Raw genomic sequence first — 57671 nt, forward strand, 5'->3', positions numbered from 1 at the left:
AACATTGTCATTTAATGCTAATTTCATTTCGTCAATAATCTCTGTATAATACTCTATGCGTTTTTCTTCATCTTCATTTTTAGCTAATGCCATACCACACTCTGTCAGCCATAATGATTTATTATGATCATAGTTAGCAAATCGTTTTAAAAAATAAGATATTCCTTTTGTATACGTCTCCCACCCCATAATAGAGGTTGCTACATTTCTATTTTTCGGTTTTACCTGCATAGCTCCTAAATAGGGAATATACCAAGCTGCTCTAATCACTTCTCTTGTATATGTCTGAATACCCCAAAAGTCAAAATCAGTTTTCATCTGATCCATATCACCATCTTTCACATACTTTTGAATTCGTTTTACTAGAGGAAGATCTGATTCTGGATATCCCATTCCTAAATGCGGTTCTATAAATAATCGATTCATTAGTGCATCTATTCTTTTTGCTGCCTTAACATCTTTTTTGGATTTACTAAAGGGTTCAATTTTTGTACAACTTACCGCTGTACCTACACATAAATTATCCACCTGTTTTAAAACTTTAAATCCTGTAGCCTGAGCCAATAAAAGATGATGAGTTGCTGCGCTAAAGTTTCGAATTCCTCTTTTACCAGGTGCATGAACTCCAAGAAAATATCCTCCACCTATGCACACAATACCTTCATTAATTATGATCCAATTTTTAACACGGTCAGAAAAATGATCTCTTAAAATGGTTACATATTTTTTGTACGCTTCGACTATATCTCTATTAACCCAGCCCCCTTTATCTTGTAGTTTTTGAGGTAAATCCCAATGGTACGTTGTTATCCAAGGTTCGATATCTTTTTCTAGACAATAATCGATTACTTTATTATAAAAATCGACTCCTTTTGCATTAATTTCACCTACCCCATCAGGCAGAATCCTTGACCACGCAATCGAAAATCGAAATATTTTTAATCCAATTGCTACGGCAATATCAATATCTTCCTTATATCTATGATAAAAATCTGTAGCAATTTTAGCATTAGAACCGTCTTTAATTTTATATTTTTTTTCGGTAAAAGTATCCCAAATTGACAGTCCTTTTCCGTCCTTATTGTAAGCGCCTTCGGTCTGGGCGGCAGCAAGAGTAACACCCCAGGTAAGTTCTTCAATTTTACGCATCAATCAAATTAACGTTCTAAACTCCAAAACACAAGAACATTTAGTGTTTAAACAGTCCTTTTTTTAAAAAAGGAAACAAAATAAGAAAAATGAGTTGTTGTACAAAGCAAACAAGCTTATGTAACATTTGACCAAGTAGTTTTTTTAAATCAGAAAATAACATATTGATTATCTTATATTTATAAAGATAATTTATATTCCATCAGACAGTTTTATCTCAATATTATTTTATTGTTAAGAGGTTTCATATTTTTTTATTCTTATACAATACAATATTTTTTGAATTATGTACTTTTGAATGTAATCAGATATTCTATTATTTATGTCAATTTCAGTATCTAATATTTCTAAATCCTATAAAGATCAAAATGCATTACTTGATATTTCTTTTGAAATAAAGCAAGGAGAAATAGTTGGTTTTTTAGGCCCTAATGGTGCCGGAAAATCAACGATGATGAAAATTCTCACGACCTATCTTAAACCGTCGGAAGGATCAGCATCGGTAAGTGGGTTTGATATCGATACTCAAGCTACTGCAGTGCAAAAAAGTGTTGGATATCTTCCTGAACATAATCCTTTGTATGTTGAAATGTATGTTAGAGAATATTTAACTTTTAATGCACAGGTATACAAAATACCAAAGACAAGAATTGAAGATGTGATCAAACTTACAGGATTATCATCTGAAGCACATAAAAAGATTAATCAACTCTCAAAAGGATATCAACAACGTGTTGGTTTAGCTTGTGCCCTACTGCATGATCCTGAGGTATTAATTCTAGATGAACCCACTACAGGACTAGATCCTAACCAATTAGTAGAAATAAGAGAGCTTATTAAGACTATTGGAAAACAAAAAACGGTATTTCTGTCTACACATATTATGCAAGAGGTAGAGGCTATGTGCGATAGGGTTATCATTATTAATAAAGGTACTATTGTTGCCGATAAAAATCTAAATTCGTTAATTGAAGAAAACGATCAGATTGTTGAAGTAGAATTTGATTACCGTATTGAGGAGGCTTTTTTATTAAAACTACCAAATACGGTAAATGTAAAAAACATTCACGGATTTGTGTATCAAATCACTTTTAACACTGCTACTGATATGCGACCAAAAGTTTTTGATTTCGCCCATGATCACGAACTTAAAATTTTACAATTATCCCGAAAGAACAAAGACTTAGAAAGTTTATTTAGAGAATTAACTAACCCTTCTAAGCCGTAAGATTGTTCTAAAAAGTTGATTAGCCTGCTTTTTGGATATCATTTAAAATTTCTTTGAGTTTTTGAACAGAAACAGGCTTTACTATATAATCACTAACCTCTTGATAAGACTCTGCTCTTAACACATCTTCTGGGTCAACCGATGAAGAGACGATATAAATTATTATTTTCTTTTTACAAGGAACTTTAATAAACTCTTCTAAAAACTGCCAACCATCAAGTATAGGCATATTTAAGTCTAATAAAATAACATCTGGTAATTTTTCCTCTTGCGAAACAATTGCTTTCAAATTATTTAATGCTTCTTTTCCATTATGAAAGATCATAAAGCTCTTTGAAAAACCGATAAGTTCCATTATTTTTTTTATTCCAAAAATGAAGATAGGGTCATCATCAATAATACAAGCAATATCAATTTTTTTCATATTTCAGATAAATTTTAAATGTGGTTCCTTGATCAACTGTACTATACACTTCTATTTTTCCGCCTATGGCTTCAACCTGATTTTTCGTAATAAACAACCCTATACCTCTAGCATCTTTATTATTATGAAAAGTTTTATACATTCCGAATAACTTAGATCTGTGTCGTTTTAAATCAATCCCCAGGCCATTGTCTTCTATATTTACAACTACATAATCATCCTGTAAATCAGCACTCAAAGTAACGTAGCTATTCCTTTTCGTGGTACTATATTTAATGCCATTGGTAATAAAATTAAGCAAGATACTATCAAGGTACGCAGACACTCCTAAAACATTCAACTTAGGGTCAATATTATTATTTATGATTACTTCATTTTCAATAGCAATCGCCAAAACACTCTCTATTGCTTTGTTAGCTGCTTGCCTTAAGTTTAGCTCTGTTAAATTATCTTTAACTGAGGTATTCATTAAAACCACTTCGTTTAGATGTACTATTGTTTTACTAAGATGGTCTGAAGCCGTTTTGAATAGCTGTATAATCTCGTTATCCTGCATTTCAGGGTTTTCTTGAGCAAATAAATCCAAAAGCATTTCGAAATTACCTGAATGTGATTTTAGGTTATGAGAAACTATATGCGCAAAATTCTTTAGCCTTTTGTTTTGCTTTTCTGCTACTTCTAAGAGAGATTTCAATTCTTGTTCTCTCTTAATTTTGGTGATATCTGAAGTATGAATAATTATTCCTCCAACCTTATTCTCATTTGTATACCAGGGTCGAAATTCCCAAGACAACCATTGCACCGATCCATTATCATTCTGTATACGCTCAGCATTATTTTTTATGATCTTACCTGACAAACATTTTTTATGATTGATCTCCCATTTTGTTGCTATTTTAGGAGATATCTCATAGTACGATTTTCCAACTATTTCTTGTTTGTCAATCTTAAAAACATTGAACCATTCTTGAGAAGCCGCAAGATAACACATGCTATTATCAAACATTGCTATTGCACTAGGGGCTTGTTCTATAAAAAGTCGGTTACGTTCATAATCCTTTTTCTTTTTTGTTATTTCTTGATGAGAACCTATCATCCATTCTGGGTCCCCATTAGAATCCCAACTCACTACTTTGCCTTTATTAAAAATCCACACCCATTCACCATTTTTATGCTTCATTCTAAATTCACACTCATAAAAAGGTATTTTTCCTTTAAGGTGTTCTTGCAAAATTTCATTTGATTTTTTAAGATCATCAGGGTTTGAATTTTCTACCCAAGTATTTATTGAGATCGGTTCTAATTCTGATAATTTATATCCAATAATTTCTGCCCATCTTTCGTTAAAAATAGTTTCTCCAGTTTGCACGTTCCATTCCCACGTACCAAGATTAGTTCCTTCGATAACGTGGTGGTACCGATTTACCTGTCTTTGCAGCTGTAGTTCTACTTCTTTAAGTTTTGTAATATCAGTATGAGCACCAATCATACGTCTTGGTTTTCCTTTATCATCTCGCAATACTAAGCCTCTACATTGAATCCAAATTGTATGCCCATGTTTATGAGTATATCGTACAACTTGATCATATGGATGTGAAGGGTCTTTACAATGCTTTGCAAAGTTTTGATAAACTAACTTTAAATCATCTTTATTGATAATATCTTGCCAAGCAGATGAAGTATGAGGCATTTCGTTTGGATTATATCCTAAAGTTGTCCAGAATTTAGCATTCATCCATTCATTTTCAGGATTATTTAAATCCCAAAACCAAAGCCCATCGAGTCCTGCTTCTTGAACAAAATCAAAAATCAAATCATCTTTTTTTATAAGCGTATATAACTCTTTTTTTAGATAATTTTGCTTTAAACTCTCTGTACCTTGATCCATATGTGACTTATCCTGAATCATTTTAGAAGTAAAATTTTAAGTGAAACTTTGGGGCCACATAAAGTTATATATTAATTTCAACAAGAAAGATCAAATAGCCTCAATCTTTTTACGGAAATCACCTCCTGTATTTAAGGATTTGAGTATCTAATTAAGTTCTAAAAATACTCTTATAGAAATGTATTTTTATTGAAATAGTAATTTCCCAGTAAAAAACTCAGTAACTTCTACAATTGGCGGTCTATTTACTGAAATTACATCTCCTGTACTGCGAAGTTCGCCTCTTATAGCCTCTATAGGGTTTACAATAATTTTATTTGTACCCCTATGAAAAACATTAACATTTTGAGCCTCTAGATTCATCCCTTCAAATCTTCCTGTTCCAGATGCAAAATTTACACTAAGAAATTCGGTTTCACCTTCAATAAAAAAAGATGCGATATTATTCCCTACAACATTAATATTTTCACTATTCATTTCTAATTTAAAAGTACCTGTTGTAGTTCCTGTACTTTCATTAAAGTCTTCGGATAATAAACTCAAACTTGGATAACTTAAAACTCCGTTTGAAGATATGTTAAACTGAGTAGCACTTCTTATTTCTGTGATGTTTGGCGCGGTAACAAAAACTTTGGTTTGATTAAAGCCTCTAAAAAAAGCACAATCATTAGTATCGCTAAGTACCAATCGATCTCCCTGTACAATTGCAGATACTTCATTTATCAAATTATCACCCGTTTCAATAACCACCGAAGTATCTAATCCTTCTTGGATTATCAGTTCTACATTGGGGTTTACTAGAATTCTTGTAAAATTTGATACTGCAACTTCTTCTCTAATAATATCGCCAGTTCTTTGAAAACAATCTGAAGCATCTTCAGAGTTACACCCAAAAACCAAAATAACGCTTAATATGTATCCTATTTTTTTCATAATCTATATCCTACCGAAAACTCCATCGCCTCGGCTTTTGCTGCATGAGATCTAACTGTAAAGGCTCCAAAAATGTTTTTTGTAAAATAATATTGAAGACCAGCTCTAAGATATGTTTGACCCTCAAAATCATATGGATAATATGCATAATAGCCTACTTGGGTCAAAACAGAAGTTCTATGTATTCGCAACTCGTGTCCTAAAAAAACTCCTAGTCTTTTAGAATCCTCGTCTCCTGTAGTACCATCATTAAAAGCGCCTACTGCCCTAAAATCGATAAATCTTTCTAATGCTTTAGAAAAAAACAATTCTGTTCCTAACTGAATAGCACTCTTTTTATTTAGTCTTTTATCCAAAAAAGCACCGAATGTATAAAAAGGCAATCTACCTGATCCCACCACATCACTTTCATTAATACCACCTCTAAAGATAAAACCATAGCTCAACGGTTCTCCTCCTTTATATAGTTCTTTTTCTTTTTTTACGTATTCTGGTTCATCTTGATCCAAATAGTATGTTAATCCAGCATTTAATAATAATGTATTTGTACTTTTATTTGGAGCTTTTATATTTCCGTTTGAGTAATGAATAATACCCAAACCTGCTTGCAATCCTAAGCCACTAATAAGATTTTTCTTTTTAAAATTCAACAATGCATATGTTGCACTTACTAAATGACTTCCGTAAGCTATATTTCTGAAGTTGTTATCTTCATCATAGGGTTTAGTTGCGTATGAACCACCTTGCCCAACTCTTAACATTAAAAGCCTATTAAAAAAATAAAAGTTATAATGTATAAATACGCCAAATTGCTCCCCTAAAAATTCATTGTCTAAATCTTGATAGATAAAAGAAAAACCATAATCAGGATGGTTATACAATCTCTGCCACTCTTTTTCTCCATATGTTTTTCGTTGAAAAGAAAAAATCACTCCACTTGGATGTCCTGTGATAAGATGAGAAATATCGGGATTATGTTTTAGAACCGTGCCATAAAAATTATTGACGTCTAAACTATAATTTGCCTTAGTTTCTATTTGGGTATAACCGGTAAAACAAAACAACAATAAGATTACACAAATAGATTTACTCATTTGGCAAATGTAATAATACCTTTTTAAATAATGACATAACTATTTTAACCTATATTAACTTTTTAAGTCATTAACATATTCTACCTTTCAAACGGTATATTGTTTTTGATATTTTATAGAATTATGACTTCTTTTACTTTGGCTTTTGATATTTATGGAACCTTAATCGATACGACATCAATAGAACATTCTGTAAACAAAATTATTGGAGACTCTTCTAAATTGTTTACGCAAACTTGGCGTAATACTCAATTAGAATATTCATTTAGACGGGGTTTAATGAATTCTTATGTCGATTTTTCAATTTGCACAGAGCAAGCTCTTGACTATACATGCAAGAAACTAAACGAACCTCTTACCAGCCAACAAAAAAAAAATTTATTAAATGAATATAAGACACTACCTATTTATCCTGATGTAATACAAGGTTTAAAACTACTTCAAAATACAAATCATAAAATATATGCATTTTCAAATGGTAGTAATCAAGCTATCCAAAATCTAATTAAAACTGCCCAAATTGATCAGTTCATTAATGGATCAGTTAGTGCAGAAGATGTAAAGATATTTAAACCAAGTCCGATTGTTTATCGGTACTTTAATACAAAAACAGATTCAACCAAAAATATGACTTGGCTAATATCAAGTAATCCATTTGATATTATTGGAGCCTCGGCATATGGCGTGCGTACAATATGGGTTCGGCGATCTTCAGAATCAGTATTTGACCCTTGGGGTATTATCCCAACCAAAACAATCGGTTCACTTATCGAATTGAAAGAAGTTTTAGATTCTTCTATTTAAAATATAGCACTTGCAATTTTCTTAATATTATCTGATTTACCCATAGAATAATAGTGCAGCACTGGTACTCCAAAATCCATTAGTTCTTTAGATTGTTGTATCGCAAACTCAATACCCACTTCTCTTACTTCGGCATTATTTTTACACCCTTCGATTGCTCTTACAAGATCATCTGGCATATCTAATTTAAAAACTTGAGGTAATAATTGCAAATGTCTCTTTACCGCAGCTGGTTTAATTCCAGGTATAATAGGGATATTTATACCTGCAGCTCTTGCTTTTTCTACAAATGAAAAATACTTTTTATTATCAAAAAACATTTGAGTCACAACATAATCTGCTCCTGCATCTACTTTTTCCTTTAGTCTACGAATATCTGAGTCCATTGAAGGAGCTTCCATATGTTTTTCTGGATATCCGGCTACTCCTACACAAAAATTGGACTTATTATTTGTCTCAATTACTTCATGGAGATATTGTCCTTTATTCATATTGGATATTTGTGTAACCAATTCGTTAGCATATTTATGTCCTCCTTTGGTGGGAATAAAATACTTTTCTTCTTTCATAGCATCACCACGCAAAGCCATTACATTATCAATTCCTAAATAATGACAATCCACTAAAAGATACTCTGTCTCTTCTTTAGTAAATCCACCACATAATACATGAGGGATTGTATCTACATTATACTTATGCGTAATAGATGCACAAATCCCTAATGTTCCTGGTCGCATTCTTGTTAGTTTCTTATCCAGTAATCCTTCTCTATCTATATATATAAATTCTTCTCGAGATGTTGTTACATCAATAAAAGGTGGATTAAATTCCATTAAAGGATCAATATTATCATACAATTCTTGAATGCTTCTCCCTTTTTGAGGTGGTATTAATTCAAAAGAAAATAATGTTTTCCCTTTAGCCTTTTCTATATGCTCTGTTACTTTCATCTATTCTTTTATTCTTATTCTTAAATATTGATCCATTCTTTTGCAATAAGTATTTTATCCAAAAAACGAAATCAAAAATTACTTTCTTTACTATTTAATTACTTCTTTAACTTACTATATAACATATTAATCTGTCCCAGATGATACAAATCATGTTGTAGTAAACCTCTTATCATATATTCATTACTATAGTCTTTGCCAGCAGCAAACTCATATAACCATGAATCTGGTTTTTCAGATACTAATCGGCATAGTAGTTCTTGAGTTTTTATAAGTTCACCTATACATTTTTCCTTTTCTTCTTGAGTAATTACTGAGCTATTTTTTCTCCAATCTTTTTCAGAATTTAACTCGATACTGAATGTTTCATTATTCTTGACTTTCTCAATAATAAACCAACGCCAATCTATAATATGATAAACAAGTTTTGCGATCGAATTTGAACTATTCTCTAAATTTTTGTTCCAAAATAGCACAGGAATCAACTCCAGAGATTTTAATACTGACGTACCATACCAAGGCTTTCCTTCAAAAACTTCTTCAAGTTGTGTAATACAATCTTCTATATCCATATGCTTTAGATTTTAGGTATCGATCAGGTTAGGGTTAAGCCATTTTTTTGCATACTCGAAATCGATCTTTTTTCTACTTGCAAAATCTTTTACTTGATCTTCTTTTATCTTACCTAGCCCGAAATATCGAGCTTCTGGATTGGCAAAATAATATCCTGATACTGATGCTGCCGGCCACATAGCCAAACTTTCTGTTAGCTCGACATTAATTCGTTCTTTTACCTCTAGTACTTCCCATATTGTTAATTTTTCTAAATGATCAGGGCATGCAGGGTACCCAGGCGCGGGTCGAATTCCTTTATAATTTTCTTTTATCAATTCTAAATTTGTCAGTTTTTCATCGCTAGCATATCCCCAATCTTCTTTACGCACTTTCTCATGTAAATATTCAGCAAAAGCTTCTGCCAATCTATCCGCCAATGCCTTTATCATTATAGCATTATAATCATCATGTTCGGCTTCAAACTTTTCTGCAAGTTCTTTTGTACCAAATCCGGTCGTAACACAAAAACAACCTATATAATCTTGTATTTCACTTTCTTTTGGTGCTATAAAATCAGATAATGCAAAGTTTGGCTTTCCTGCATGTTTTTTTAGTTGTTGACGTAACGTTCTAAATTTGAAATTACCTTTGTTAGAAGACAGCTCAATATCATCATCATTAACACAATTAGCCTCAAACAATCCATAAACAGCTTTAGCTCCTAAAAGCTTTTGATCAAAAACTTTTTGTAATAGTTCTTGCGCATCTTTAAATAAAGAAGTTGCTTGCTCTCCTACTATTTCATCTGTTAGAATACCAGGGTATTTGCCATGCAAGTCCCAAGATCTAAAAAAAGGAGTCCAATCTATATAAGGTTCAAGTTTTCTAAGTTCTAAATCTTCAATTACTGTACTACCAATCTTATTGGGTTTTGTAATCTTAGCAATAGACCAATCAATTTTATATTTGTTTTTACGGGCTTCTTTAATGCTTAAGTATTCTTTCTTTTTTGTTCTTTTTAAAAATCCTTCTCTAAATTTTTCATAGTCATCCTTAAGATTTCCTATGTATTTTTGATTGATCCTTTTATTTAACAAATCTCCTACTACTGTAACTGCTCTTGAAGCATCATTTACATGAACTACTGCATTTTTATATTGTGGATCTATTTTAACTGCCGTGTGTGCTTTAGAAGTTGTTGCACCTCCTATTAATAGCGGAACCTTAAAATTCTTACGTTCCATTTCTTTTGCCAGGTACACCATTTCATCCAAAGATGGAGTAATCAAACCACTTAAACCAATAACATCTACTTGTTCATCAATAGCCGTTTGTATAATCTTTTCTGGAGGCACCATTACACCAAGGTCTACAATTTCATAGTTGTTACATCCGAGTACTACTGAAACAATATTTTTTCCAATATCATGAACATCACCTTTTACAGTTGCCATTAATACTTTACCAGCATTTTCTTTACCGTTAGAAGATGTTGGGTTTTTCTTTTTTTCTTCTTCGATATAAGGTAATAGATGAGCAACTGCTTTTTTCATTACACGAGCAGATTTTACTACCTGAGGTAAAAACATTTTACCTGATCCAAATAAATCACCCACAACGTTCATCCCCACCATTAAGTTTCCTTCTATAACCTCGATGGGTTTATCTGCTTTTTGTCTCGCTTCTTCTACATCTTCTACAATATATTGATCTATACCTTTTACTAATGCTCTTGTAATTCTGTTTTGTAAAGGTTCTTCTCGCCAAGAAAGATCTACGGTCTGTTCTTTTTTTGTTCCTTTTACAGTCTCTGCAAAATCAAGTAATCGTTCTGTTGCGTCATCTCTTCGATCAAGAATCACATCTTCGACATGTTCTAATAAGTCTTTAGGGATATCATCATATACCTCTAGCATTGCCGGATTTACGATCCCCATATTCATCCCAGCTTTAATAGCATGATATAAGAACACTGAATGCATAGCTTCTCGCACAGGATTGTTTCCTCTAAATGAAAAAGAAACGTTACTTACACCACCACTCACACTACAATGGGGGAGATTTTCTCTTACCCATCTCGTAGCTTCTATGAAATCTATGGCATTTTTCCGATGTTCATCCATTCCTGTTGCCACGGGAAAAATATTTAAATCAAATATTATATCCTCGGCTGGGAATTTTACTTGATTTACTAATATATCATACGATCTTTTAGAAATTTCTATACGTCTTTCATAATTATCTGCTTGTCCAACCTCATCAAAAGCCATTATGATTACAGCCGCTCCGTATCGTTTAATTGCCTTTGCATGCGTTATAAATTCTTTCTCTCCTTCTTTAAGACTTATTGAGTTGACAACGCATTTTCCTTGTACTACCTGCAAGCCCGCTTCAATAATTTCCCATTTAGAGCTATCGATCATAATAGGTACTCTAGCAATATCGGGTTCGGCCATAATTAGGTTAAGAAAACGCACCATGGCCTCTTTACCATCAATTAAACCGTCATCCATATTAATATCGATAACCTGTGCTCCTCCTTCTACCTGATGTCTTGCTATATCAAGAGCTTCATCAAATTTTTCTTCTTTGACCAAGCGTAAAAACTTACGTGATCCAGCCACATTTGTTCGTTCTCCAACATTAATAAAATTAGTGTTAGCCGAAACTATCATAGGTTCTAAACCAGAAAGTTTGAGATATTTTCTTTTTCCTTGCTTACTCATAAACTATGCGATCACACCCACGGTTCTAGGTTTATAATTCTTAGCCAGTTCGGCTATAGCCGAAATATGTTCTGGTGTTGTCCCGCAACATCCTCCTATTATATTGACTAGACTTTTGTCCATATATTCTTTGATCTGTTCTGCCATTTGTTCTGGTGTTTCATCATATTCACCAAAGGCATTTGGTAACCCTGCATTGGGGTGTGCTGATACTGCAAAATCAGCTTTTTGCGCGAGCACTTCTAAATGCGGTGTCAACTGATTTGCACCTAAAGCACAATTAAAACCAATTGATAGCATAGGAATATGTGAAACTGAAATTAAAAAGGCTTCAGCTGTTTGACCAGATAAGGTTCTACCACTGGCATCGGTTATGGTGCCACTTACCATAATTGGGATATCTATATTTTTTTCTTCTTTCACTTCTTCAATAGCGAAAAGTGCTGCTTTCGCATTAAGGGTGTCAAAAACAGTTTCAACTAATAAAATATCTGACCCCCCATCTACGAGAGCTTCTACTTGCTGCTTATACGCTTTCCTTAAGTCATCAAAAGTTACTGCTCGATACCCTGGATCATTAACATCGGGCGACATGCTAGCTGTTCTATTTGTAGGACCAATAGATCCTGCAACAAAACGGGGTTTATGTGGCTCTTTTGCCGTAAACTCATCTGCTACTTCTTTAGCAATCTTTGCCGATTGGTAGTTTAATTCATAGACCAAATCTTCCATTTCATAATCGGCCATTGCTATTGTCGTACCCGAAAATGTATTTGTCTCTACAATATCAGCTCCAGCTTCAAAATACAATGCATGTACTTCTTTTATAGCAGCGGGTTGAGTAATGCTTAATAAATCATTATTTCCTTGCACAGGAACATGCCAATCTTTAAAGCGTTCTCCTCTAAAATCTTCTTCTGTAAATTTATGCCTTTGCAACATTGTACCCATTGCCCCATCTAGCACAAGGATTCTTTCTTCTAAAATCTTCTTTATATCTTTCATAGTAATTTCTTAGGTTGATTAAAATCAATCCTAATTTTAAAATATGACAATGAAACATCACTACAACATAGGCGTATCATTATCAAAAATTTATTCCCTTAAAAAGGAGTTGAATTATATCAAGAAAAATAAATGGAAAATATAGTATAACTATGAATCTTCGTTATCTAGTCCCAGGGGGATAGAATGTAGCACCTTCTTCATTAGATAAAGGGTTGCTAAGGCATCATAGGGTCTATTCCCTCCACCTTTCTTGATAACAGTAAAAATGTATATGAGCTGAACGATTCCTCGTTCTTATAATTAGACCACAAAGAAAAGACATAGTGGTTTGTTGTGCAAGTTTATTTTGAGATTTTATATATAGAACTCATCTTGACTTTTTCTATTTCCTAAGAAATGGCTAAAATTTGTACAGATCGCATCTCATTTTCGGTTAAAAATAAAAAGGCAAGATGAGTTCATAAAGAAAAAGACCTTCTTTTGAGAAGATCTTAAATTTTTAGTATTCGAGATATACTATCTCCAGAGTCGTCCTCCGCCAAACCCTCCGGTATTATGACCTAGAGTTATATAATTTGGTCCTTCTACGTGACCTCTAAGAATTCCACCTGCACTATTAGCACTTCCTTTTGGAACATCTATCCAATCTAACCATAACCCTCCGTAAACATTGCTCCCCCAAGCAATGTTAGACCAAGCGGGTTGTCCGTTTCTAAAATTACGTTCACCAAACCATATAATCTGATTATGAATTTGTCTTATGTAATAAATACCTCCATCATCACCAACCCATCTTCCTGTTAGATTATTCTCATCATTGCGAACACCAAATCCTGCAATTCTTGGGCGCGGTAGATTTGTAGGCTTAGTTGTTTTTGTCCAATTGGATCCCCCAAAATTAGCACCAGAAACTTTTGTGAAACCACTACCAAAACATTTAACGGATAACACTAAACTTCCTAATCCTTGAATACTTCCTTTGGGAACATCATAAAAAGCTCCAGTTATTGTTTTTCCGTCTATAGTACCTCTAAATACATTTGCCCATATCCCAGATGGATGTTCTCCAAACCAATATATCTTGTTCCCAATATGTCTTACATAATAATGTCCTCCATCATTAGCAGAGTAGTAACCCGATAAATTTGGTATAATTGAACACCAGTCTATATCAATAATATCGATATCTATAATATCAATTCCTTTCTCTTCTAAATACTCTATTTTTGCTTGTTTCAGAAAATCATCTTGCTCTGTAATTATAGCCTCTGATTTTGTGTCAAGAATTGCTTCTTTTTCACAATTTGTAAATAATAATACACTTGCTAACAGCGTGGTTAAAACAGGATATTTTAACCCAAAAAAGTTTGTTTTCATAATTATTGATTTTTGTTGCACGTCCTAAAACTAAAACAATAACATTCTATAAAACAGAGGAGAATGCCCTATTAACACCTAAGTGTATTACATTAATTTTAAAGGGTTAAAAGACTGAATAAATACCTTAATTTATGATACTAATGAAATGGAACTAGTTTATTATTCTTATGTTAGTATCAAAAAAATCGCAGTAATTCTAGAATTACTGCGATTTATATTATAATACTTACGATCTAAAAGTAATTATTACCTTTTAAAGTGAATATTATTATCTAAAATTTAAACGTTCTAATGTTTCTATATCATTCATTTTAACTTTTAAGATATATATACCATTACTAAAACTTTTTGATCTATCAAATAATTTTAAGTCGTGGCTACCGGCTTTAAAAGTTCCTAAATTACTCTTTAGTACTTGTTGTCCTGCGATATTATATAAAGTAACAGCGATTTTGGTTTCTTCTTGTAATTCAAATGACATATTTAGAGTTCCGTTAGCCTTTATTGGATTTGGGTACGTTGTAACTTTACGCTCTAAAGGTGCATTATCTGTAGTAAACTCTTTAGATTTATTAAGTCCGTTAATAACGAACTTCTCCCATGATCCTATTGCATTTCTATTACAATTAATTCCATTATTACTTCCATTCTCATGACTCACGTATTTACCATTATTTCCTCTAATTGCGTACACATTACCCCCTTGAGGCACTAGGGTAAATTTTTCCCATGCTCCAACAGCATTACGGTTGCAGTTCATGGCTTTTTTACCATCTTCTGAACTCACATATTTACCATTGTTCCCTTTAAAACTTACCGTACCATTACCTTCAGATTTAACTATAAATTTTTCTTGTCCTCCAGCTGAATTGCTTACGGCTCTCATCGATCTATTCCCATTTTCTGAGCTTATAAATTTATTTATTGACTGCCCTTTCATAGTAACTGTTCCACTAGATCCTGGATCTGGGTTACCTCCACAATTAGAATTACAATCAACTAATTTATAAGAACGCACCCAGTCATAAAGTGTTGTACGATTAGCTGCAGAATCATTCATACCGTCTGCACCTGCCTTAGGAGGGTTCCAGTCATAAGTCTCTACAACCATTCGTAAATACATTGGAAGATTAAAATCTGCAGCAGGGGTTACTTTATTCACAAACTTACCATCTAGATAAAACAATACCTCAGTTTTACTTTTCCACCATACCCCATAGGTGTGATATGCTTGCCAAGATTGTCCACCAAGTGCAGCTTTAGCTCCTTTTATTCCTACAGGAGTACTATTACAAGAAGTACCTCTACTATGCGTATTAGAATTCATGTTTCTAATCGTATTATTCACCCAATTTGCTCCGTTACTATTAACCCCTACAGTTTCTGTAATGTCAAGTTCTGTAGTTCTAAAATCGCAACCCGTAAACTCGTTTCGTTTATTGATTAACCAAAAAGTAGAAGACATGAATGTTTTATTAGCTTTCATTCGCGTTTCGTAATACCCATACAAACTTCTTGTTTTAGCTCTTACAAGTCCACCGCTGTGGGTCCATCCATTAAATGGGTTTGATTTTTTCGATGCTGAAATTTTAAGGTTTCCACCTGAAACAGATACTGAAGATGTTTCAAATCTTGCAGGTCGTCTACCCTCCCACTGTGGATCATTTATTAACCATTTGGAAGTATTCAATGAATTTCCGTTAAATTCATCTGACAAGACGTCTACTTTTTCCCATTTCTTCCCGTTTGGAGGGGTGGGTTGTGCTATTGTTAGTTGGAATCCAACAATACATAATACCAGTAAAATTGTGTGTTTTAAGTTTTTCATAATTGTTAATTTTATGTGTAAAAAGTTGATATACATAAAATTACTACGAACAACTACATATAAACCATAACAAATGGTTAGAAATCAACCATAAATAATCTAAATATTATTTAAAAAATTAACTAAATTATTGTCATATGCTCCAAAAAACCATTCTTTTTATAACGATATCAAAAAACTGTATTTTACACCATTACTTCCAAAAATTTAAGGGTTACAAAAGTGATACATTAAATAGAAAAAAGGATACAAATGGTGTACATTCGACCTATACCTTAACTTCTATATATTACTCACTTTCTTTTCATCTTTATCCTTTTTCATAACTTAATCATATAGATCTCACATACAACCCGCAACATACAAAGGTTATCTAACGTCTTTATTAAAAAAATGAAGTTAATTGATACATATCATTAAAGTATAAATATTAGTCATAATTCTACGGCTTATGAATGAAGTTTCTTATAAAAAAAATTGGTGGAATCGAAATTGGAAATGGGTACTACCTTTACTATTGGTAACAATATTTACATCTACTTTTTTTGTAATGACAGGAAATGCAGCATTTAGATACGGTTCTGTTTTTATACAGCCAAACCTGATAGAACATGCTTTAGAAAAAGCTAGAAAAAATGATCAAGTAATTAATAAATTAGGTGTACTATATCCTCACGATTTTTTTAGACTTCTAGAGGGAGATGTAGCGTACTCAAATGATACTACTAAAGTTGCTATCACTGTAGGTATTAGAGGCCCTAAAGGAAAAGGGAAATTAGATATTATTGCCTACCGAAATGGACAAGAATGGAAATATGAAAAAATAGTGGTGCGAATAAAAAAACCTAAAAAAATAAGTATTATGATTCTGGAGCAAGCTCAATCTCTAATCCATCCAAATCAGTAGTAATAGGTATTTGACAACCTAATCTACTATTATCTTCTACATAAAAAGCTTCAGCTAACATTAAATCTTCGTCCTGCCCCATTTCTGGCAGTTGATGATCTGATAAAACATAACATTGACATGAAGCACACATTGCCATACCACCGCAAGTACCTTCGACAGGTAATTCATAAGCTTTACAAACCTCCATTAAATTCATTGCCATATCAGTTGGCGCTTGCAATTCATGCACTACTCCTTCTCTATCTTTTATTTTTATTGTAATATCTGACATATATCAAAATTTCTATTTGCAAATATAATCAAAGACTAAAGTATAGTACTCTTTTTTTATTGTTATTCTCTCTTGGTAAATAACGAACTTCTATTGCTCTTTTGTAACACAATTTTGTATTCAAAACGAAACAAATTTCTTACATTATTTCTATAATATTTTCCTAATACATCTTTGAAATGTTTTTTTGTTACGGCTTCAACATATTTTAACAACGCTTAATCCATATAACTGATTATCAGTGAATTAAAAACAAAACCTTAATCATTCTAATAATCAATAATTTACATTTTTATTCGAAAAATTGGTCGTTTTTCTTGTAAGTCTATTTTCACGTATACGTCTGAATATTCTATTATTAAACCAATTTAAATATATTCACATGAAAAAACTAACTTTTCAAATTTCGCTATTTCTAATAGCGATTTCGACGTACGGCCAATCCACAGCAATTTATGATGTGGTCTTTACCAGTAACTGGGAAGCTCATGGTCCATTACCTGGGGCAAATGCACATTTTACAGAATTAGTTGGTGCTACCCATAATAGTAACATTACTTTTTTAAGAAATGGAGGGATTGCAACACTTGGAGTCGAAAGAGTTGCAGAGACCGGATCAAATGGCACATTTAATGCTGAAGTAAATACCGCTATAACTGCAGGCAATGCAGATCAGTATATCGAAGGCCCTAATCTTTTTTTTAATGGAACCTTAAGAACGATCACTATAAAAGATCTATCTGTTAATAGTGATTATCCTCTTGTATCCTTACTATCTATGATCGCCCCTAGTCCTGATTGGATGATTGCAGTAAATAGTGTTTCTTTATTAGACAGTTCTAACGAATGGATTCAAAGTATATCTTTGGATATATTTCCTTATGATGCTGGTACCGAAGAGGGAACAACTTATTCTTTAAACAACCCTGCTACAGACCCTAAAGAACCAATCTCTAGTCTTAGAGGTATTGCTCCTTTTAATTCTCAAAAAGTAGGCACATTAGTTTTTACACTAACATCTGTAAATGGTGGTGGTTCTAATGAATGTTCCGGAAATGTAAACACTTTTCCTTATGCAGAAAGTTTTGAAAGTTCTATTGGAGACTGGAGTCAAGCAACAACAGGAGATGATTTAGATTGGACCGTTAATACTAACGGAACCCCATCTAATGGTACTGGACCGAACAATGCTGCAAATGGAACATCTTATATTTATGTGGAAGCCTCAGGAAATGGAAATGGATTTCCTAATAAAAGGGCAATTCTTAATTCGCCTTGTTTAGACTTATCTAATGTATCGACTCCAACATTATCTTTTCAATACCATATGACTGGTTCTGCAATAGGAAATCTGGCCATAGAAGCTAGAACTAATAATGACGGAGCTTGGACTACTGTGTTTAGTAGAACAGAGGCTCAAGGAACAGACTGGAACATTGCAGAAGTAGATTTATCTAGTTATGCTGGGAATTCTAGTGTACAACTACGTCTTAATACTGTTACTGGAAATAGCTGGCAAGGTGATGTTGCAATTGACGATCTTAGTATAACCGAATCAACCGGAGGTGGAAATACCTGTGAAGCTATTAATTTTAATAATTTTACTGTTAATGCATTCTCTAATCAAGATAACGCAGGAAATTCTTCGATTACTGATCAAGGCGCAAGTCTATCTTTATCAAACAATACTTGGAAATTTATTGCAATGGATTATACTGTAACTGCAAATACTATGATGGAATTTGATTTTAGCAGTACATCTGAAGGTGAAATTCATGGAATAGGCTTCGAAAATGACAATCAATTAACCTCTTCCAGATATTTTAAAGTTTATGGAACTCAAAATTATGGCATTACAAATTATGATAATTATACAAGCGGAACCATCACTTATAAAATACCCGTAGGTGATTTTTATACAGGTAATATGGATCGTCTAGTTTTTATTAATGACAATGATGCAGGTAGTGGTAATGGTTCTGTATTTACCAATGTAAAAATTTACGAAGGTTCTTGCGGAACTACATCAACTAAAAGTTTGGCAACAAACTTGGACAAAACATCTATAATTTTAGGAAATGAAGATGAAGACACAGGAATAGAAATAAAGATTACACCTAATCCAACAACAGATCAATTTACACTTCATATTCCTGATATAACTGAAGAAGCGACTGTATCAATTTACTCGATTCAGGGCGACATTAAATCACAAATCAATTTAACTTCTGGAATACACACGATATCTACCAAAAACTTAGCTCTTAAACCCGGTATATATCTTGTTAAAGTGGCGCATAAAGGCAAAGACTTAGTAATGCAAAAATTAATAGTACAGTAATATCATTTATGTTGTTACATCAAAGTGCCTCGATAAATATCGAGGCACTTTTTACTTTTTAATTATATATTTAAATAAAAAATGGCACGAATACGTATTCGTGCCATTTTTTGTGTATCAATTTTTAAATAATAAACACTATACAATCGCTTTTACTACTTCTTTTTTAGCTTCTTTTTTACTTCCATCAAATCCTTCAACACCACCAACAGTAGTATACTTCATAACGTACTTTTTGTCTGGAAAAATTCTTTGGTATGCACTCTGACACATAATTGCGGCTTCATGAAAACCAGAAAGAATTAATTTAAGCTTTCCTTTATATGTATTCACATCTCCTATTGCATATATCCCTGGGATATTCGTTTGGTAATCGTAAGAGTTATCTACTTTAATTGCATTTTTTTCGATCTCTAGTCCCCAATTTCCTATAGGTCCTAATTTTGGTGATAGACCAAATAAAGGAATAAAGTAATCTGTATCAACATGAATATCACCTTCTGTTTTATGTTTAATCCCAACTCCGGTAACGTGATCATCTCCTTTTAGCTCTTTTACTTCGGCTTCTGTAATTAAGTTTACTTTTCCTAGTTTAGTAAGCTCTGCCACCCGTTCTACAGAATCTAAAGCTCCTCTGAACTCATTTCTTCTGTGCACTAAGGTTACCTCACTAGCTACATCGGCTAAAAATATTGTCCAATCTAGCGCAGAATCACCACCACCAGCAATTACAACTCGTTTATCTCTATAAACTTCAGGATCTCGAATAATATATGCTACTCCTTTATCTTCAAAATCAGTAATATTTGGAATAGGCGGTTTACGAGGTTCGAAAGATCCTAATCCACCGGCAATAGCTACTACAGGTGCATTATGTTTAGTACCTTTATTTGTTGTTACTAAAAATGTATCATCTTCAAGTTTTTCGATAGTTTCTGCACGTTCTCCTAAAGTAAAACCAGGTTCGAAAGGCTTAATTTGTTCCATTAAATTATTCACTAAATCTCCAGCTAAAATCTCTGGGAAACCAGGGATATCATAAATTGGTTTTTTAGGATATATTTCAGAACACTGTCCTCCAGGTTGCGGTAAAGCATCTATTAGATGTGTTTTTAACTTGAGTAATCCTGCTTCAAAAACAGTAAATAATCCTGTTGGTCCTGCTCCGATTATTAAAATATCAGTCTTAATCATTTTCAACTTCTTTTTTTCCTATTAATCCTTTAGTAAATTCGTTAAGTGTCTCCACTTTTTCTTCGAAATCACCTTTAATTGTTTTTCTATATTCGTTTAAATTTTTAACTAAATCATCAATATTTTCAGGAACTACTTCCTCAAAAAACTGACGTAGTCTTTTGGCTGTTGTTGGCGACTTTCCGTTAGTCGAAATAGCCACTTTGACATTACCTTTGGTTACAATTCCGCCCATATAAAAATCACAATACGGTGGATTGTCTGCTACATTAACCAGTTTACTTCTTTTCCTGCAGTCTTTATAAACTTTTACATTCACCTCAGGTATATCAGTAGTAGCTATCACAATATGTTTTCCTTTCAAAAAACGTCTATGATACTTCTTTTTAATCATTACAACTCCAAATTTATCTGCTAAAGCGATTGTATCTTTTCTGAACATAGGTGAAACTATGGTCACTTTGGCATCTGGACTTGATTTTAATAAGAACGTAAGTTTTTCTTCTGCGACATTACCCCCTCCTACAATTAGGATTTCAAGGTTTTTGACTTTTAAAAAAACCGGATATAAATTATTTCTCTCTTCCATCTTTATAGCTATCCTGAACTATCAAGATACAATTTCTTCTTTTACTTCTTTGTAAATCGAAGCTAATTTTACTCTTTGCTTCACTACTTCACCTATAACAATTATAGCCGGGGATGATAGTTTTTTCTCTAAAACTACTTTCTCAATAGTCTTTATCGTACCAAATCCAAATTGCTCATTATCTTTGGTTCCGTTTTGTATAATTGCGACTGGAATATCTTCTTTATTTTCGGCTGCAAATATACTAACTATTTCAGATAACTTACTCATTCCCATTAAAATAACCACAGTTGCATTTGATTTAGCTGCCAGGCAAACATCCTGTGATAGTTTATGAGCTTTGGTAGTTCCTGTAATCACCCAAAAACTTTCTGAAAATCCTCTTTTAGTTAATGGTATCCCTTGATATGCAGGTACTGCATAAGAAGATGATATCCCCGGAACCATATATGTTTTTATTCCAAATTCTTGTACATAATCAATTTCTTCTGCTCCTCGTCCAAAAATAAACGGGTCACCGCCTTTTAACCTTACAACGTGTCCATGACTTTTAGCCCTGTTAACTATAAGATCATTGATTTGTTCTTGTTGATAGGCATAACATCCTTTTCGTTTGCCCACAAATATTTTCTCTGCATTAGGAGCATATTGCAGCAATGATTCATTAATGAGCGCATCATACAATACCACATCTGCAGATTCTAAAGCTTTAATTGCCTTTAACGTAATTAAGTCTGGATCTCCTGGTCCAGCTCCAACTACTGTCAATTTAGGTATTTTAATATTTGTTCTCATTCTTTAATCTATCTATTACTCGTTACCTGAATACTATTCAAGTTGATAAAGATATTACACATTTTCTACTTCAAGAGCTCTAAACGCTTGCACTTTTTGTAAAAATTGCTCTGCTTTTTTGATATAATCTACTGCAAAGTCCTTGCTTGGTGCATTTTTCTGAAGTTGGTATATCAAATCAGCAAATGTTCCTTCTAACTTTATTTTACCACTTGCTACAAATTCTTCATCAAACTGACTGATGATTCCTGCATGCGTATTTGTTTTCTTATTTTCTGCAAGTAATAATGCTTTTGCCGAGTTTACAAGAGAGCTATAGGCATGATATATAGCATCAGAATAAATCTCGTTTTCAAAAGAATACTTTGCGTTAGCAATTTTTTCTTCACTTTCTAAAAATAAAGTTGCGATTAAATCAATCACCACTCCAGCACATTCTCCTATTCCTATTGCTTTTACGTATTCTTCTTCTGTACCCCAATCGATAAAGTCTTCTTGAGTCAAGTTTTCTACATTTGATAAATCGGTAAGAAAATCATAAAAATATTTCTCTCCTTTATCTTCATAATACTCTACAAAAGTTTTATCATTTGCATTTGCTTCAAAATCATTTAAAATTCTACGCAATGCTTCAGGTCCTCTTCTACTTGGTATTTTTACAACTTTATCTGCAAAACGCCCTTTACCATCTCCTAAGTTTCCACCTCCCAATAACACTTGTAATGCTGGGGCTACTAATTTATCTTTAGTACGAACAGACATTCCTTGAAAACCGATATTAGCCATATTATGTTGCCCGCAAGCATTCATACATCCACTAATTTTGATTACCAAATCTTCTTTTTCTAAGTATTGAGGATATTCTGTTTTGATCACGCGTTCTAGTTCTTCTGCAATACCAGTACTACTTGCTATTCCTAAATTACAAGTATCTGTTCCTGGACAAGCTGTGATATCTACTGCTTTGTTATATCCTGCTTCTACAAATCCTAATTTTTCTAATTCTTGATAGAAAAGTGGTACTAAATCTTCTTTTACAAAAGGAATTAAAATATTTTGTCGTAACGATAATCTAATTTCTCCTGCCGCATATTTATCTACGAGATCAGCTAATAACCTAGCTTTATCCGTATAGAAATCTCCTAGTAAAACTTTAATTCCTATCGCTACATACCCTTCTTGTTTCTGTGGAATTACATTTGTGGTTTTCCAGAGGTCAAAAGATTGTTGATTTTTAATTTGTACTACTGGCGCCTCTATAGATACTGGCTTAGAAACTTTATACGCTTCTGCATCGATGGCAACTGTCTTTTGTGCAATTGCTTTTTGCTCTGCTTCTACTAATTCTTTAAATGCTTCTACTCCTATATCTTTTACTAAGAATTTCATTCTTGCCTTAGCTCTACTTTTACGTTCGCCATGACGATCAAACACTCTTAATACTCCTTCCATTAAAGGAATAATTTTATCTGTAGGTAAAAAGCTATACAATTCATCTGCATGTCTTGGTTGTGAACCTAAACCTCCTGCCAGCATTACTTTAAAACCTCTAACTCCATTTTCGATTTTAGCAATAAAGCCTAAATCATGCATATAAGATAAGCCTGTATCTTCTTCGGTTCCTGAAAAGGAAACCTTGAATTTACGTCCCATTTCTTGGGATATAGGATTTCTTAAAAAGAAACGAAATAATGCATCTGCATATGGTGACACATCAAATGGTTCTTTTGGATCTATACCTGCAGTTTCTGAAGCTGTCACATTACGCACCGTATTACCACAAGCTTCTCTTAAAGTAATATCATCTCTTTCTAATTCTGCCCAAAGTTCTGGAGTTCTATTTAGATCAACATAATGAATCTGAATATCCTGACGCGTTGTGATGTGTAATCTTCCTCTCGAATACTCATCAGACACCTCACTAATTCGTCTCAATTGATTACTTAACACTTTACCATAAGGTAATTTGATACGAATCATTTGTACACCTTCTTGTCGCTGTCCGTAAACACCACGTGCCAGACGAAGACTACGAAATTTCTCTTCATCAATCTTACCCTTATGAAATTGCTCTATTTTATTCGCTAATTCTATAATGTCTTTTTGGACAATTGGGTTTTCTATTTCTGTTCTAAAACTTTGCATCTTTTTTCGTATTTCATTACTTTAAAAAAACTCATAATTATGACTTTTGTGTAAAGATTTTTTTATTCTAAAATTCCTGTTTTTCTTCCTCTCGACAAAAGGCTTTTATCACTCAATAAAGCCCACTCCCGAAGTGTTATTTGTTTGAGAATCTATCAATATAAACGAGCCTGAAGCTTTATTCTTACTATAAGAATCGACAGCTAAAGGTTTGCTTAACTGTATTTGTACTTTTCCTATTTCGTTTAAACTCAATGAATTTTTATCGGTATCCTCTCCAGAAAAATCGGTAGCCACAGTACCACTTATATTTTTAACTTTTGCTAGTATTCGACTACTACCACTTTGGATAAAATAATTTGTCCCTGGATTTAGATTTTTACTATCCATCCAACATACTGTAGCGGTTAATTGTTTTTCTACTCTTGGTTTTTCTGAAGATTTCACAATCATATCTCCTCTACTTACATTTACATCATCTTCTAGAGTTACGGTACATGAACTTCCTCTACCTGCGGTATCAAATTTTTGATCAAAAAAGAAAATCTCTTTTACTTTTGATGTAGTTAATGATGGTAATACTGTCACCTCATCACCTACTGATAAATCTCCTCCATACAATTTACCTGCATACCCTCTAAAGTCATGAAACTCATCTTTCTTAGGTCGTATTACAGTTTGAATTGGAAAACGCACTTCTGCTTTCTCATATACATCTTGTGCATCTAGTTTTTCTAAATGTTCAAGCAATGTCTGCCCTTTATACCAAGGAGTATTTTGAGAAGCATCTACGACATTATCTCCTTGTAAAGCACTTACTGGTATAAATGTTATATTTTGTTCTTTATAATCACTTTTCTCTATTAATTTTTCAAAATCAGCTTTTATAGCTTCATACTTTTCTTGAGAAAAGTCTACTAAATCCATCTTGTTAACTGCAACAATTACATCTTTTACTCGAAGTAAATTATTGATAAAAAAGTGGCGGTATGTCTGTTCTATTACCCCTTTACGTGCATCGACTAAAATAATCGAAGCTTGTGATGTAGAAGCACCGGTAACCATATTTCTTGTATACTCGATATGTCCTGGAGTATCAGCAATTATATAACTTTTTGTTCGCGTTGAAAAGTAGATATGGGCAACATCAATAGTAATACCTTGTTCTCTTTCTGCAACTAATCCATCTGTTGCTAATGAAAAATCAAGATAATCAAAACCATTAGCTTTACTTCTGGTTTCTATAGCCTCTAATTTGTCTGTTGTTAATGATTTTGTATCATACAAAATCCTTCCGATTAAAGTACTTTTTCCGTCATCTACACTTCCTGCAGTTGCTATTTTTAATACGTCCATAGCTATTATTATTTCTCCTTATGGGAGTAGTATTCTATATTATTAATATTCATTCGATTCTGAAATCACTTCGACAAGCTAAGTTTAACATTTCAGAATTATACACATTATAGTTTTCTAGAAATATCCTTGTTGTTTACGTTTTTCCATAGCAGCCTCAGATCGTTTATCATCTATACGTGCTCCTCTTTCTGAAATTGTAGATTCTCTAATTTCTTCTACAACTTTGTCGATTGTAATAGCGTCAGAAAGAACAGCTGCTGTACAAGACATATCTCCTACGGTACGAAAACGCACCATTTTTTCTTCTACTACCTCATCATCTTCACGATATACCACATCATCCTCGGCAGACCAAATCATACCATCTCTTACAAAGATCTTACGCTTATGCGCGAAATAGATTGAAGGAATTTCGATATTTTCTTTTTCGATATAACTCCAAACATCTAATTCTGTCCAATTACTAATTGGAAACACTCTTACGTTTTGTCCTAAATCAATTTTACCATTAAGGTGATCAAACAACTCTGGACGTTGGTTTTTTTCATCCCATTGTCCAAAATCATCTCTTACAGAAAAAATACGTTCTTTGGCTCTTGCCTTTTCTTCATCTCTTCTGGCTCCACCTATAGCTGCATCAAATTTAAATTCTTCTAATGCATCAAGAAGTGTTGTTGTCTGAAGACTATTTCTACTAGCATATTTTCCTTTTTCTTCTATTACTTTTCCTTGATCTATAGAATCTTGCACATTACGCACTATAAGCTCTACACCTAATTCTTTAGCTAGTCTATCTCTAAACTCTATTGTTTCAGGGAAATTATGACCTGTATCTATATGTAATAATGGAAATGGTATTTTACCCGGATAGAAAGCTTTTTGTGCTAACCTAACCAAAGTAATAGAATCTTTTCCTCCAGAAAAAAGCAATACTGGTTTCTCAAATTGTGCCACTACTTCTCTAAAAATATAAATTGCTTCACTCTCTAAAGGATTTACCGTTAGCTTTTTTATATCTGTCACTTGTTCTTTTATATTTTCTATCACTTCCATGTAACTTCTTTTCTATTGCGTTTTTTGATACTATTTTTTCTTAATTAACTAGTGTGCAATCCACACTCTCTATTTTCTAAGACTTTAGTTGGATCAAAATATTTAAATTCATTAGGTAGTTTATTTTCTTCTAAATAAACGTCTAATTCTGCATCACTATAATAGTAGAAAGGACTAACTTTTAAAACTCCATCTTTACCCATACTCAAAATATCCAATGAATCCCTAAGAGCAGTTTGCCCCTTTCTTAAATTTGTAAACCAAACATCTGGTTTAAAATCATTCATAGCTCTCTTGAAAGGTTCTAGTTTTACTTGTTCAGTAAAAACTTTATGTTGAGGATCATCTATATCAGGAATACCCATAACTACATCTCTATGTGCTGTTGTTTGTTTAGGCACATACAGTTGTACATTTAAACTCAACAACTCAATTACTTCCTCAGCATGTCTATATGTATTAGGAGTATTATATCCAGAATCGCACCATATCACAGGCATATCTGACAATCCTTTGGCACAAACATTAAGTATAGCAGCTTCGTAAGGTCTGAAATTAGTGGTCACAACAGGATTTTTAGCATTACTAACGGCCCATTGTACAATTTCTAAAGGAGTTTTATCCTTTAGTGTTTTATTTAAGTCTTTTATTGTATTTTCTGTCAAACTCATAATCAAAATTACTTTTCCTTTTAAGCAATTACTTTCCCCATTTTATGCGATTCCATATTCTCTCATGGAAAAAGTACAGAATCATTTTAGTTACAAAATCAATAGACGCAATTGAAGTTGCCAGGGCAATCTCACCAGTAAGAATATATGATACAATTAATGTATCTAATGTTCCTATTACTCTCCAGCTTATCGCCTTAACAATACTACGCAATGGTTTCTCTGAGGATTTATCATCACTGTACGTTGTTTTTCGCGTAGCTACTTTATCTAATATCATTTGATCTACAATCATTTTTTTTAAAAATTCTATTACCCTATCGGAATAGTAGATTATTAAACAAATATATACATATTATCCGTTTATTAGTCCTAAAAAAATCAGAATCTTACTCAATTTGAAAGAATTATGATATTATTAATAAAAACCCTACTTAATTAGTAGATTAATAAGTCATATACGAAAATCATTATTATTATTTAACTTTTAAACAGGATGTAAATCTTAAAAAAACTTTAAAAACAATGTCATATATTTACCAAAACCACTTAGCTGTACGCTATTTAAAACAATATGCTTCTCTTTAGGCCGTTGATTTAACATAACCCTAATTATAAAATTATCATGAAAAAATTAGCCCTTTATTTATTCCTTGCCGGTACAATTCCCGCATTGTTTGTTTCATGTAGTAGTGATGATGACAATCCTATAGAAATTAATGAATCCTTTATTCCTGGTGAATGGGACTTAACAGAAACCAAATCTGAAAATGGTAAAGTAACTGGTACTTTTCAAGGTATTCCTGTTAGTGGGGATTATAGTGTAACAGGTAAAGATTATACTGCCAAGGTAAATTTTACTGAATCTACAGTTGCAAACGAACCTAATACACTTACTGGTTCTGGAGGTTTTACACTAGTTGCAGAAGTAACTATACCCACTCAAGATCCTATCTCGGTAGAAAGAAATGTTCCAGAATTTATAGGAGGAGGCGAATGGACTATTGAAAACAACAACCTTAATGTTACTGTTCAAGGAGAAACAGTATCTTATGAAATTACAGCCCTTAGTGCACAGTCTATGACACTTAAAGCAACATTAGATCAAGACGAAACTATAGAAGGAACTACTTTTAGAATAACAGGAGATCAGTTTTTTGTACTAACGAAACAATAACAAAAACTCCGTAAACAATTAAAAAGCAGCAAATATAATTTGCTGCTTTTTTGTTTATAACCGCTCTAAAGCCTGTTCTATATCATGTATAATATCTTCTATATGCTCTAACCCTACAGAGCATCTTACCATCCCATCGGTAATACCCACTACTAATTTGTCCTCTTTAGCTAATTTACTATGAGTTGTAGAAGCAGGATGTGTAACTATGGTTCGAGTATCTCCTAAATTAGCAGATAATGAGCACATTTTTATGTTATCAAAAAAGTTCTTGCCCCCTTTTACTCCTCCTTCAACCTCAAAAGCTATAATATTTCCCCCTAATTTCATTTGTTTTTTAGCAACGTTATATTGTGGATGAGACTTCAAAAATGGATACTTTACCCAATTTATCTTAGGGTGCGCTTCTAAAAATTCAGCTAATTTTAATGCATTCTCACAATGCTTATCTACACGTACTGCTAAAGTCTCCAAACTCTTTGATAATGTCCATGCATTAAAAGGTGATAGTGCAGGACCGGTATTCCTAGAAAATAAATAAATCTCTCTAACTAATTCTTTTTTACCAACCGTAACACCTCCTAAAACTCTACCTTGCCCATCAATCAATTTTGTGGCAGAATGAATTACCAAATCTGCTCCAAATTTTATTGGATTCTGTAAATATGGTGTCGCAAAACAATTGTCTATTATTAAAAGAAGATTATGTTTTTTAGCAATTTTACCAAGCAACTCTAGATCTAATACATCTACCCCTGGATTAGTAGGAGATTCTGCATAAATAATCTTGGTATTTGGTTGAATTAAGCTTTCTACTGTATCTATTTCGTCTATTTTAAAGTAACTTGTTTCAATATTCCATTTTGGAAAATACTTTGTAAACAATGTATGTGTAGAACCAAACACAGACCTTGCAGAAACAATATGATCACCAGCATCTAATAATGCCGCAAATGTTGAAAAGACTGCTGCCATTCCTGTAGCAAAAGCATAACCGTCCTCTGCTCCTTCTAAAGCGCAAATCTTATCTACAAATTCTGTTGTATTTGGATTACTAAAGCGACTGTAAAGATTTCTATCCTTTTCTTCGGCAAAGGCTGCACGCATCTCTTCCGAATCTTCAAAAACAAATCCTGAAGTTAGGTACATCGGTGTAGAATGCTCTAAAAATTGAGTTTTGTCCGTTTGTGTTCTTACCGCTTGAGTTTCAAAGTTTGTATATTTCTTACTCATAATTCTTTATTATTCAATACCACTTTATATTCTATGGTAGCTGTGGGTTCTAATGTTTTAGAAACAGAACAATATTTTTCGAATGATAGTTGCGCCGCTCTTTTTGCCTTATCTGGTGCTATTTCACCTTCTAGAAACACGGTTACAGCAATACTCTTAAATGGTGTAGCTCCATCAATTTTTTCGCGTGTGCCATCTACTTCTGCTCTATAGTCGGTAATCTCTTGTCTTTGTTTTTTTAGGATAGAAATAACATCAATTGCACTACATCCTGCTACTCCCATAAGAACATACTCCATAGGACTAGGCGCTAAATCATGACCTCCTACTTCTGCTTTACTATCTATATGTGTAATATGACCTCTCTCATTTTTTAATTCAAAATGATAATCGTTATCTATTCTTTTGAGTTGTACTTTCATTTTTTATTTAATTTTATCGACTATAATTTATTAATTATTGAATATTACCCCCTACCGACAATCCACTAGGAACGCTATCGACTATTTTCTTGTCAAAATCAGTTTCGTTCAAAGTGTTCAAAAAGGAAATGATAGGTGCCATATCCTTCACTTTTATTGTTATTTTTTTCACCAAAGAATCTAATTGATGATCTTCTATATTTGTATTTTGAGATTTACCAAAAGCTATATCTTCATAAAACTCCATTACTTTTTGAAGATTTTCCATACGTCCGTTATGCATATAGGGCGCTGTGAATCTTAAATTTCTTAAACTCGGTGTTCTAAAAGAGAATTGCCTATTAAATCCACTATCTATCTTTTTCAGCTTGTTGTTTTCTTCTAATCCCAATACATGCATTTTATAATCTGAAAACATAGGGCCGCTATGACAGTGAGCACATCCCACTCGTTTGAAGGTTTCGAAACCTTCTTTTTCTGCCATCGAAATCGCATTTTTATTACCTGAGATATATTGATCAAAACGGGAATTATTAGTTACTAATGTTCTTTCAAAAACCGCAATTGCTTTGGATAAGTTAACACTATTGATTGCATTCTTTTCTTCGAAAGCCGCCTCAAACAACTCTTGATACTTTGGTATATTTTTTAATCTACTAATGACTTCCTCCAAGATATCTTCTTCAGAATGCTGAAGACCTCGCATTTCTTCAAGAGCCTTAATTGGCTCTAAAGCTTGTTTTTCTAAACTCGTAACCCGATTGTCCCAAAACATTGGAGCATTTTCAGGATCATAACTATTATTCTCATCAATGCCATTATACGCTGTGTTTAGAATCGTATGTGCATTTCTTTTAACAAAAGGAATAACATTAGGCTTCTTAAAAACACGTTTACTACCAAATCCTTTTCCATTTACACCAATAGACAGATCTCTAAATTCTGCATAGCCATTATTTGGATGATGACACGTTGCGCAGGCGACATCTCTATTACCCGATAATATAGGATCAAAAAACAGTAATTTCCCTAAATAAGCTTTTTCAGGAGTACTTGGATTATCTTTGGGTGATTTTATTATTTTAGGTAATGCAGAATATGTAAACAATTCCTCTACTTTACCATTATCTACATAATCTACCTTTTCTGCATTAAAACAACTCACAATCAATGTTGTGGCAATACCGAATAAAAAACGAATGTATTTTTTTTGCAAAACGTTGGTATTAGTTCTTTGTATTACTTGAGTTATCTTTTTTCTGTTAAGCGTAAAATATCACCAAATACTCCTCTTGCTGTAACTGCAGAACCTGCACCTGCTCCTTGAATAACTATAGGTTGATCCCCATATGATTCTGTATAAATTTCAAATATAGAGTCGGATCCTTTTACTTGTCCTAACGCACTACTTTGAGGAACTGATATCAATTTTACATCAAGGGCTCCTTTTTCTTGCGATAAATCTCCCCAAAGATCGCCAATATATCTTAATACATGATTGGGTTTTTGTTGTTCTTTAACTTTTTGATATACGCTATCTAAAGCTGATAAACTATTTAAGAACTCGGTAGCCTCTCCTTTTCTAAGATTTTCTGGAATAAGATTATGTATATTGACATCAACAAACTCATTACTTAAATCTAATTCTCTTGCAAGTATCAGTAATTTTCTACCTACATCATTACCACATAAATCCTCTCTAGGGTCGGGTTCTGTGAACCCTTTGTCTATAGCCTCCTGTAACACTTCGCTAAACAACCTATCTTCTTGAGAAAAAGTATTAAACAAATAGCTCAAAGAACCTGAAAAAACTCCTTTGATTCTGGTTATATTTTCTCCTGATAAGTGCAATAACTTTATCGTGTCTATTAACGGAAGACCGGCTCCTACATTGGTTTCGTATAAATATTGCTTTTGATTTTGTTCTAAAGCACTTCTTAACTGTTTATAAAAATCAAAACTTAATGTATTAGCTACTTTATTAGACGAAACTAAATCAAATCCATGAGCAATCAAATCAAGATAGTTATTCGTAAAATCCTGACTTGCCGTATTATCAACAGCAATTAAATTTTCGAGATGATTATCATTGGCATAATTAACAATATCTTTTAATTGATATGGCTCGCCCACTTCTTTAATTTTATTTTCCCAATCTACATCTATTCCATTTTTTTCTAAGAGCACTTTTTTCGAATTTGCAACTGCAAAAACGTTAAGTTTTATTTTCTTTCTTTTTTCAATTTGTTTTGCAGACTTTAAAATTTGATCAATTAATGTACCTCCTACCAGACCATGTCCAAATACGGCAAGGTTTATCTTTTTTGAAATTTCAAAAATCTCGCCATGAATAACATTTAAAGCTCTATGCAACTGTGCTTTTTGGACTACCAGACTAACATTTTTACCTGTTACCGTATTATTAAATAATAAAGGGATTATTTGATTTTTGATTAAAGCATTATAAGGCTTATGAAATGTACTAAGGTCCTGCCCGATTATAGAGATTACAGACACTTCTTTTTCAATTGAAATAACGCTAACATCCTGTTTATGAAAATCTGCTTCAAACTCTTGTTCAAGTACTAATTTTGCTTCTTTTGCCTGATCTGCATCAACGATAAATCCAATACCACGTTCTGATGAGCCTTGTGAAATAATACTAACACTAATATTTTTATGTGCTAAGGCTCTAAATATTCTTGCATCTACCCCTGCTTTTCCAAGAAGTCCTCTTCCTTCTAAATTTATTAAAGCAACATTTTCTAATACGGACAATGATTTTATCCCCTTTTCACTTGACTTTGAGGTAATCAACGTACCGTCATTCTTATGATCAAATGTATTAAGAATTCGTAATGGAATACCTTTCTCTATTAGTGGAATAATAGTTTTTGCATGTAAAATATTTGCTCCAAAGTATGCCAATTCATTAGCTTCAGAAAATGACAATTTCTCTATTTTTATGGCATCTTGAACTAAATCTGGATTTGCTGTATAAATTCCATCGACATGTGTGAAATTTTGTAATTCATCTGCCTCAAGATAATTTGCCAACAATGATGCAGTATAATTACTACCATTTCTTCCTAAAGTAGTGGTTTCGTTCTTAGCGTTTGCAGCAATAAATCCAGTGACTATATTTACAGTAGTACCATTGTGTTTTTTAAAATGATCAATCACATTGTCTTTTGATAACTTATCTAGTGGTTGTGCATCACCAAATTGTGCATCTGTAATAATTAATGATCGGCTATCTGTAAAATTGGCATTGATATTTTTTTCTTGCAAAAGTTGTGTTATCAATTTTGCAGAAAGGACCTCTCCTTGAGACAACACCTTATCCTTTATTCTCTTACTATAATCACCTAAAAGCGAAACACCTTCAAAAAGTTTATCTAAGGTTTCAAATTCATTAACAAAATCAACGTTAACAAAGTCTGATACCTGATACTTCTTAAATGCTTCTAATTGCTCAACATAACTTAAATTATCTTTTGCATTCTCTAGTATATTTTCTAACTCGTCAGTTGTATTACCACGTGCAGAAAGTACTACTGCAATCTGCTCTCCTTTCTTAACCTTATCTTCGATTATATCTACAACTGTAAGAATCCCTTTACCATTAGCAAGTGATTTTCCTCCAAATTTTAAAACCTTCATCTTTCTATACTTTTAAAAAACATCTTTAAGTAACTTACTCAATTGTTCAAATTCTATTAAAAACGCATCATGTCCGTGGACTGAATCAATTATACTATGGGTACTATTTTCTTTTACTTTTTTCAACTCTTGAAATGTTAATGTGTCTTCTGCTGCCGTAAAAAACATATCAGAATTAACGCTTACGATATGTATATTAGATTCTATATTGCGTACCACATCTAAAAAGTCACCTCTTCCTAAAGTAATATCAATATTTGCCAGAATATGATTTAACTCTTTATATGCGGCAATTGTAAACCGTTTTTTGAGTTTCTCTCCATGGTGAAACAACCAACTTTCTATATTAAACATATCTTTTTCATCATTATAACTTCGATTAAACTTTTGTTGAAATGATGATGGTGATCTATAAATTAACATAGCATGTAATCTAGCATCATGAATAGGGTTGTTAGAATTTAGCAAAATTTGTTCCTGAACAAGACAATTAGCTTTTAACCAATCGGTAGATTTCCAATCTGTTGCTATTGGTATTAAATTTTCAATCAAACTAGGCTTAAGGGCTGCCATTTCCCAGGCGATTCCTCCACCTACAGAGCCGCCTATCACGGCATATAAACGTTCTATATTTAATATTTCTAAACCTATTGAAAAAATAGTCGCAATATCTCTAGCATTAAATATTTGATGATTCTGGATCAGATTATCTTCTAAACCGTCATATCCATTTCCTGGAATATTAAACGATAAAACAGTATATCTACTGGTATCAATAAGTTTTTCTTTTCCTATTAAACCATTCCACCAACCGTCTTTTCCACAAACTGTAGAATTACCTGTAAGAGCATGATTTACTAAAACAATTGGAGCACTGTATAATGGTTTCCCAAAAACTTCATACGTTAAAGGAATAGAATTAATTAACTCCCCTCCAGCAGTAGTATAATTTGATATAATAACTTTTTGTAACATAAACGCAGTTAACTAGCAGCTAAAATTCTTGATTAAATCCCTAAATTTCGTCAGAAACCTAAACATCTTAACTTTAATTATTTTACGGTTTCATTGATTTTAGCAAAGGCTTCTTTTAGATCTGTTTTCAAATCTTCAATATCTTCAAGTCCTACAGATAACCTAATCAAGTCTTTACTAACTCCTGTTGATTCCTGCTGTTTTTCATCAAGTTGTTGATGTGTAGTACTTGCTGGATGTATGATTAAGGATTTAGAATCACCAATATTTGCTAATAATGAAAAAATCTTTGTTTCATCTGCGATAGTCTTTGCAGAGTCAAAACCACCTTTAACCCCAAAGGTGATGATACCACTTTGTCCCTTAGGCAAATATTCTTTTGCTAACTCATAGTATTTATTATTCTCTAAGCCTGGATAGTTTATCCAAGTTACCTCATCCTGTTGTTGTAACCACTTTGCTAAGGCAAGAGCATTTTCACTGTGCTTCTTAATTCTAATATCCAGTGTTTCTAATCCTTGCAAAATCTGAAATGCATTAAAAGGGCTTAGTGCAGCACCATGATCTCGCAATCCTTCAATTCTTGCTTTTGCAATAAATGCTGCAGGTCCTAAAGCTTCATGATAAACTAATCCATGATATCCAGGTGAAGGTTCTGTAAATTCTGGAAATTTACCACTAGACCAATCAAAAGTACCTGCATCAATAATTACCCCTCCTAAAGACGTACCATTACCGCTTATATATTTAGTCAAGGAATGAATTACGATATTAGCTCCGTATTGAATTGGGTTCAATAATGCCGGAGTTGCCACAGTATTATCAACAACCAAAGGTACTCTATAAGCTTTTGCATGAGCAGAAATCGCTTTAAGATCTAAAACATCAAGTTTTGGGTTTCCTAGAGATTCTACAAAGAATACTCGGGTATTTTCTTTTACCGCATTTGCAAAACCATCTGTATCTGAGGGATCTACAAAAGTTGTTGTAATACCAAATCTTGGAAGAGTAACATTTAAGAGGTTATACGTTCCACCATATAAACTACTTGAAGCAACAATATGGTCGCCTGCTTTTAATAGGGTAAGCAATGTAGTATTTATAGCGGCAGTTCCCGAAGCGGTTACAACACCACCAATACCTCCTTCTAATGACGCTAAGCGCTGTTCTAAGATATCGTTAGTAGGATTATTTAGTCTTGTATAAATGTATCCAGATTCTGATAAGTTAAAAACATTGGCAGCATGATCTGCATTTTTAAACACATAGGATGTTGTTTGGTAAATAGGGACTGCTCTTGTTCCTGCATTATTTTCTACATTATGTCCCGCATGTAATGCTTCTGTTGCAAATTTTTGAGTACTCATAATTTTCTAATTTAAATTTTAAAACAAAATAAAATTCAAATACATCAATCACTTTATATAAGTGAATGGATATAGAAAATTAAAAAGAAAGGAAAACGACAATTACAAAAACTGTAATTGTATCGAGTTATCTTTTCCCGAACAATCGGGTTAGAATTTAGCACCTTCTTTATAAATAAAGGGTTGCTAAGGTTTCACAGGGTCTATTCCCTCCACCTTTCTTAATAACTATCTAAAATATGTATAAGAAACGTTGGGGCAAATCTAATAATTATTTTTAATTCCCACAGCATTTACTCATAAAATTGTGTTTTTCAAAAAAACTATGATTTAATTGCCCTAATCATTGAAAAAAATTAATCATACGTTAAATACTTTTAAATATTCCCTTTTTTTTTACCTTTGCCGAAATATTTTCAGGAAAAGATTTGACTGATTATCACCCTAAAGCTTCATTATAAGTATTTATTATAATGTTTAAAATTCGATTATTTTTTTATCGAAAGCTTATTATAGTAATCTCGTCTTACTTCTTCTAAATAAAACAATAAAGAATGGCATATTTATTTACTTCAGAAAGTGTTTCTGAAGGACACCCAGATAAAGTAGCGGATCAAATTAGTGATGCTTTATTAGATAACTTTTTAGCTTTTGATCCTAATTCTAAAGTAGCTTGTGAAACTTTGGTAACTACAGGTCAAGTAGTTTTAGCTGGAGAAGTTAAATCTAAAACCTATCTTGATGTACAGCATATTGCGAGAGATGTTATCAATAAAATAGGATATACTAAGGGCGCTTACCAATTTAGTGGTGATTCTTGTGGTGTAATTTCTTTAATTCATGAGCAATCTCAGGACATTAATCAAGGAGTAGATCGAGAAACAAAAGAAGAACAAGGAGCAGGTGATCAAGGTATGATGTTTGGATATGCGACCAAAGAGACGTCAAACTATATGCCTCTTGCACTTGACATTTCTCATAAAATATTAATAGAATTAGCGAAATTAAGACGTGAAGGCAACGAAATCCCTTACCTACGTCCAGATTCTAAAAGTCAAGTTACTATAGAATATAGTGATGACAATATCCCACAACGAATTGTAGCTATAGTTGTTTCAACACAACATGATGATTTTGATGACAATGATGATGTGATGCTCTCTAAAATTAAGAATGACATTGTTTCTATTTTAATACCGAGAGTAATTGCTCAATTACCAAAATATATTCAAGAATTATTTAATGATGATATTACATATCACATTAATCCTACTGGAAAATTTGTGATTGGTGGTCCTCATGGAGATACAGGTTTAACAGGAAGAAAAATCATTGTTGATACCTATGGTGGTAAAGGTGCTCATGGTGGTGGTGCATTTTCGGGTAAAGATCCGAGTAAAGTTGACCGTTCTGCTGCATATGCTTCAAGACATATTGCAAAAAATATCGTAGCCGCTGGTGTTGCAAGTGAAGCTCTTGTACAAGTATCTTATGCAATAGGCGTTGTAGAACCTACATCTATCTTTGTTGACACTTATGGGACTAGTAATTTAGGATTAACCGATGGTGAAATTGCAGAAAAAGTAGCAGAAATTTTCGATATGCGACCAGCTGCTATTGAAGAACGTCTGAAGCTTAGAAATCCTATTTATGAAGAAACCGCAGCCTATGGCCATATGGGTAAGGAGCCCAAAACGGTAACTAAGGTTTTTGAAAGTCCGTATTCTGGTAAAGTTAAAAAAGAAGTTGAACTTTTTACCTGGGAAAAACTTGATTATGTCGATATTGTAAAAAAAGTGTTTAAAATCTGATTTTTCATTAATTTACCGTAATTTTACAGTCTCAAATTTAAAGATATTCATCTAATTGTTATTTACAAAAATGCAATTAATCGAATACTACAAGAAAGCCTGCGAATACTAAAACGTTAACATTATTATTGCTATTAATAATATCTTTAAAAGCAATAGTTAACTAATAAAAAATTGTGAAAATGAAATTAAAGGTTTTAATAACTATCTTATTACTTTGTTTTTGTAGTGTTTCGTTTGGTCAGGATTATAAAAGTAATCTAACATCGGTTAAAACTATTGATGACCAACTCCTAGAAGAAAAATATGATGCAAATGAAGAAGTAGCTGTTGCTGATAGGTTAGTACTAAAAACTTCTGTCGAAAAGATTTCTGAGAAAGACAAACAATTCTTCTCTAGAAAAGAATGGAGAAAAATTAAAAAACAACTCTTAAAAAACAAAAAAAGAATTTCTAAATCTAAAGAAGCTATTCATACAACCAAAATTATGGATACTGTTTTCATAGAAATCCCAATTAAAAACAATCTTAGATCTAGTTTATCTGGATGGTAAAATAAAATAAGGCAATAAAAACAAAAATCTCTTAAAGCTTTTTAAGAGATTTTTTGTTTTAAAAAACTATCTACACTAGTATAATTGCACTGTATCTATATAATTAGGGTAACCTTAGGGGAAAAAACCCCTTCACGATTTGGGGCTTTTTAGTAAGAAAATAACCAAAAATCCTTATTACTTTAGCAACTGATTAACAAACACTTAATCTCCAGAATACAAATCTAAAAAAGTAACTCATTGCATTGTCAAAAATTTTAAAAATGTTTCGTTCATTCTAATTAACGACCAGAAGGTCAAAAATCAAAAATTATGAAAATTACTATGACTTTTACATTATTACTGTTGGTTTCATTTTTATCAACCGGACAAAACTATTCTAATGACAATGTAGAAAAAGTAAAATCTGAAGAAACCAATTCAAACATCTCCTCTGAAGAACTTTCTTCTAATGATAAGGAATGGGATAAGATCCAAATTCAAATTCAAAAAAATAAAAGAAAATACAGTAAGTCTAAAAACCTTGTGTACGCCAAAATAATGATGGATACTATACATGTTGACGTAACCATATTTAAAGAAAAATCATCTTTATCAGAATGGTAGAAAAATAATCATTTATTCTTTCTTAGATAATGATAATACTTATTGTTCCATTTTTAGATAATAATCTACAGAATGTTTTCCTGAACCATATAACAAGAAGAAAATACAAATAAGAAAAATAATACTTGCTATAACAAGGTTAGCCGTGTTCATTACACCAATAAAATTAATCAGCACGGCACCAAATAGTAATGGCAATTGTGCCATTACTGACCATCTGGTCAATAATCCAAAAGCGATAAGTATTCCTCCTATTAAATGTGCTGGAGCTACATAGTGAATTATGATCATTGAGCCTGCCAAATTCTGCACTGGTTTGATTAAATCAACTAGTATTTGGCTATTACTTATGAAATTAATTCCTTTTATGAATAAAAACACCCCTAAACTGATTCTTAACAAGTCTAATGGGTAATAGGTATGAGCATTTGCCCATTTATTTAATGATTTTATAGTAGGCATGACATATAAGCATTGATTAAACACCTATAAGATACTGATTTTTAAAGAAATAAGAAAAAAAATTCAAAAAAAACAAATAGACCTACCTCTTATTATATCTTATTTTTTTATAGCTGCGTACCATGTTATCTTTAATTGTTGTCGAAATATTCGAGAAATTAATAGACGTTTTCTTATAAAAAACTTCTAGTAAATTGTGCAAAAGCAATTTTAACTCTGATTGATACTTAAAATAGTATAATACCAAAGCGCATATACCAATAACAAATAACAGAGCACCCACTAATGCTTCTGTTGGTGCTAAAGCTCGATAAAAAAAGCGATTAAGGCCAAATTCGAACCAACTACCATAAAGGATGAAAAAATGCAGAATATAAATTGACAATGTTTTTCCTCCTACTTTAGTAACAACAGGATGCGAAACAAGATTTCTAAGTATTATAAAAACAGCAAAAAGCACACACACATTTCCAAGTCTTATAAATAGAAAATTATTATAGGCTACAGATTTGAAGATCTCCAGAGATGTAATATCATGTAAAGACATTAATAAACTAGACGAAAAATACATCAATACAAAACCGGCAAGAAGATAAACCATTATCGCATACCGATAAAAGTCTTTTTGTTTTAAGTACTTCAAAAATAAAGATGCCATAAAACCACCAAAACACACATATCCAAACCAAGGAAAAATTGTAAAAATAGATCCATTGGTATGTGTAAAATAATTAGCTATGGTTTTTGGTAAAAATTCTAAAATACAAGCTTCATACATAGGCTGTAAAAGAAAAATTACCGTACCAATGACTAAGATCGTATTTTGAAAAAAAACGACTCCATATTTACTAGCAATAAGATAAATTCCAATTAACAATAACAAAGATGTACCAATACACTGAAGTACATCTACATAATAAAATGATGGGTTTACACCACCAGCATATAGAGCGTAAAGACTCAAACGAAGTAAGTACCCCCATAAAATAACTTTAATGGCACGTTTTACACCTTTTAAAACTCGCGGATTATCAATACCTATCGTACCTTGTTTTAATAATAGAAACGTAAAGATGAAGCCCGTTATAGTAAAAAAAGTAGGAGCTGTCATCCCTCTAAAATATTCCCATATATTAAAAATAGTATTACTTGTATCTCGATATTCATCTGCTAAGAGCGTATATACAAAATGTCCTTGAAGCATCATTATAATCGCGAATGCTCTAATTGCATCTAGAAAATGTAATCGGTTATTGGGACTAGTTATCATTTGGGGCCAGTTAGTTATACTATCTCAAAAAACGTTTTTCAGATAATATTATTGCTTAAAAAAAGCGCAAAAATAATCTTTTTAATCTGATTTTAAGTCATTTATACTAATATATTGTTTTTAAAAATCATATCTTATAAAAAACACATAGAGTATTTTATACACAGTTTCGAAAAAGAATAAGTGTATCTATAAAAAACAACCTCTAAAAAAGAGGTTGTTTGCTTTGGCATCTTTATTGGTGCCTAAACTGTAAACTTTAAATTATATATTATGAAAAGTGATAGTTATACCAAATTAATTCTAACAGTTATTGCATTATGCCTTGTTATTATCGTCGTTAGGGATATTGACATTATTCCAAAGGCTCATGCAAACGAAGTTTCAAATACAAAATATGGAGCACTTCCTATTAACGAAGATGGATCTATTACCGTTAGACTAAGTAATTCTGATCAAATCGATGTAAATATTAAAAACATAGATACCTATGATAAACTTCGAGTAGATTTAAATGATATAAGTACCCAAGATGAATTGGATATAAATATTGACGAAATAGGTGGACGCTTTGTTTCTAATGGTGGGCCCATCAAAGTAACGTTACAAAACTAAAAAGGCTTGTTATTGCGGGTTTATAGCCTTGTTAGTCAAACCATCTAAAGCGCCTTTTATTTTTTGTAATATTTCATCTTTTCCTTCAACACCATGTCTTTCTTGGAGGTATGTAGGATCGTTATATGAAACTTTTACAACATCATTGTCCTGCCAAACTAAGATTTTTTGTGGTAAATCCAACCCAATAGACTGTGCATTTTGCATTAAAGGAGTTCCTAACTTAGGATTTCCGAACATTATTATTCTTGTTGGGTTTAACTCTAATCCAACAGATGCAGCATTTGCCTGATGATTTAACTCTGCAATTATTTTTAGATTGGGATTGTTTGTAATAACCTCAACCAAGGTGTTATATGTTTCTTCAAAACTCTTAGAACTTGTCTTTGTTACGATTCCTTGTCCTTTAGTTACTTCCATTTTATGATTTGAATTTAGTTTTTCAATCTTAGACGTATCTTTTTTGTTTTGATTACACGATGAAATAGTTAACATTATCAAAAGAAATCCAAATACTTTATATATGGTCATATCTATTATTTTATCTGTTTGTCGTAAAAACTAAGATAATAATTACAAATTATATTTTACACTTAATATCCAATATCTGGGCTGAACTGTATACCTAGAAGTGCTATTATATAGCTCATTAAAATTATCTCTATTGATACTATTTGTGTTTAACGCATTTGAGACCGAAAATTTATATTCCCAATTTTTACCTGATTTTTGATAGCGTAAATCTAAATCTAAAAAGCTATATTCATTTAGTGTTCTTTGCCCATTACTATAGTTGTAATAGCTGTATGAAGATTTTAGCAACAGCCCCTTGGCCATGAGCCAATCTAACCGAGCGAATGGCCTACTTGTATAAAATGTAGTCTCTAATCCATTATTATCATAATCATTCACAGAAATACTATATCCCAAATCAAAGTTTGGTCCTTTCTTAAAATTCGATGACCATTCTGTGCTATATACCTGAGTAAAGCTCACACTCTCACTTGGTCTAGTATTTACAATATTATTAAAACTAGACCAATTTAAATTCACATTAAACTCTCCATTTACTTTTCCTAATGATCGACTAAATTTCCCGTTGATAGAGAATACTTGATCTGCAAAATTTGAATTAACTGATGTACTTACTGTATTAATACCATTAACAGCACTTGTACTTTTAATTGGGTTACGCCTATTAACGTAATTAACACTTGCAAAAATATTGGTATAATTAAATCTATTGAAACTAAAATAATTCAAGGTATAACTATCAAACAAAGCATTTTCTAGGTTACGATTTCCTTGTGTTAACGTATTGTAAGTATTAAAAACATAACCTGACGCTAATCTTTTAATATCTGTATAATCTGCTGTTATTGAATAATTCAATCGTAAACTTGAACTACTCTTCAGTTGAGCCAAAATAAAAAGATCTGGTAATATTTGCCATTCGTTTTGTTCAATTACGGTTCCTAATTGCCTATCTTTTAAATCATAATTATGAAGACTCACCCCTGGATTAATCGTAAAAATTCCTTTAATAAATTTATAATGTAGACTTGTGTAAATATCCCTAAAATTATATTTTACATCGTTATTAAATAAATTTGACTCAAAATCATTTCTGTTTGCAGTATCTAAGATTTGAAAAATGTTTGAATCAAAATTTTGATTACTTCTTGTGATCCCGAGTGTAAAATTAAGATTACTCTTTTTGTTTAAGACATAATAATAATCTAATCTTGTATCTAATTTGTTTGTTTTTATACTTCTATCCTGATTAACATTATATCTATCTGATCTCTGTAGTGGATCGAAAACATCTGTATCGGGAGTTAAAGGGTCATTAATCTGGGTAAAGACACCTCTGAAAGGAATTTGATTTCTTATAGCATTATAAAAAGGAGTTTCTTGTTGGAAAAGGTGTTGTATTTCTAAAGAAAAAACATTTTTAGAATTATGCGTGTAATAAGCATTTACATTTTGTTGTAGAGAAAATGGAGTGTTTTCTAAATTTTCATTAATATCTTCTGAAACCCCAGCTCTTGTAGAAAGAAAAATGTTTCTCTGTTCTTGTCTAGAAAGCTTTCCAAAAATATCATAATCTAACCTAAATTTATTATTCGGTTTATAACTAGCACTTAATTTTAACAATCCTAAAGTGTTTCTCTGTTGGGTATTTTCTGAAGTTTCTTCAATAGTATTATCCGTTTCATCTAAAGTATCATCGATATATACTCTGTTTGTATTTGTTACTAAATCGACCTTAGTATCGCTTATGATACTATAACCACTAAGATCTAAAACTTTACTAGCTGTAAGACTAAAATTAGCAGCTCCAAATTTAGTGTTAATCTCATTTGCTCGATTATTTTGCAATGTAGTAAAAGCAAGATCATCACCTGAAATAGAAAAGGAGGTTCCTGCTCTTCCAAAATTTCTAAAACCACCAGTAAACCTAAAATAGTCTCTTCTTGTAAACGGAACTTCACCAATATCATTAAAATCGGTAAGAACATTGATACTATAAGACGGGCTATAATAAAACAATTTAGGTTTAACTATATATCGTTCTGTTTCTCCTATTCCTGAGCCTACCGAAATATCGCCAAACCAAAAGTTCTTTTTCCCTTCTTTAAGCTTTATATTAATTGCTATTTGATCCTGAGAATTACTAAGACCTTTCATTTGACTTACATCTTCATAGTTACGAAGTACTTCTACTTTATCCAGCGCATCGGCCGGAATATTATTGGTTGCCAATTTTGAATCTCCATCAAAAAAATCTTTTCCTTCGATCATTACTTTAGAAACTGCCTTACCTTCTACTTCAATTTCTCCTTCATCATTTACTACGATCCCGGGTAGTTTTTTAAGCACATCTCCCAATTTTTTTTCAGTGCCGTTTACAAATGAATCTGTATTATAAACCAAAGTATCACCTTTTATCACAACTGGAATTTCATATACAATCTCTACTTCATCCAAATCATTTTCCTGAGGTTTCATTTCAAAATCAGCAATTATATCTCCCGTTTTTGCTTCTATAGACTTAGCTTCTGCATAAAGTCCTATATAACTAACTTTAAGAACATAATTCTTATATTCTGGTACTGAAATTTTATACCTTCCATCAGAATTTGTAATCCCATACCCTACCATCGTATTATCAGATTTTAGATATGCGATTACATTTGCCATCTCTATCAAATTTCCTGTAGAATCTTTGACAACTCCTGAAATCTGTACTTTTTGAGCATTGATGATCTGGGCCATTCCGATAAGGAATACCAGTAGTTGTATTTTCTGATTCATATTTCTGATTGATTCTCTCTACTTTAGAGAGTACTTTAACAGTACTACTGTAGAGGCTTTGAATACTAATTACTTATTCTTGAACACACTATAACTGTATGTGTTTTTGATTTTATAATCACCCTCCTATTCGTATTCTCATACCATCTCCACCACCTCTTCTAGACATATGACTTTCCATTTCTCTAATTTTTTTCTCCATAATACGCTCAAACTCTTGTTCTTTAATTATTTTTCCTTTAGTAGGTTCTTTAATTTCAATTTCTTTCTTGGGATTAAGGACTATTTTAGAACATAATATGTTTTCTTCTCCATCATTAACCTCGAGTATTAAACCTGGTAATCCCCCATAGTTTCCTGGACCATTAGATATTGGAATTTCAGGAGTATACCAGGCAGTAATTGTAATCTCCTCTTCTTTAGGTTCTCCCTTTTCTTCCTCACTGTTCATAGTGCTTAACGTATTTTGAATTCGTCTCATACGTTTTGCAGTTGCCTTATAACACTGGTAAGCACCTATTTTTTTCGTTTCATCTTCTAATTTCCAATCTAATTTTTCAAGATCATCCTTTATTAAAAACAGTTTACCCATCATATCTCTTTTATTAGCATATCTTTTCTCTTTTATATTTTTATATAAAACATCAGAAATACCTGATCCAGCCATAATAATAGTCATACCACCCGAAGACTTAGGTGTTTCCAGATTTTGCACCTCTTTATAAACAGATTCAGAGTTCGTAAAACTCAAAGAATATTCTCGCTGAAATTGCTTTTTAAGCATTTCCTGAATTTGTTTTTGCATATCTGCATTCATTTTAGAATCATCTGCATTAAAATCTATCTTGCGATTTGTTTTATATGTTACCACGCCCTGAAAATTTTGAGAACATAAACTCTTACATGCAAATAAGAATATCAATATTAAAACTCGTATCATAACTTTTGTTTTTTGATTTATACAGTACAAATATGTGAAGTCAATATCAATCTATGAGTTAACCAGTGTTAACGTGTGTTAACCGATTCGTTTTATATTGGATAAGAATCTTACTTTTGGATTATGCGAAAAGGAAGTTACCAGAGTATTATCTATTTTATTGCTAGCGTGATTATGATCACATTAGCAATTCAAGTTTACTGGAATTATAAAAATTATAGAACAGGAAAACAGCAATTAATAAATGAAGTACAAATCAGTCTAGACAATGCTGTTGATGAATACTTCACAGAGCTCGCCAAAGAAAGTACCGTTTTTATAATGACTGATCGTATGTTATCAGAAACGGTAAAGCGTGAAGAAGCTTTTAAAAATCGAAGAATTGCCTTTCAAAACTTTACACGTATAGATTCTTTTGACCTAAATAAAGATGTAAAGATTTCGGTTGTAAAGGACTCGGCAACACAGAACATTCATATCTTAAAAGGTCCTAATTTATCAAAAGAAGAAATCATAAAATGCCAATCCGACCTTATGTCGCATCTTGTAAAACATGAGGAAGATAACAAGTCGTATAATAAAGATAGTATAAATGACGTATTTAAAAGTCTTGCCTCAAAAGCCATTATATCTATTGCACAAGACTCTTTAAATCTTTCAAGAATAGACACATTGGTTTTTAGAGAATTATCTCGAAAAAACATCAATATTGATTATGGTCTTAAGTATACCAACTCCCTTAGAGAAAAAAAAGAGATTAATACACCTATTGTTAAATCTGCGGTTTTACAAACCACATCAAAATCGTCATTTTTACCAGAAATAAGTACATTAGAATTGTTTTTTGTCAATGAAAAATTGACAATTTTTAAGAAGAACTTAGTTGGAATTCTACTATCATTTATATTATTAAGTGCAGTAATCGCAAGCTTATTATTTTTATTACGAATCATAAATAAGCAAAAACAATTGGCAGAATTAAAAAATGACTTGATCAGCAATATAACACATGAATTTAAAACTCCTATTGCAACCATAAATGCCGCTCTAGAAGGAATTCAAAATTTCAATCCAAAAAATGATCCTGAAAAAACAAAAAAATATGTAGAGATGTCTTCTAATCAACTTCATAAGTTAAATATTATGGTTGAAAAAATTCTAGAAACAGCTACCCTAGATAGTGATAAACTACAATTAGATCTTGAAGATGTGGATATCATATCCTTGATAAAGAGTATCTCACAAAAACACAAAAATAATACACCAAATAAAAGTATAACGTTTACCTCTTCTCACTCAAACATGGTGACGAGTTTAGATGTTTTTCATTTTGAAAACGCTATAAATAATATTATCGATAATGCCATAAAATATGGAGGTAGTATCATAGGCATATCCATAAAAAAGACCAGCAACCACATTACTATAGAAATTACAGATAATGGATCAGAACTTACTAAAGCACATAAAGATAGAATATTCGAAAAATTCTATCGCGTTCCGAAGGGTAATACTCACAACATCAAAGGTTTTGGAATAGGCTTGTTTTATACTAAAATCATTGTTGAAAAACACAATGGCGTCGTACAACTTATACTAGACAAAGGGCTAACAAACTTCAAAATTACCTTGCCAAATGAATAAAACAATAGAAATAATAGTAGCCGAAGACGAACCATCTTTAGGTCAAATTATTAAAGAAAGTTTAGAGACTAGAAATTTTAACGTTCATCTTGCACAAGATGGTGAAGAAGCATATACGCTTTATAAAACAAAAAGCGCTAAACTTATTGTACTTGACGTTATGATGCCCAAAAAAGACGGTTTCACATTAGCCAAAGAAATTAGAAAAGAAGATGATACAATACCGATTATTTTCTTGACAGCAAAGTCACAAACACATGATGTTGTTGAAGGTTTCACTATAGGGGGAAATGACTATCTCAAAAAACCTTTTAGTATGGAAGAACTAATTGTGAGAATAAATAACCTACTTCATCGTAGCGCCCTGCAAAAAAAGACAGAAATCATTTCTATAGGAATATACACCTTTGATTTTACAAAACAACTACTCTACCATGATCAACAAACCCAACAATTAACTCATAGAGAAGCTCATTTACTATTTCACTTAGTAAAAAACAAAAATCAAGTATTAGACAGGTCTATGATACTTAAAAAATTGTGGGGTGACGACGATTTTTTTAATGGAAGAAGTATGGATGTTTTCATAAGTAAACTTCGTAAAAAACTAAAACAGGATGACACAATAAAAATTATCAATGTTAGAGGCTATGGTTATAAATTAGTATATTAAATACCTCTATTCGCTTTTAAAACCCTAAATAACTTCTACATATAACACATATCTTATAGAAATTCTTTTCTATCCTTTTTACGTTACTCATAAAATCCACTATATTTACCCCATACTTTAGTATTTAGTTTACAACAGCCCAAGAAAAATAATCGAATATGCATATAGCTATAGCTGGAAACATCGGTGCCGGAAAAACAACTTTGACCCGATTGCTTGCTAAACATTACAGATGGGAAGCTCATTTTGAAGATGTATTAGAAAATCCATATTTAGAAGATTTCTATAATAAAATGGAACGATGGTCCTTCAATCTTCAAATTTACTTTCTAAACAGTCGTTTTAGACAAATCCTTGATATTCGAGAAAGCGGAAAAGATATCATTCAAGATAGAACCATATATGAAGATGCCTATATTTTTGCACCAAATCTTCATGCTATGGGACTGATGACAAATCGTGATTTTGAAAATTATAGATCTCTCTTTGATCTTATGGAAAACGTAGTAGAAGGTCCTGATCTGCTTATATATCTTAGAAGTAGTATTCCTAATCTAGTTGCTCAAATCCATAAACGCGGACGAGAGTATGAAAACACGATTAGTATCGATTATCTAAGTCGATTAAATGAACGTTATGAAGCGTGGGCACACGATTATGATAAAGGCAATCTTCTTATTGTAGATGTTGATAATCTTAATTTTGTAGATAACCCTGAAGATTTAGGTAACATTATTAATCGGATAGATGCAGAGTTAAATGGATTATTCTAAGCTGTAACCTTGTATGGATTTTAATATCTTGTTTGAGTTTCTTCACGATCTTCAAAATAATAACCATAAAGATTGGATGGATGCCAATCGAAAGCAATATCATTCGGTTAGAAATTCATTCGTGAAATGGCTAGACCAAGTAGACGGTAAACTAGCGACAATAGACCCAGAGTACTACCCTACCCCTGGCAAAAAGGGTATTAATCGTATAAATAATAATTTACTCTTTCACCCTAACAAACCTGTTTATAAGGATCATTTTGGTGCAGGATTAGATCAACGTACAAAACAAGGGGATTTTTATATACATATTGGCCTATCAGAATGCTTAATAGCTGGTGGTTACTGGAAACCCGACAACAAAATTTTAAATAGCATACGAGAGGCAATAGACTATGATGGAGAAAAATTAATCAATATTCTTAATAAGAAAAGTTTTAAAAATGTATTTGGTGGCTTGTTACCAGATGAAGACAAATTAAAAACAGCTCCTAAAGGCTATTCTTCTGATCATCAACACATAGATTTGTTGCGACATAAAACTTTTGCGGTTATTCACCCTTTAAATAGAGAAGACATTCTCAAAGATGATTTTATGGATAGAGTCCTTACTGTTTACAAAGAAATGCTTCCGTTTAGAAGGTATTTGAATCAGGCCGTTACCGTTTAATTTCTGAATAAGATTGCATACATAAACTATTGAAAAAGCGAAAGGCATATGAGTAACACCCTTCGCTTATTATTGGCATCTATACAACCACATCAAAAAGGATTAGTGAAATCTAGTATACGATCTATATGACCCGTTTGATGAAATTCTGGTTCGTACCACTTTTCTTTCTGTATTTGTTGATGTCAAATAATTTGCCCACCATATTCCGTTATCAAAGTCTACTTGATACTTAAGAAACCATTTATAGTCAGACCATGGCCATATCCCATCTTTTTCCCAAGCGTAAAACTGTACACGAACTCTACCACAAATTACATTTGTCCAAGTACGCGTATCATCTAATTCTCTCCAAGCTCCTCCAAAATATGAGCTTCTAGTAAGTGGTGAAGTTCTTGCCCCTTCATCACAAAATTCTATATTCGAAGGCGTAGAAGATACCGGTGCGTTACAATACGTATTTCTAAAATTTGTAGCACCAACATTATAACAAGCAGCTTTTTCTGCTAATTCAGCATAGGCATCATCTAGTATTTCAAGATATTCCTCTGACTTTAGTACCTGTCGACCAGAAGATTTTAACACATCTTTGTTTGCCGTCATAGCAATTCGATTTGGCACCAATACATTTTGTGCTGTGACTTGAGCAAAAACATCAAAAGCAGTCATCTCTTTATCATTGATCAACCCTTTTTCCTGATTAATCAAAGCTTCTCCGTATAATCGTTCTACGACTACCATCTCATCCTCTTGTCCCAAAGCGATGAAATTAAATTCATGTCCGTCTTTTTGCACTTTGGCTATCGAGCGAAAATCTTGAGAAACTTCTGTAGGAAGTACAGCATCTTTAGTTGGTTCTTCATTAAGTTCTGCTTTTGAATCTCCCGCTATTACTTCTTCCTTTTCACAAGCAATAAACCCTATACTTAGGATAATTGCCATCATCGTCATTTTTAAAAATTGTTTTTTCATAATTAATTTAGTTTTAAAAGTTTGTTTGCCCCTATGATATTTGGTTGTATCAGATACAACTAATTTTCAAAAGCAAATCTAGACGGCATGCGCATAAAGATCAAGGAACAAATCTCCTATTTTAAAAAGGAAAAAACCCTTGATAATGAGGGGTTTAAATTTCAAAAAAATACCTAAAAGACTATTTAGCAGTACGGTAAAACCGTTTTCTATTCCTTTAAAACATAATATGTTTTGAAATAAGAATTAGTTTTTTATAAAAAAATCGAAAGTATATTCTTTTAGAAAAAAAGATTAATTAGTTCTTGTTAAAACAAGCACAAGAGATAAATTGATTTTAAGAAAGGGGGTTACTTATTAATTAGCTCTTTAAGATAATTAATAATCAAATTAGTAGCTCCTGTATTACTATTAATAAAGTGTCCTGCAATCATCCCAGTCTTTTCTCGAAATTGTTTATCATTAATGAGCTTACTCGTTATCTCACTAAACTCATCAGAACTTGATACAGAAAATAATCCCGCCAATTTTTGAAGTTGTTTTGCTTCTCGAAATTTCTCAAAATTCTTTCCTATTATAATCGGAATTCCAAAAGTAGCAGGTTCTAAAATATTATGAAGTCCACCTGTCCCCATAGCACCGCCAACATATGCGATATCTCCATAGCTATACACCCTAGATAAATATCCGATCGTATCCATAACAAATACCTGATAAGACTTTAAGTCTTTACCATCTTTCTCTGAATATAAAACAGTTTTCTTTTTAACTTTTTCCTGTAATTGCTTCATTGCAGTAGCTTTAAATTCATGAGGAGCAATTATGAAACATATCTCGTCTGAAGCTGTATTGACAAAATCAACAAAAACAGTTTCGTCTTCTGGCCAGGAACTACCCATCACAATACAAACTTTATTCCCAATAAATTCCTCAATGAAGTCAACTTGATTATCCATTTCGATCTGATGTGAAACCCTATCAAAACGAGTATCCCCACTTAATGTACTATTTGTAAATCCATGTTTAGCAAGTAAACTTTCAGAAATTTTATCTTGCACAAAAAAATGATTTATTGTTTTTAAAGCATTACGCATAAAACCACCATACCATTTAAAAAATGCTTGATCCTCTCTAAAACTAGTCGATATAAAAACCGTTGGGATATTTTGTGTCTTAAGTCTATTTAAAAAATTTGGCCAAAACTCATATTTAACAAATACAGCTAATTCTGGTTGTACAAGCTCTATAAATCGTTTGGCATTAACTTTTGTATCTATTGGTAAGTATATAATAACATCTGCTAGAGTACTGTTTTTTTTTGCCTCATATCCTGAAGGCGAAAAAAAAGTAACCAACAGTTTATGATTTGGATATTGTTTTTTTAAAGATTCCATAACAGGAACTCCCTGTTCGTATTCTCCCAAAGAAGCACAATGAAACCATAACACTCTATGATTAACCAACATTTCTTCTTCTAACAATCGAAAAACATGTTTTCTTCCCGATACAAACAATTTCAGTTTAGAACTTAACAAACTAACTACGGGAAGTATCCCATTAAATATTGAGATTAAGATGTTGTACAAAATACCCAAAAATGATGCTTTTTTAATGAGTTGCTAAAATACTGCGCTATTTCCTTTAAAAAAAGACATACCAAATTTAAAAGTGTTCGCTTCTTTTTTTATCAATACGACATAAAAAAGACTAGAAAATAAGTTATTATCTATTTTTTGTCTTGAAAAATTAATAATTTAATACAATTATTCACGCAAACTCAATATCTATGAAATTAAAAACTACTTTAATTGCTTTATTTTCGTGCGTTCTCGTTTGCGCACAAAACTTTAGAGAGGTTCAACTTCCTACACCCGACAAATTAAACCCATTATTTATTGGTCCACTTGTTAAATCTACTATTCATTATGGTGTTACCCCTCCAAATTACAATGGTAAAGTAATTGTATTCAACCATGGTTACATTGATCTTAACCAAGGGCAATTTCTTTTTGACAATTCGTTTTATCAAGATACTTATAATGAAGGTTATCAAGCTATTTTTGTTGCCACTACCAGAGGCAAAGGCATTTGGGTAAATGGTAAATTATTAGCAGAAGCTATTGATATTATAACTGATCGATTTAATGTTCCCGACATCTATTTAGTAGGTCATAGTAATGGCGGTAAAGCAGCAGAAGCTGCAATGTTTCAGTATCAAAAAAACAGCAAAGTTACAAAGGCCTTTGCATTGGGCACTCCATTTTGGGGAACGTACCTGGCCGATATCTCTCAAATGCCATGGCTTAATTGGGCATGGAGTCTTACGGGATTAAATGAGGGAGCACGAACCTCAACCACCTATTATTGTAGAGACGTTGTACGTCCATATTTGGATAATCACCCAGATAATCAACCTGAAAAATTTGTAGTATTAGGAGCTTCAGGGTTTTATAAAGGATCAACAATTGCGGCTGCAGCATTCTTACTTACTGGAGGAATACTTTTACCCGTACAAGGAGCAAATGATGGTGTAGCACCTTATACTAGTACACTTAGACCCGGAGCAACTTATGTTTTCAAAAAAAACGACTCAAGAGCTATTTTTGATCATCTAGATGTTGGGTTAGGTCAGTTTAGTTGGCCATATATAAAATCTTATATCGAAAATCGTTCTCAAAAAAATAGCGCTACTTCAAATTCGACTTTATATGACTCCAAAATAGAGAGTGACTATTATATCATATCTTCTGAAAATAAATACGATAAAATTTTACTTGATAAGAATAGTAAATATGCCATGGCAGAAATTTTGCACGAAAAACCATCTAGCGAGTTTAACATTTTTGACAAAAACAATACCAAAATAAAATTTTCAAAAAACCTAAGCCCTGTAAAGCATAAAACGATTATTTCTATTACCGAAAATAACGTCACCATTAAAAGTGATTCAAAATATGCTGCTTTTGTAAAACAAAACAATAGCATAAAAATGTCATTAGATAAAATTAGCCAAAGTAACTATCCTGTCTTAAAAGTAAGTTTTGAAGCAACTAAAAATGATATTAATTTGTTAGTAAATTCAAAAGCACGAGGGGTAATTACTAGAACTAGTAAAATAGACGGCACTCCTGTAAAAAGTGCTCCAGAGATAATCATTTTCGAAAAAAAAGGTGAGCATTATTATTTTGACTCCAAAAATTTAGAAGAAGGTATATATAGTCTGTTTCTAAATGGGGAAAGCGCTGGAAATTTTAAGCGAAGTATTATTTCTGGTTTTGTAGTTGGTGATGTTAAAAACAGTTTAACCAAGACAGTAAATAACACCCCTACTGATAAACCTGAAAAATCAATTAGATTAATTCCTAACTCGGTTAAAAATAACGCCTCACTCTACATTGGAGAACAAAATACAACTAAAAACCTTTTAATTACAATATATGACACAACGGGTAAAACAATTAAAGATTTTAAAAGAAGAATACATCAACATGGTAAAGTAGATATTTCTGAAGATTTAAAGTATCTATCTCCGGGTATTTATCTTTTAAAAGCAAATGATTTTAAAATCATACGATTCCTGAAAAATTAATCGTTTCCCTCCTTAAGCAAAGTATCTTAAATAGCGTTCTGCATAAGATACTTTGCTTTTTGTTTAAAATACCTTTTTAATATTGCATACTTATAAATTAAATGATCTAACATAAAAATATAACCATGCCTATCTGGGAATAAACATGGTTATACAGTAAACAAATTATTATGATTTAAGAGTAATTAGATAATTTTCTTAAAAAAATAAATCTCTTATACACGCGTAGTTGGTTTTACATGTTAGAGATATATGGATATTAACATCCAAAAAAAGGTTTGATTGAATCTGGTAGAAAATCACAAATATTAAAATCGTTATCTCCGCCACCAGTACCATCTCCTGAAGATGAAGAACAACTTGCCGATACTCCTCCATTACACTCAAATGTATCGATAATCTCTCCATTTTGAGAAACTGTTATCACCCCATTAGAAGAAGAAGCTGAGACACTATTTCCTGCATAATTTCTTACCCCGCAATCTGTTGTTACTGTACAATCAGCATTACAAACTCCTACAAAAGCAACTATCATAGCTACTGTTAAAAACTTTTTTTTCATGATTAAAAATTAAATTGATAAAACTGTAATTAAAAAAAGTATATGTTCTATACCTAGGATTTAAATGTAGATCAATACTAAGAATAAAAAGAGGTGACTTTTATTAAATAAGAGTTTGAATGTATGAAGTGACATTTTTAGTGTATGTATTATATTTCTTTACCTATTACTATATATATTATCAATGTCATTTCATTTGTCATGTCGCATTGCTATTTCCTTAAAATCTCATTGGCTATAGTATCAATATTTCGTACTTTCGTGAGGTTACAAGAAACACATCTATGAAGAAAATACAAATGGTTGATCTTAAGGGTCAATACGAGCAAATAAAAGAGCAAGTAGATTCGTCTGTACTTGATGTAATACAGTCGACAGCCTTTATTAATGGACCTGAAGTTCATAATTTTCAAAAAGAATTAGAAGAATACTTAAATATAAAACACGTTATCCCATGTGCAAATGGCACAGATGCCTTACAAATTGCCATGATGGGTTTAGGGCTAAAACCAGGTGACGAAGTGATTACTGCAGATTTTACTTTTGCAGCCACTGTTGAAGTAATTGCTTTATTACAACTAACACCTGTACTGGTAGATGTAGAACCAGACTCTTTTAATATTGATCCAAAGGCCATTAGAAAAGCTATAACTCCAAAAACGAAAGCTATAGTACCAGTTCATTTGTTTGGCCAAGCTGCTAATATGGATGAAATTATGGAAATTGCCAACGAACATAAATTATTTGTTATTGAAGATAATGCACAAGGGATTGGTGCAGATTATAAGTCTCAAGATGGAAAAACTCTAAAAACGGGAACTATAGGCCATATTGCTTCTACTTCATTTTTCCCTTCTAAAAACTTAGGTTGTTATGGGGATGGAGGTGCTATTTTTACTAACAATGATGAATTGGCGCATACCATTCGTGGGATTGTAAATCACGGTATGTATAAGAGGTATCACCACGATGTAGTGGGTGTAAACTCAAGGTTGGATTCTATCCAAGCTGCCGTTCTAAGAGCAAAACTTCCTAATTTAGATCAATATAATAACGCTAGAAGAGCAGCTGCCAGAAAATATAATAAAGCTTTCGAAGGCATTTCTAATATCACCACCCCGCAAATAAAAGGAAATGGTTGTGCAACCAATCATGATACCATTTGCGATACGTGCAATTGTCATGTTTTTCATCAATACACTCTAAAAGTAATAGATGTAGATCGTGATGCTCTTGCGCAACACCTTAATGAAAAAGGCATTCCTTGTGGTGTTTATTACCCTATACCTCTACATAGTCAAAAAGCATATCTTGATGAAAGATATAACGAAGCTGATTTCACTGTTACAAATCAACTAGTAAAAGAAGTTATTTCATTACCCATGCACACAGAATTGGATAATGAACAAATCGACTTTATTACCAAAACTATTATTGACTTTGTAAGTTAAATTCAAATAAAAAAACAAAAGTATAGTATGATTTGAGAATGTTCTCAGGGCATATTATATTCAATTACTAAACTTAAGCATTAAATATCTAAATGGATTCTTTTCGTATCTGTTATAATCTTACGCCTTACGATTCTCTAGGGCTACCACCTCTTCCTGAAGCATATATTGTATCTGTAAAAGATAATCTTTTAAGCTATGTTGAAAAACAAGCTACATTAAATACCTTAGACAGTTTACATATTAATTATAAGGATTCACCTCATGAGCAAATCCTTGAATTATGTGATGCATTAAAACCAATTGTTTTAGAACAACGATTTCAGCCTAAAAAAAGCAGAAAAAAGTTAAAACTAGCAGCACTATTAGAAAATCAAACGACTAAAGAACTGGTTGTTTCTTTTGTAAATAGAAAACTAGCAACATTTTATATGTTGATTAACGAAAATAAATACCCTATTTGCTATAATGCTAATAGAAAGGATCCTGCTGAAATATACAGAATTCAACATCAAGAAAAAGCATTAGAACCATTACTTAAATTCATCAAAACCGATGATGGAATCGAATACTCTTTCTCACTTAGTGATCATCAAAAAGAATACATTCCTTCTCAACATAACATTGTTATTTTATTAAATGATCCATCATGGATTATTCTCAATAAAAAAATATACCAAATCAGTAATTTAAATGCGAATAAATTAAAACCATTTTTCACAAAAGATGTGATAACTATAGCTCAAAAGCACATCAAAACATATGTTGAAAAAATCATAATTCCGGTGATCAAAAATGTCAATATATCCGCAATTGGTTTTGATGTATCCACCAAAAGTGAAATCACCGCGTACACTATAGAAATCATTCAGGATTTTATCGCAGACAAGTATGTCATAAAAGTAAGTTTTGAATATCAATCTAGTATTTTTGATTGTAATGAAACTAAAAAAACGGCCTCTCAAGTACTATTTGATGAAGGCGGACAACTACAAATTATTCAAACTAAAAGAAACACAGAAGAAGAACAAAAAATCATTGATCTATTAATAAATAAAGGACTACACCTTAACAATAATCGATTATTAGAAACTTCTTCACAAGATCCTTTTTCTATATTTGAATGGTATCGAGAGTATAAAAATCAACTTACAGAAGATGGCTTCACTTCAATTATCCCGCAAATTGAAGATAAAGATATAGTCTTAGCTTCCTACACTATTGATTTTAAAAACCAAAAAAAAAATGATTGGTTTGATATAAAGGGTATTATTACGATAGGAGATTTTAAAATTCCGTTTTCAAAATTTGTAGATAATATTAAACAAAACAATCGTATTTTTTCTATAGATGATGATACCGTTTTTTTGATTCCAGAATCCTGGATGACTAGATATAAAAAGCTAGCTAATTTTGGCAAAGTAAATGATGACACACTTATTATCAATAAAAGTAATTATACAATACTACAGGAGGTTCTTCCTCCTGAAGAAGTGGATTTAAAACCTGCTACAGAAATTGTATATACCCAATCACCTTTACTTAAAGCTACTTTACGTCCTTATCAAGAAGAAGGGGTACAATGGTTGGTAAAGCACTATAATAATCAACTAGGTGCATGTTTAGCCG

General features: G+C 32.2%; 50 protein-coding genes and 2 riboswitches (2 of these 52 only partly in view). Of the genes, 16 read left to right on the forward strand and 34 right to left on the reverse strand.

The features are described from left to right. Positions 1–1149 carry the 5' portion of a glycoside hydrolase family 1 protein gene (locus tag D1816_RS11735; protein ID WP_118503054.1) on the reverse strand. The gene continues 165 nt to the left of window position 1, outside the view, so only the first 1149 of its 1314 coding nucleotides appear in the window; its start codon is at positions 1147–1149; the stop codon falls past the left edge of the window. Positions 1150–1471: 322 nt separating this feature from the next. On the opposite strand from D1816_RS11735, the gene gldA reads away from it, so the two are divergent. Beyond that, the gene (gene gldA / locus D1816_RS11740; protein WP_118503056.1) at positions 1472–2377 is read left to right on the forward strand and encodes a gliding motility-associated ABC transporter ATP-binding subunit GldA; all 906 of its coding nucleotides are present in this window, start codon (positions 1472–1474) and stop codon (positions 2375–2377) included. 19 nt (positions 2378–2396) lie between these two features. Here the strand turns inward: gldA and D1816_RS11745 are convergent, their stop codons facing one another. The 4 genes from D1816_RS11745 to D1816_RS11760 form a co-directional block, all read right to left on the reverse strand. Next, a complete protein-coding gene (locus D1816_RS11745) occupies positions 2397–2801 on the reverse strand; it encodes a response regulator (RefSeq protein WP_066316816.1) in 405 nt (134 codons plus the stop codon). Next, a complete protein-coding gene (locus D1816_RS11750) occupies positions 2788–4710 on the reverse strand; it encodes a PAS domain-containing sensor histidine kinase (protein ID WP_118503058.1) in 1923 nt (640 codons plus the stop codon). The genes D1816_RS11745 and D1816_RS11750 overlap by 14 nt, the downstream gene beginning before the upstream one ends. A gap of 165 nt (positions 4711–4875) precedes the next feature. Next, positions 4876–5622, reverse strand: a complete 747-nt coding sequence (locus tag D1816_RS11755) for a head GIN domain-containing protein (protein WP_118503060.1) — start codon at positions 5620–5622, stop codon at positions 4876–4878. Further along, positions 5619–6716 (reverse strand): acyloxyacyl hydrolase, encoded by a 1098-nt coding sequence (locus D1816_RS11760; RefSeq protein WP_118503062.1) that lies wholly within the window; start codon positions 6714–6716, stop codon positions 5619–5621. Before D1816_RS11760 ends, D1816_RS11755 begins: the two co-directional genes overlap by 4 nt. 123 nt (positions 6717–6839) lie before the next feature. Here D1816_RS11760 and D1816_RS11765 point away from each other — a divergent pair, with 123 nt between their 5' ends. Next, the gene (locus D1816_RS11765; protein ID WP_118503064.1) at positions 6840–7520 is read left to right on the forward strand and encodes a haloacid dehalogenase type II; all 681 of its coding nucleotides are present in this window, start codon (positions 6840–6842) and stop codon (positions 7518–7520) included. Here the strand turns inward: D1816_RS11765 and metF are convergent. The 6 genes from metF to D1816_RS11795 all read right to left on the reverse strand — a co-directional run bounded on the left by metF (position 7517) and on the right by D1816_RS11795 (position 15967). After that, positions 7517–8470, reverse strand: coding sequence for a methylenetetrahydrofolate reductase [NAD(P)H] (metF, locus tag D1816_RS11770; protein WP_118503066.1), 954 nt, complete (start codon positions 8468–8470; stop codon positions 7517–7519). The two genes, D1816_RS11765 and metF, sit on opposite strands and share 4 nt — an antisense overlap. 98 nt (positions 8471–8568) lie before the next feature. Next, complete coding sequence (locus D1816_RS11775; protein ID WP_118503068.1) at positions 8569–9042, reverse strand: DinB family protein; 474 nt, start codon at positions 9040–9042, stop codon at positions 8569–8571. Positions 9043–9054: 12 nt separating this feature from the next. Continuing rightward, positions 9055–11751 carry a methionine synthase gene (gene metH / locus D1816_RS11780; protein WP_118503070.1) on the reverse strand — a complete coding sequence of 899 codons (2697 nt, stop codon included), beginning with the start codon at positions 11749–11751 and terminating at the stop codon, positions 9055–9057. Positions 11752–11754: 3 nt separating this feature from the next. After that, a complete protein-coding gene (locus D1816_RS11785; protein WP_118503072.1) occupies positions 11755–12756 on the reverse strand; it encodes a homocysteine S-methyltransferase family protein in 1002 nt (333 codons plus the stop codon). Positions 12757–12916: 160 nt separating this feature from the next. Then, positions 12917–13019: riboswitch (SAM riboswitch) on the reverse strand. 256 nt (positions 13020–13275) lie between these two features. Continuing rightward, positions 13276–14136, reverse strand: a complete 861-nt coding sequence (locus D1816_RS11790) for a hypothetical protein (RefSeq protein WP_118503074.1) — start codon at positions 14134–14136, stop codon at positions 13276–13278. 271 nt (positions 14137–14407) lie between these two features. Further along, positions 14408–15967 (reverse strand): family 16 glycosylhydrolase, encoded by a 1560-nt coding sequence (locus tag D1816_RS11795; protein WP_233565289.1) that lies wholly within the window; start codon positions 15965–15967, stop codon positions 14408–14410. A gap of 451 nt (positions 15968–16418) precedes the next feature. On the opposite strand from D1816_RS11795, the gene D1816_RS11800 reads away from it, so the two are divergent. Beyond that, positions 16419–16874, forward strand: coding sequence for a cytochrome c oxidase assembly factor Coa1 family protein (locus tag D1816_RS11800; protein WP_066316838.1), 456 nt, complete (start codon positions 16419–16421; stop codon positions 16872–16874). On the opposite strand, the gene D1816_RS11805 is transcribed toward D1816_RS11800, so the two are convergent. Then, entirely contained in the window at positions 16828–17148 is a 321-nt protein-coding gene (locus tag D1816_RS11805; protein ID WP_066316840.1) for a 2Fe-2S iron-sulfur cluster-binding protein, read from the reverse strand. The two genes, D1816_RS11800 and D1816_RS11805, sit on opposite strands and share 47 nt — an antisense overlap. Positions 17149–17530: 382 nt before the next feature. Here D1816_RS11805 and D1816_RS11810 point away from each other — a divergent pair, with 382 nt between their 5' ends. After that, positions 17531–19489, forward strand: a complete 1959-nt coding sequence (locus D1816_RS11810) for a spondin domain-containing protein (protein ID WP_118503079.1) — start codon at positions 17531–17533, stop codon at positions 19487–19489. 138 nt (positions 19490–19627) lie between these two features. Here the strand turns inward: D1816_RS11810 and D1816_RS11815 are convergent, their stop codons facing one another. From D1816_RS11815 to D1816_RS11850, 8 genes are all read right to left on the reverse strand, one after another. After that, positions 19628–20683: an NAD(P)/FAD-dependent oxidoreductase gene (locus D1816_RS11815; RefSeq protein ID WP_118503081.1), complete on the reverse strand. Its 1056-nt coding sequence runs from the start codon at positions 20681–20683 to the stop codon at positions 19628–19630. After that, positions 20676–21272, reverse strand: a complete 597-nt coding sequence (locus D1816_RS11820; protein ID WP_066316851.1) for a bifunctional precorrin-2 dehydrogenase/sirohydrochlorin ferrochelatase — start codon at positions 21270–21272, stop codon at positions 20676–20678. Before D1816_RS11820 ends, D1816_RS11815 begins: the two co-directional genes overlap by 8 nt. Positions 21273–21293: 21 nt before the next feature. Then, the gene (cobA, locus tag D1816_RS11825) at positions 21294–22067 is read right to left on the reverse strand and encodes a uroporphyrinogen-III C-methyltransferase (protein ID WP_066316853.1); all 774 of its coding nucleotides are present in this window, start codon (positions 22065–22067) and stop codon (positions 21294–21296) included. A 54-nt stretch (positions 22068–22121) separates the two neighbouring features. After that, the gene (locus D1816_RS11830; protein ID WP_118503083.1) at positions 22122–24212 is read right to left on the reverse strand and encodes a HEPN domain-containing protein; all 2091 of its coding nucleotides are present in this window, start codon (positions 24210–24212) and stop codon (positions 22122–22124) included. 108 nt (positions 24213–24320) lie between these two features. Further along, a complete protein-coding gene (locus tag D1816_RS11835) occupies positions 24321–25568 on the reverse strand; it encodes a sulfate adenylyltransferase subunit 1 (RefSeq protein WP_118503085.1) in 1248 nt (415 codons plus the stop codon). 117 nt (positions 25569–25685) lie between these two features. Further along, positions 25686–26624 carry a sulfate adenylyltransferase subunit CysD gene (cysD, locus tag D1816_RS11840; RefSeq protein ID WP_066316864.1) on the reverse strand — a complete coding sequence of 313 codons (939 nt, stop codon included), beginning with the start codon at positions 26622–26624 and terminating at the stop codon, positions 25686–25688. A gap of 44 nt (positions 26625–26668) precedes the next feature. Then, a complete protein-coding gene (locus D1816_RS11845; protein WP_066316867.1) occupies positions 26669–27295 on the reverse strand; it encodes a phosphoadenosine phosphosulfate reductase family protein in 627 nt (208 codons plus the stop codon). A gap of 28 nt (positions 27296–27323) precedes the next feature. Next, positions 27324–27590: a DUF2061 domain-containing protein gene (locus D1816_RS11850; RefSeq protein WP_198403850.1), complete on the reverse strand. Its 267-nt coding sequence runs from the start codon at positions 27588–27590 to the stop codon at positions 27324–27326. Between the two features lie 330 nt (positions 27591–27920). On the opposite strand from D1816_RS11850, the gene D1816_RS11855 reads away from it, so the two are divergent. Beyond that, a complete protein-coding gene (locus D1816_RS11855; RefSeq protein WP_066316869.1) occupies positions 27921–28472 on the forward strand; it encodes a hypothetical protein in 552 nt (183 codons plus the stop codon). Between the two features lie 54 nt (positions 28473–28526). On the opposite strand, the gene D1816_RS11860 is transcribed toward D1816_RS11855, so the two are convergent. The 6 genes from D1816_RS11860 to D1816_RS11880 form a co-directional block, all read right to left on the reverse strand. Next, entirely contained in the window at positions 28527–29705 is a 1179-nt protein-coding gene (locus D1816_RS11860) for a PLP-dependent aspartate aminotransferase family protein (protein WP_118503087.1), read from the reverse strand. After that, positions 29702–30127, reverse strand: a complete 426-nt coding sequence (locus D1816_RS11865; protein ID WP_066316873.1) for an OsmC family protein — start codon at positions 30125–30127, stop codon at positions 29702–29704. Before D1816_RS11865 ends, D1816_RS11860 begins: the two co-directional genes overlap by 4 nt. Positions 30128–30161: 34 nt before the next feature. Then, complete coding sequence (locus D1816_RS11870; protein ID WP_233565290.1) at positions 30162–31343, reverse strand: cytochrome-c peroxidase; 1182 nt, start codon at positions 31341–31343, stop codon at positions 30162–30164. A gap of 32 nt (positions 31344–31375) precedes the next feature. Beyond that, complete coding sequence (gene thrA / locus D1816_RS11875; RefSeq protein WP_233565291.1) at positions 31376–33790, reverse strand: bifunctional aspartate kinase/homoserine dehydrogenase I; 2415 nt, start codon at positions 33788–33790, stop codon at positions 31376–31378. A 12-nt stretch (positions 33791–33802) separates the two neighbouring features. Beyond that, positions 33803–34765, reverse strand: coding sequence for an alpha/beta fold hydrolase (locus tag D1816_RS26110; protein ID WP_066316879.1), 963 nt, complete (start codon positions 34763–34765; stop codon positions 33803–33805). Positions 34766–34842: 77 nt separating this feature from the next. Beyond that, a complete protein-coding gene (locus tag D1816_RS11880) occupies positions 34843–36132 on the reverse strand; it encodes an O-acetylhomoserine aminocarboxypropyltransferase/cysteine synthase family protein (protein WP_118503088.1) in 1290 nt (429 codons plus the stop codon). 124 nt (positions 36133–36256) lie between these two features. Then, a riboswitch (SAM riboswitch) is annotated at positions 36257–36363 on the reverse strand. Positions 36364–36686: 323 nt separating this feature from the next. Between D1816_RS11880 and metK the strand changes: the two genes are divergently transcribed. The 3 genes from metK (at position 36687) to D1816_RS11895 (ending at position 39103) form a co-directional block, all read left to right on the forward strand. After that, positions 36687–37943 carry a methionine adenosyltransferase gene (metK, locus tag D1816_RS11885; protein ID WP_066316881.1) on the forward strand — a complete coding sequence of 419 codons (1257 nt, stop codon included), beginning with the start codon at positions 36687–36689 and terminating at the stop codon, positions 37941–37943. Positions 37944–38125: 182 nt separating this feature from the next. Then, positions 38126–38497 (forward strand): hypothetical protein, encoded by a 372-nt coding sequence (locus D1816_RS11890; RefSeq protein ID WP_118503090.1) that lies wholly within the window; start codon positions 38126–38128, stop codon positions 38495–38497. Positions 38498–38809: 312 nt separating this feature from the next. Further along, positions 38810–39103, forward strand: a complete 294-nt coding sequence (locus tag D1816_RS11895; RefSeq protein ID WP_118503092.1) for a hypothetical protein — start codon at positions 38810–38812, stop codon at positions 39101–39103. Between the two features lie 39 nt (positions 39104–39142). Here the strand turns inward: D1816_RS11895 and D1816_RS11900 are convergent, their stop codons facing one another. Both D1816_RS11900 and D1816_RS11905 read right to left on the reverse strand, forming a co-directional pair. Then, on the reverse strand, positions 39143–39565 hold the full coding sequence (locus D1816_RS11900) for a DoxX family protein (RefSeq protein ID WP_118503094.1): 423 nt from the start codon (positions 39563–39565) through the stop codon (positions 39143–39145). 82 nt (positions 39566–39647) lie between these two features. Continuing rightward, complete coding sequence (locus D1816_RS11905) at positions 39648–40835, reverse strand: heparan-alpha-glucosaminide N-acetyltransferase domain-containing protein (RefSeq protein ID WP_118503096.1); 1188 nt, start codon at positions 40833–40835, stop codon at positions 39648–39650. 273 nt (positions 40836–41108) lie between these two features. On the opposite strand from D1816_RS11905, the gene D1816_RS11910 reads away from it, so the two are divergent. Continuing rightward, entirely contained in the window at positions 41109–41450 is a 342-nt protein-coding gene (locus tag D1816_RS11910; RefSeq protein WP_118503098.1) for a hypothetical protein, read from the forward strand. Positions 41451–41459: 9 nt separating this feature from the next. Here the strand turns inward: D1816_RS11910 and D1816_RS11915 are convergent, their stop codons facing one another. From D1816_RS11915 to D1816_RS11925, 3 genes are all read right to left on the reverse strand, one after another. Further along, the gene (locus tag D1816_RS11915; RefSeq protein ID WP_118503100.1) at positions 41460–41981 is read right to left on the reverse strand and encodes a DUF302 domain-containing protein; all 522 of its coding nucleotides are present in this window, start codon (positions 41979–41981) and stop codon (positions 41460–41462) included. Positions 41982–42023: 42 nt separating this feature from the next. Then, positions 42024–44768 carry a carboxypeptidase-like regulatory domain-containing protein gene (locus tag D1816_RS11920; protein ID WP_118503102.1) on the reverse strand — a complete coding sequence of 915 codons (2745 nt, stop codon included), beginning with the start codon at positions 44766–44768 and terminating at the stop codon, positions 42024–42026. A gap of 118 nt (positions 44769–44886) precedes the next feature. Beyond that, complete coding sequence (locus D1816_RS11925) at positions 44887–45708, reverse strand: GLPGLI family protein (RefSeq protein WP_118503104.1); 822 nt, start codon at positions 45706–45708, stop codon at positions 44887–44889. A gap of 123 nt (positions 45709–45831) precedes the next feature. Here D1816_RS11925 and D1816_RS11930 point away from each other — a divergent pair, with 123 nt between their 5' ends. The 4 genes from D1816_RS11930 (at position 45832) to D1816_RS11945 (ending at position 49468) form a co-directional block, all read left to right on the forward strand. Beyond that, a complete protein-coding gene (locus D1816_RS11930) occupies positions 45832–47352 on the forward strand; it encodes a sensor histidine kinase KdpD (protein ID WP_118503106.1) in 1521 nt (506 codons plus the stop codon). After that, positions 47345–48025, forward strand: a complete 681-nt coding sequence (locus D1816_RS11935) for a response regulator transcription factor (protein ID WP_118503108.1) — start codon at positions 47345–47347, stop codon at positions 48023–48025. Before D1816_RS11930 ends, D1816_RS11935 begins: the two co-directional genes overlap by 8 nt. Before the next feature lie 158 nt (positions 48026–48183). Continuing rightward, the gene (locus D1816_RS11940) at positions 48184–48798 is read left to right on the forward strand and encodes a deoxynucleoside kinase (RefSeq protein ID WP_066316907.1); all 615 of its coding nucleotides are present in this window, start codon (positions 48184–48186) and stop codon (positions 48796–48798) included. A 13-nt stretch (positions 48799–48811) separates the two neighbouring features. Next, entirely contained in the window at positions 48812–49468 is a 657-nt protein-coding gene (locus tag D1816_RS11945) for a DUF2461 domain-containing protein (protein WP_118503110.1), read from the forward strand. A 102-nt stretch (positions 49469–49570) separates the two neighbouring features. Here the strand turns inward: D1816_RS11945 and D1816_RS11950 are convergent, their stop codons facing one another. Together D1816_RS11950 and D1816_RS11955 are read right to left on the reverse strand one after the other, a co-directional pair. Beyond that, positions 49571–50440 (reverse strand): hypothetical protein, encoded by an 870-nt coding sequence (locus D1816_RS11950; RefSeq protein ID WP_118503112.1) that lies wholly within the window; start codon positions 50438–50440, stop codon positions 49571–49573. A gap of 350 nt (positions 50441–50790) precedes the next feature. Further along, entirely contained in the window at positions 50791–51921 is a 1131-nt protein-coding gene (locus D1816_RS11955) for a 3-deoxy-D-manno-octulosonic acid transferase (RefSeq protein WP_369887307.1), read from the reverse strand. Between the two features lie 305 nt (positions 51922–52226). Here D1816_RS11955 and D1816_RS11960 point away from each other — a divergent pair, with 305 nt between their 5' ends. Further along, positions 52227–54029: an alpha/beta hydrolase gene (locus tag D1816_RS11960; protein ID WP_118503116.1), complete on the forward strand. Its 1803-nt coding sequence runs from the start codon at positions 52227–52229 to the stop codon at positions 54027–54029. 259 nt (positions 54030–54288) lie between these two features. Here the strand turns inward: D1816_RS11960 and D1816_RS11965 are convergent, their stop codons facing one another. Further along, positions 54289–54591: a hypothetical protein gene (locus D1816_RS11965; RefSeq protein ID WP_118503118.1), complete on the reverse strand. Its 303-nt coding sequence runs from the start codon at positions 54589–54591 to the stop codon at positions 54289–54291. A 284-nt stretch (positions 54592–54875) separates the two neighbouring features. On the opposite strand from D1816_RS11965, the gene D1816_RS11970 reads away from it, so the two are divergent. Both D1816_RS11970 and D1816_RS11975 read left to right on the forward strand, forming a co-directional pair. After that, entirely contained in the window at positions 54876–56042 is a 1167-nt protein-coding gene (locus D1816_RS11970) for a DegT/DnrJ/EryC1/StrS aminotransferase family protein (protein ID WP_118503120.1), read from the forward strand. Between the two features lie 92 nt (positions 56043–56134). Continuing rightward, positions 56135–57671, forward strand: the 5' portion of a protein-coding gene (locus tag D1816_RS11975; protein WP_118503122.1) for a DEAD/DEAH box helicase. Its footprint extends 1361 nt past the window's final position; 1537 of the gene's 2898 nt are visible here — the first part of the coding sequence; its start codon is at positions 56135–56137; its stop codon lies off the right edge, out of view.

It is taken from the genome of Aquimarina sp. AD10, from assembly GCF_003443715.1.
Taxonomy (GTDB): domain Bacteria; phylum Bacteroidota; class Bacteroidia; order Flavobacteriales; family Flavobacteriaceae; genus Aquimarina; species Aquimarina aggregata.

Coding starts and splice junctions, on each gene's coding strand:
- gldA (WP_118503056.1), top strand. CDS start 1,472: ATGTCAATTTCAGTATCTAATATTTCTAAATCCTATAAAGATCAAAAT.
- D1816_RS11945 (WP_118503110.1), top strand. CDS start 48,812: ATGGATTTTAATATCTTGTTTGAGTTTCTTCACGATCTTCAAAATAAT.
- D1816_RS11880 (WP_118503088.1), bottom strand. CDS start 36,132: ATGAGTACTCAAAAATTTGCAACAGAAGCATTACATGCGGGACATAAT.
- D1816_RS11850 (WP_198403850.1), bottom strand. CDS start 27,590: ATGATTGTAGATCAAATGATATTAGATAAAGTAGCTACGCGAAAAACA.
- D1816_RS11830 (WP_118503083.1), bottom strand. CDS start 24,212: ATGCAAAGTTTTAGAACAGAAATAGAAAACCCAATTGTCCAAAAAGAC.
- metK (WP_066316881.1), top strand. CDS start 36,687: ATGGCATATTTATTTACTTCAGAAAGTGTTTCTGAAGGACACCCAGAT.
- D1816_RS11930 (WP_118503106.1), top strand. CDS start 45,832: ATGCGAAAAGGAAGTTACCAGAGTATTATCTATTTTATTGCTAGCGTG.
- D1816_RS26110 (WP_066316879.1), bottom strand. CDS start 34,765: ATGTTACAAAAAGTTATTATATCAAATTATACTACTGCTGGAGGGGAG.
- D1816_RS11845 (WP_066316867.1), bottom strand. CDS start 27,295: ATGAGTTTGACAGAAAATACAATAAAAGACTTAAATAAAACACTAAAG.
- D1816_RS11895 (WP_118503092.1), top strand. CDS start 38,810: ATGAAAATTACTATGACTTTTACATTATTACTGTTGGTTTCATTTTTA.
- D1816_RS11795 (WP_233565289.1), bottom strand. CDS start 15,967: ATGAAAAACTTAAAACACACAATTTTACTGGTATTATGTATTGTTGGA.
- D1816_RS11745 (WP_066316816.1), bottom strand. CDS start 2,801: ATGAAAAAAATTGATATTGCTTGTATTATTGATGATGACCCTATCTTC.
- D1816_RS11860 (WP_118503087.1), bottom strand. CDS start 29,705: ATGAGTAAGAAATATACAAACTTTGAAACTCAAGCGGTAAGAACACAA.
- D1816_RS11915 (WP_118503100.1), bottom strand. CDS start 41,981: ATGACCATATATAAAGTATTTGGATTTCTTTTGATAATGTTAACTATT.
- D1816_RS11750 (WP_118503058.1), bottom strand. CDS start 4,710: ATGATTCAGGATAAGTCACATATGGATCAAGGTACAGAGAGTTTAAAG.
- thrA (WP_233565291.1), bottom strand. CDS start 33,790: ATGAAGGTTTTAAAATTTGGAGGAAAATCACTTGCTAATGGTAAAGGG.
- D1816_RS11960 (WP_118503116.1), top strand. CDS start 52,227: ATGAAATTAAAAACTACTTTAATTGCTTTATTTTCGTGCGTTCTCGTT.
- D1816_RS11900 (WP_118503094.1), bottom strand. CDS start 39,565: ATGCCTACTATAAAATCATTAAATAAATGGGCAAATGCTCATACCTAT.
- D1816_RS11815 (WP_118503081.1), bottom strand. CDS start 20,683: ATGATTAAGACTGATATTTTAATAATCGGAGCAGGACCAACAGGATTA.
- D1816_RS11820 (WP_066316851.1), bottom strand. CDS start 21,272: ATGGAAGAGAGAAATAATTTATATCCGGTTTTTTTAAAAGTCAAAAAC.
- D1816_RS11765 (WP_118503064.1), top strand. CDS start 6,840: ATGACTTCTTTTACTTTGGCTTTTGATATTTATGGAACCTTAATCGAT.
- D1816_RS11935 (WP_118503108.1), top strand. CDS start 47,345: ATGAATAAAACAATAGAAATAATAGTAGCCGAAGACGAACCATCTTTA.
- D1816_RS11890 (WP_118503090.1), top strand. CDS start 38,126: ATGAAATTAAAGGTTTTAATAACTATCTTATTACTTTGTTTTTGTAGT.
- D1816_RS11920 (WP_118503102.1), bottom strand. CDS start 44,768: ATGAATCAGAAAATACAACTACTGGTATTCCTTATCGGAATGGCCCAG.
- metF (WP_118503066.1), bottom strand. CDS start 8,470: ATGAAAGTAACAGAGCATATAGAAAAGGCTAAAGGGAAAACATTATTT.
- D1816_RS11940 (WP_066316907.1), top strand. CDS start 48,184: ATGCATATAGCTATAGCTGGAAACATCGGTGCCGGAAAAACAACTTTG.
- D1816_RS11855 (WP_066316869.1), top strand. CDS start 27,921: ATGAAAAAATTAGCCCTTTATTTATTCCTTGCCGGTACAATTCCCGCA.
- metH (WP_118503070.1), bottom strand. CDS start 11,751: ATGAGTAAGCAAGGAAAAAGAAAATATCTCAAACTTTCTGGTTTAGAA.
- D1816_RS11755 (WP_118503060.1), bottom strand. CDS start 5,622: ATGAAAAAAATAGGATACATATTAAGCGTTATTTTGGTTTTTGGGTGT.
- D1816_RS11785 (WP_118503072.1), bottom strand. CDS start 12,756: ATGAAAGATATAAAGAAGATTTTAGAAGAAAGAATCCTTGTGCTAGAT.
- D1816_RS11760 (WP_118503062.1), bottom strand. CDS start 6,716: ATGAGTAAATCTATTTGTGTAATCTTATTGTTGTTTTGTTTTACCGGT.
- D1816_RS11800 (WP_066316838.1), top strand. CDS start 16,419: ATGAATGAAGTTTCTTATAAAAAAAATTGGTGGAATCGAAATTGGAAA.
- D1816_RS11925 (WP_118503104.1), bottom strand. CDS start 45,708: ATGATACGAGTTTTAATATTGATATTCTTATTTGCATGTAAGAGTTTA.
- D1816_RS11965 (WP_118503118.1), bottom strand. CDS start 54,591: ATGAAAAAAAAGTTTTTAACAGTAGCTATGATAGTTGCTTTTGTAGGA.
- D1816_RS11905 (WP_118503096.1), bottom strand. CDS start 40,835: ATGATAACTAGTCCCAATAACCGATTACATTTTCTAGATGCAATTAGA.
- D1816_RS11805 (WP_066316840.1), bottom strand. CDS start 17,148: ATGTCAGATATTACAATAAAAATAAAAGATAGAGAAGGAGTAGTGCAT.
- D1816_RS11950 (WP_118503112.1), bottom strand. CDS start 50,440: ATGAAAAAACAATTTTTAAAAATGACGATGATGGCAATTATCCTAAGT.
- D1816_RS11970 (WP_118503120.1), top strand. CDS start 54,876: ATGAAGAAAATACAAATGGTTGATCTTAAGGGTCAATACGAGCAAATA.
- D1816_RS11790 (WP_118503074.1), bottom strand. CDS start 14,136: ATGAAAACAAACTTTTTTGGGTTAAAATATCCTGTTTTAACCACGCTG.
- D1816_RS11910 (WP_118503098.1), top strand. CDS start 41,109: ATGAAAAGTGATAGTTATACCAAATTAATTCTAACAGTTATTGCATTA.
- D1816_RS11865 (WP_066316873.1), bottom strand. CDS start 30,127: ATGAAAGTACAACTCAAAAGAATAGATAACGATTATCATTTTGAATTA.
- D1816_RS11810 (WP_118503079.1), top strand. CDS start 17,531: ATGAAAAAACTAACTTTTCAAATTTCGCTATTTCTAATAGCGATTTCG.
- D1816_RS11835 (WP_118503085.1), bottom strand. CDS start 25,568: ATGGACGTATTAAAAATAGCAACTGCAGGAAGTGTAGATGACGGAAAA.
- cysD (WP_066316864.1), bottom strand. CDS start 26,624: ATGGAAGTGATAGAAAATATAAAAGAACAAGTGACAGATATAAAAAAG.
- cobA (WP_066316853.1), bottom strand. CDS start 22,067: ATGAGAACAAATATTAAAATACCTAAATTGACAGTAGTTGGAGCTGGA.
- D1816_RS11775 (WP_118503068.1), bottom strand. CDS start 9,042: ATGGATATAGAAGATTGTATTACACAACTTGAAGAAGTTTTTGAAGGA.